We start from the raw sequence: 56,696 nt of genomic DNA, 5'->3' as shown, positions 1-56,696 counted from the left end.
GTTGATGAAGCTCAACGCCGTGGGCCTGCGCGGGGCGCGCGACCTGATGCCGGCGCAGATCTCGGGCGGCATGGCGCGGCGCGTGGCGCTGGCGCGGGCCATTGCGCTGGACCCGGCGCTGCTGATGTACGACGAGCCGTTCGCCGGGCTGGACCCGATCTCGCTGGGCCTGACCGCCAACCTGATCCGCGACCTGAACGACGCGCTGGGCGCCAGCACGATCATTGTCTCCCATGACGTGCAGGAGACGTTCCAGATTGCCGACTACGTCTATTTCATTGCCAACGGCCGGATTGCCGCCGAAGGCGCGCCCGACGCGTTGCGGGCGTCGAGCGATCCGTTCGTGCACCAGTTCGTCCACGCCAAGGCCGACGGCCCGGTGCCTTTCCACTACGCTGGCCCCTCGCTGGCCGACGATTTCCTGGCCGGAGGCGCGCGTTGACCGGCTTCTTCACTACCATCGGCGCCGCGGTGCGCCAGTTCGTGGGCGGCATCGGCCGCGCCACGCGCATGTTCCTGGCGCTGCTGGCCGGGTCGCCGGCGCTGCTGCGGCGGCTGCGGCTGGTGACCGACCAGGTGTTCTTCGTCGGCAACCTGTCGCTGGTGATCATCGCCGTGTCCGGCCTGTTCGTCGGCTTCGTGCTGGGCCTGCAGGGCTATTACACGCTGAACCGCTATGGGTCCGAGCAGGCGCTGGGCCTGCTGGTGGCGCTGTCGCTGGTGCGCGAGCTGGGGCCGGTGGTGTCGGCGCTGCTGTTCGCGGGCCGCGCCGGGACGTCGCTGACGGCCGAGATCGGGCTGATGAAGGCCGGCGAGCAGCTGACCGCCATGGAGATGATGGCCGTCAACCCGCTGCAGCGCGTCATCGCGCCGCGGTTCTGGGCCGGCGTCATCGCCATGCCGATCCTGGCGGCCATCTTCAGCGCCGTGGGCATCCTGGGCGGCTACCTGGTGGGCGTGCAGCTCATCGGCGTGGACGCGGGCGCGTTCTGGTCGCAGATGCAGGGCGGCGTGGACGTGCGCGCCGACGTGCTCAACGGCGTGATCAAGAGCTTCATTTTTGGCATCGCGGTGACGTTCATCGCGCTGTACCAGGGGTTCGAGGCGAACCCGACGCCCGAAGGCGTATCGCGCGCCACCACGCGGACCGTGGTCATGGCGTCGCTCGCCGTGCTCGGGCTGGATTTCCTGCTGACCGCGCTGATGTTCAGCTGACAAGCATTCGACTAGAGACTCGCATGAAGAAAAATTCGCTCGACTACTGGGTGGGGCTGTTCGTGGTGCTGGGCTTTGCGGCCCTGCTGTTCCTGGCGCTGAAGGCCGGGAACATGAGCAGCCTGTCGTTCCAGGAAACCTACACGGTGACCGCGCAGTTCGACAACATCGGCGGGCTCAAGCCGCGCGCGCCGGTCAAGAGCGCCGGCGTGGTGGTCGGCCGCGTGGCGGCCATCAACTTCGACGACAAGCAGTACCAGGCCACGGTGACGCTGAACCTGGAAAAGCGCTACGAGTTTCCGCGCGACACGTCGGCCAAGATCCTGACCTCGGGGCTGCTGGGCGAGCAGTACATCGGCCTGGAGGCCGGTGGCGACGACAAGATGCTGGCGCAGGGCGGCAAGATCACGATGACGCAGTCGGCCGTGGTGCTGGAAAACCTGATCGGCCAGTTCCTGTACAACAAGGCCGCCGATGCGGGCGCCGGTGGCGGCGGCTCGTCGGCGCCGGCCCCGGCCGCCGCGCCGGCGCCGTCCGCTCCGGACGCGTCGGGCCCGGCCCCGGCAGCACTGCCCGCCGCGCCGGGGATGGGCGGCAGCAAATGAGTACCCTGCAACGCCTGACCGCGGCCCTGGCGGCCGCGCTGGCCCTGGCTGGCTGCGCCACGGGCCCCAATGCCAATCCGGCCGATCCGCTGGAGCCGTTCAACCGCGGCGTGTCGACGTTCAATGACAACGTCGACAAGTACGCGCTGAAGCCGGTGGCGGAGACCTACCAGGACTACATCCCGTCGCCGGTGCGCACGGCGGTGGGCAACTTCTTCTCGAATGTCAGCGACGTCTACTCGGCCGCCAACAACCTGCTGCAGGGCAAGCCCTCGCGGGCGGCGGAAGACACGATGCGCGTGGCGATCAACAGCGTGCTGGGCATCGGCGGGCTGATCGACATCGCCACGCCGGCCGGCCTGCCCAAGTACAAGGAAGACTTTGGCCAGACCATGGGCGTCTGGGGCGTGCCCGCCGGCCCGTACCTGGTGCTGCCGCTGTTCGGGCCCAGCAGCGTGCGCGACGCGTCGGGCATGGTCGTGGACCGCTTCATGGACCCGACCAGCTATATTTCCCCGTGGTACGCCCGCCTGTCGGTGTCGACGGTGCGCGTGGTGGACGGCCGGGCCCAGTTGCTGGGCGCCACGAGCCTGATCGAGGCCGCCGCGCTGGACAAGTACGCCTTCCTGCGCGATGCGTACATGCAGCGCCGCCAGTACCTGATCCACGACGGCAGTCCGCCGTCGCAGGATGACGAGGACCAGCCGGCGCCGGCCACGCCCGCGCCCGAGGGTGGCGACGCGGCGGCCGGCAAGACCACCGGCTGAACGCCGGCCAGCCCGGGCCGGGCAAGGGTTTGCGGCGGCTGTGAGCGCGCTGTGAGCCCTGAAACAAAGTGTTTGAAAGTAGCGTCCGCGCCATATGCATGTCGCATGCTGGGCCGGGGGCTGTGTTTCAATGATCCCCGATGGCGGCGCACCCCCAGCGCCCTGTCTAGAAAGGAAAAACTCACATGATCAAGCGATTGCTGCTCCCGTTCCTGACTGTCGTGGCCTTTGCCGGCGCTGGCGCCGCCCAGGCCCAGACCGATGCCGCCACGCCCGACGGCCTGGTCAAGTCCGTCGTGACCGACGTGATGTCGACCGTGCAGGGCGACAAGGACATGCAGGCCGGCAACATCGGCAAGATCACCCAGCTCGTCGAGCAGAAGATCCTGCCGCATGCCAACTTCACCCGCACCACGCAGATCGCCATGGGCCGCAACTGGTCCAAGGCCACGCCGGAACAGCAGAAGGCGATCACCGACGAGTTCAAGACGCTGCTGATCCGCACGTACGCCGGCGCCATTGCCCAGATCCGCGACCAGAAGGTGCAGTTCCGCCCGTACCGCGGCGCGGCTGACGATACCGACGCCACGATCCGCACGCAGGTCATCAACAAGGGCGAGCCGATCCAGATGGATTACCGCCTGGAGAAGACCGCCGACGGCTGGAAGGTGTACGACATCAACGTGCTGGGCGCGTGGCTGACCGAAGCCTACAAGGGCAGCTTCAACACGATCGCCAACCAGCAGGGCGTGGATGGCGTGATCAAGACGCTGCAGGACCGCAACCGCCAGCTGGCCAACGCCAAGAGCTGACCGGCGCGGCCGGCCGGGTCGCTGCGCCGCAACACGGCGCGGCCGATTCTGGCTACAATGGCCGCTCGCTCCCGCCTCCGGGCGGGAGCTTCCGTTTCCAACCGGCTTTCTCCACTTCCATCGCGCCCCATGCCTTCCCTTGGCACCTCGCTGACCAACCGCAACGCCGCCGCCGTGCTGCGTGACGGGCTGTCGCGCGTGCATCAGGGGGACGTGGCGGTCGACTGCAGCGCGCTGACCCAGCTGGACTCGTCGGCCGTGGCTGTGCTGCTGGCCTGGCAGCGGGCCGCTGCCCAGCACGGGCAGTCCCTGGCGATCGGCGGCGCCTCGCCGCAACTGCGGTCGCTGGCCAGCCTGTACGGCGTCGACGGCCTGCTTGGCCTGGCCGCCCCGGCCGCCCACCCGGAACACCACCACCACCGACATTGAACCGGCATCCGTTGCCGTGCGCGTGTTGCTGCGTACGGTCATGCGATGCCACGGCGTCGGGCCGCGGGCCTGGCGTCGCGCCGGGCAGAGCGGGGAAACCCCCGCATCCCCTATAATTCCGGGTTGTTCGCCCCCAAGTCGCCCCCAAGTCCCTGACACGTTCCCCAGGTGCTGCGCGGCTAACCTCAGGGGCGCTCCCCCCAACTCCAGGAGTGGCTGGCCAGACGCCGGCCACATCCAAGACATTCGGCCATGAAAGCCATCGAAATCACCGATGTCCGCAAGCGCTACCGCAATCTGCAGGCGCTCAAGGGCGTCAGTTTCAGCGTCGAGCGCGGCGAGTTCTTCGGCCTGCTCGGTCCCAACGGCGCCGGCAAGACCACGCTGATCTCGATCCTGGCGGGGCTGAACCGCGCCGATTCGGGCCAGGTCAGCGTGCTGGGCCACGACGTGGTGGACGACTACCGGATGGCGCGCCGCATGCTGGGCGTGGTGCCGCAGGAGCTGGTGTTCGATCCGTTCTTCACGGTGCGCGAGACGCTGCGGCTGCAGTCCGGCTACTTCGGCCTGGCGCGCAACGACGACTGGATCGACGAGATCATGGCCAACCTGGACCTGACCAACAAGGCCGACAGCAACATGCGCCAGCTCTCGGGCGGCATGAAGCGCCGCGTGCTGGTGGCCCAGGCGCTGGTGCACCGCCCGCCCGTGATCGTGCTGGACGAACCCACCGCCGGCGTGGACGTGGAACTGCGCCAGACGCTCTGGAAGTTCATCTCGCGGCTGAACCGCGAGGGCCACACCATCATCCTGACCACCCACTACCTGGAAGAAGCCGAGGCGCTGTGCGACCGCATCGCCATGCTGAAGTTTGGCGAGGTGGTGGCGCTGGACCGCACCAGCAGCCTGCTGAACCAGTTCGCGGGGCTGCAACTGGTGCTGACATTGTCGAAGGGTACGCTGCCGGCCGAGCTGGAAGCGCTGCGCACGCCGGCCAACCCGGGCGAACGCGCCCACCGGCTGCGGCTGTCCGGCTACGAGGCCGTGGAGCCCATCCTGGCCGCGCTGCGCGCCGCCGGCTGCGAGATCGAGGACATGGAAATCAGCAAGGCCGACCTGGAGGACGTTTTCGTGCAGATCATGCGCCGCGAGGGGGAAATGCCCGGCCGCACGCCGAACGCCGCCATGGAGGCCGCGGCATGAAGAATCCGGCCGATATCAAGGTGAACGAGCAGCACGACGCCCAGCGCATCGCGGCGATGGCCGTGGGGGGCTTTGTCGGCTTTCGCACGCTGCTGTACAAGGAAGTGTTGCGCTTCTGGAAGGTGGCCTTCCAGACCGTGGCGGCGCCGGTGCTGACCGCCGTGCTGTACCTGCTGATCTTCGGGCACGTGCTGGAAGACCGCGTGCGCGTCTACGACCAGATCAGCTATACCGCGTTCCTGGTGCCGGGGCTGGTGATGATGAGCGTGCTGCAGAACGCGTTCGCCAACAGCTCGTCGTCGCTGATCCAGTCCAAGATCACCGGCAACCTGGTGTTCATCCTGCTGCCGCCGCTGTCGCACTGGGAAATGTTTGGCGCCTACGTAGTGGCGTCGATCATCCGCGGGCTCTGCGTGGGCCTGGGCGTGCTGCTGGTGACGGCGTGGTTTGCCCACCTGCATTTCGCGCATCCGCTCTGGATCCTGGTCTTCGGGCTGGCCGGCGCGGGCATCCTGGGGACGCTGGGCCTGATCGCCGGCATCTGGGCCGAGAAGTTCGACCAGCTCGCAGCGTTTCAGAATTTTCTGATCATGCCGGCGACGTTCCTGTCCGGCGTGTTCTATTCGATCCACTCCTTGCCGCCGTTCTGGCAGGCCGTGTCGCATGCCAACCCGTTCTTCTACATGATCGACGGTTTCCGCTTTGGCTTCTTCGGCGTGTCCGACGTGCCGCCGCTGCAGAGCCTGGCCGTGGTGGTCGTGGCGTTCGCGGTGCTGGCCACGCTGGCGATGCGCCTGCTGCGCAAGGGTTACAAGCTGCGGCACTGACCGGCCGCAAACCACCGTATTCACAGAGACAGACATGCTGCCTACTCCGGAACAAGTCAGGGATTACATTGCCCAAGGGTTGCCCTGCGACCATCTGCAAGTGGAAGGCGACGGCCAGCACTTCTTCGCCACCATCGTGAGCGGGGAATTCGAGGGCCAGCGCCTGATCCAGCGGCACCAGCGTGTCTACGCGGCGCTGGGCGACCGCATGCGCGCCGAGATCCATGCGCTGTCGATGAAGACGCTGACGCCGGCCGAATGGCAGGCCGAGGCCGGCAAGTAAGCCGCGCCACCCGAATCACTCCCCGGCCGGGCGCGTGCCCGGCCGGACGACCAGACAGAACAATGGACAAATTCCAGATCCAGGGCAACGGGCCGCTCAAGGGCGAGGTCCGCGTGTCGGGCGCCAAGAACGCCGCGCTGCCGATCCTGTGCGCCGGCCTGCTGACGGCCGACACCGTGACGCTGGCCAACGTGCCCGACTTGCAGGACACGCGCACGATGCTCAGGCTGCTGCGCCAGATGGGCATGCAGGCCGACATGGTGGACGGCGTGGCCACGCTGAACGGCGCCGACATCAATTCGCCCGAGGCGTCGTACGACTTGGTGAAGACCATGCGGGCGTCGATCCTCGTGCTGGGGCCGCTGGTGGCCCGCTTTGGCGAGGCGCGCGTGTCGCTGCCCGGCGGCTGCGGCATTGGCGCGCGGCCGGTGGACCAGCACATCAAGGGCCTGCAGGCCATGGGCGCCGAGATCACGATCGAGCACGGCTTCATCCACGCCCGCGCCAGCCGCCTCAAGGGCGCCCGCGTGGTGACGGACATGATCACCGTGACCGGCACCGAGAACCTGCTGATGGCCGCCACGCTGGCCGACGGCGAGACCATCCTGGAGAACGCCGCGCGCGAGCCCGAGGTGACCGACCTGGCCGAGCTGCTGGTCAAGATGGGCGCCCGGATCGATGGCATCGGCACCGACCGCCTGATCGTGCAGGGCGTGGACAAGCTCCACGGCGCCGAGCACCGCGTGGTGGCCGACCGCATCGAGGCCGGCACGTTCCTGTGCGCGGCCGCCGCCACGCTGGGCGAGATCGTGGTGCGCGACGTGCCGCCGCTGATCCTGGACGCGGTGCTGCTCAAGCTGCGCGAGACCGGCGCCACGATCGAGACCGGCGACGACTGGATCCGCCTGGCGATGAAGCAGCGCCCGCAGGCCGTGAGCTTCCGGACGTCCGAGTACCCCGCCTTCCCGACCGACATGCAGGCCCAGTTCATGGCGCTGAACGCCGTGGCCGAGGGCACCGCGCGTATCACCGAGACGATCTTCGAGAACCGCTTCATGCACGTGCAGGAGCTGAACCGGCTGGGCGCCAACATCACGGCCGAGGGCAACACCGCCGTGGTGACCGGCGTGCCGCGGCTGTCGGGCGCCAGCGTGATGGCCACCGACCTGCGCGCGTCGGCCAGCCTGGTGATTGCCGGGCTGGTGGCGGACGGCGAGACCACGATCGACCGGATCTACCACCTGGACCGTGGCTACGACCGCATGGAAAACAAGCTGTCGGCCGTCGGCGCCAGGATCCGCCGCATCGGCTGAGCCCGGCCACGCACCACCCGCCGCCCCCGAACACCGCCTGAAGAATCTATGAGCCCCGCTTTCAATGCCTCGCCCAACCAGCTCACGCTGGCGCTGTCCAAGGGCCGCATCTTTACCGAAACGCTGCCGCTGCTGGCGGCGGCCGGCATCGAGGTGACCGAAGATCCGGACACCTCGCGCAAGCTGATCCTGCCCACGTCGGACCCGGCGGTGCGCGTGATCATCGTGCGCGCGTCGGACGTGCCGACGTACGTGCAGTACGGCGCGGCCGACTTCGGGGTGGCCGGCAAGGACGTGCTGATGGAGCACGGCATGACCGGCCTGTACGCGCCGATCGACCTGAACATCGCGCGCTGCCGCATGTCGGTGGCGGTGCCGGCCGGCTTTGACTACGCCAACGCGGTGCGCCAGGGCGCGCGGCTGGCCGTGGCCACCAAGTACGTGCAGACCGCGCGCGAGCACTTTGCCAAGAAGGGCGTGCACGTGGACCTGATCAAGCTGTACGGGTCGATGGAGCTGGGGCCGCTCGTGGGGCTGTCGGACGCCATCGTCGACCTGGTCAGCACCGGCGGCACGCTGCGCGCGAACAACCTCGTGGAAGTGGAAGAGATCGTGCAGATCTCGTCGCGGCTGGTGGTCAACCAGGCCGCACTGAAACTCAAGCGGGAGCGGCTGGCGCCGATCCTGGACGCATTCGAACGGGCCTCGGCGGCGCTCGCCTGAGGCAGCGACAACCGGAATGACCGGGACGCCCGCAAGGGGGTCCGCAAGGAAAAAGCAGTCATGAACGAAACGGATATGGAAAACCTGTCGATCCGTCGGCTCGACTCGACCGAGCCCGGTTTTGCCGGGGCGCTGCGCCAGGTGCTGGCCTTCGAGGCCGCCGAGGACGAGGCCATCGACCGCGCCGCGGCCGATATCCTGGCCGACGTGCGCCGCCGTGGCGACGAGGCCGTGCTGGAGTACACGCGCCGGTTCGACCGCGTGGAAGCCGCGTCGATGGGCGCGCTGGAACTGTCGCAGTCGCAGCTGGAAGCCGCGCTGGAAGACCTGGAGCCCAAGCGCCGCGCCGCGCTGGAGGCCGCCGCGGCCCGCGTGCGCGCCTATCACGAGAAGCAGAAGATCGAGTGCGGCAGCCATAGCTGGGAATACACCGAGGCCGACGGCACGATGCTGGGCCAGAAGGTGACCCCGCTGGACCGCGTGGGCCTGTACGTGCCCGGCGGCAAGGCGGCCTATCCGTCGTCGGTGCTGATGAACGCGATCCCGGCCCGCGTGGCCGGCGTCAAGGAAGTCATCATGGTCGTGCCCACGCCGGGCGGCGTGCGCAACGAACTGGTGCTGGCCGCCGCGCAGATCGCCGGCGTGGACCGCGTGTTCACGATCGGCGGGGCACAGGCCGTGGGCGCGCTGGCCTTCGGCACGGCCACGCTGCCGCAGGTCGACAAGATCGTCGGTCCGGGCAATGCCTACGTGGCGGCGGCCAAGCGCCGCGTGTTCGGCACGGTGGGCATCGACATGATCGCCGGGCCGTCCGAGATCCTGGTGATTTGCGACGGCACGACCGAACCCGACTGGGTGGCCATGGACCTGTTCTCGCAGGCCGAGCACGACGAACTGGCGCAGTCGATCCTGCTGTGCCCGGACGACGCCTACCTGCGGCGCGTGGAGGAAAGCATCCAGCGGCTGCTGCCGACGATGCCGCGCCGCGACGTCATCGCCGCGTCGCTGGCGGGGCGTGGCGCGCTGGTCAAGGTGCGCGACATGGAGGAAGCGTGCGAGATCGCCAACGCGATCGCGCCCGAGCACCTGGAGATCTCGGCCGAGAATCCGCGCCAGTGGAGCGAGAAGATCCGCCACGCGGGCGCGATCTTCCTGGGCCGCTACACCAGCGAGTCGCTGGGCGACTACTGCGCGGGGCCCAACCACGTGCTGCCTACCTCGCGCACCGCGCGCTTCTCGTCGCCGCTGGGCGTGTACGACTTCCAGAAGCGTTCGAGCCTGATCGAGGTCAGCGAGGGCGGCGCCCAGATGCTGGGGCAGATTGCCGCCGAACTGGCCTACGGCGAAGGGCTGCAGGCCCACGCCCGCAGCGCCGAGTACCGTTTCAAGCGTTAAGCCACTTTTCCAAGCCAGACCCACAGGACCATCATGGCAGCCGTAGATCCATCCCTGATCGAACACATCATCCGTGACGACGTACGCGCCATGGGCGCCTACCACGTGGCCGATTCGCACGGACTGGTGAAGCTCGATGCGATGGAGAACCCGTACCGGCTGCCGCCCGCGCTGCGCGCGGAACTGGCCGCGCGGCTGGGCGAGGTGGCGCTGAACCGCTACCCTGTGCCGAGCAGCGAGGCGCTGCGCGCGCAACTGAAGCGCGTGATGCAAGTGCCGGCCGGCATGGACGTCATGCTGGGCAATGGTTCGGACGAACTGATCAGCATCCTTTCGCTGGCCGCGTCGCGCCCGGGCGCCAAGGTGCTGGCCCCGGTGCCGGGTTTCGTCATGTACGCGATGTCGGCCCAGTTTGCCGGCCTGGACTTCGTCGGCGTGCCGCTGCGCGCCGATTTCACGCTGGACCGCGCGGCGATGCTGGCGGCGATGGCCGAGCACAAGCCGGCCATCATCTACCTGGCCTACCCGAACAACCCGACCGGCAACCTGTTCGATGCCGCGGACATGGAGGCCATCGTCCGGGCGGCGCAGGGCCCGGTGTGCCAGAGCCTGGTGGTCGTCGACGAGGCGTACCAGCCGTTCGCGCAGGAAAGCTGGATGGCGCGGCTGACCGAGTTCGGCAACCTGCTGGTCATGCGCACGGTGTCCAAACTTGGCCTGGCCGGCATCCGGCTGGGCTACATGGCCGGGTCGCCCGACTGGCTGGCGCAGCTGGACAAGGTGCGGCCGCCGTACAACGTCAACGTGCTGACCGAGGCCACGGCGCTGTTCGCGCTGGAACACGTGGCGGTGCTGGACGAGCAGGCCGCGCAGCTGCGCGCCGAGCGCGCCCGGCTGGCCGACGCCATGGCGGCACTGCCCGGCGTGACGGTCTTCCCGAGCGCGGCAAACTTCCTGCTGGTGCGCGTGCCGGATGCGGCACAGACGTTCGATCGGGTGCTGGCGCGGAAGGTATTGATCAAGAACGTGAGTAGAATGCACGCATTGCTGGCCAACTGTCTGCGCGTGACGGTCAGCACGCCCGAAGAAAACGCGCAGTTTCTTGAGGCGTTTGCCGCCTCATTGCAGGATTAACCCCACCATGCGTGTTGCAGAGGTCACCCGCAATACCTCGGAAACGCAGATCCGCGTTTCGCTGAACCTTGATGGCACCGGCCGCCAGAAGCTGGCCTCCGGCGTGCCGTTCCTCGACCACATGCTGGACCAGATCGCCCGCCACGGCATGTTCGACCTCGAGGTCGAGGCCACGGGCGACACCCATATCGACGACCACCACACGGTGGAGGATGTCGGCATCACGCTCGGCCAGGCCGTGGCGCGCGCCATCGGCGACAAGAAGGGCATCACCCGCTACGGCCACAGCTACGTGCCGCTGGACGAATGCCTGTCGCGCGTGGTGATCGATTTCTCGGGCCGTCCGGGCCTGGAATTCCACGTGCCGTTCACGCGCGCCCGGGTGGGCACCTTCGACGTCGACCTGACGATCGAGTTCTTCCGCGGTTTCGTCAACCACGCCGGCGTGACGCTCCATATCGACAACCTGCGTGGCATCAATGCCCACCATCAATGCGAAACGGTGTTCAAGGCCTTTGGCCGGGCGCTGCGCATGGCGGTGGAGCTGGATGCGCGCGCGGCCAACCAGATTCCATCGACCAAGGGATCGCTCTGACCCATACTCGAGCCGGTCTGACGGCGACCTGAACCCCGACCTGGCCACCTGTATGGCAGGCGCGCCGGCGGTTTGCGGCGGCGCCGGCCGCCCCGGACAATCCCGCACCCGATGGATACGCTCAAGTCTTTCATCTCGCTGCTGGCGTTGATCAACCCGATTGGGGCGATCCCGTTCTTCATCAGCCTGACCAGCCAGCAGACCGAGGCGGAAAAGCTGCGGACGATCAAGACGGCGTCGATTGCCGTGGCCATCGTAGTGGGCCTGGCGGCGCTGCTGGGCCAGCAGATCATCGAGTTCTTCAATATCTCGGTGGCGTCGCTGCAGGTGGGCGGCGGGCTGATCATGATCATGATGGCCATGAACATGCTGAACGCCCAGACCGGCCGCACCAAGGCCACGCCGGAGGAAGAGGACGAGGCCGAGGCCAAGACCAGCATCGCGGTGGTGCCGCTGGCGCTGCCGCTGCTGACCGGGCCGGGGTCGATCAGCACGGTCATCGTCTACGCCGGCAAGACGCACCACTGGTACGAGCTGCTGATCCTGGTGGCGATTGGCGCGGTGCTGGGGCTGGTGGTGTATGGCACGTTCCGTGCGGCGGATCCCATCGCGCGGGTGGTTGGCAGGACCGGGATCAATATCGGCACGCGCCTGATGGGGTTGATCCTGTCTGCGCTGGCCGTCGAATTCATCGTGGACGGGCTGAAGACATTGTTGCCTGTTTTGAAATCATGACTACCATAGCAATTGTGGATTACGGCATGGGCAACCTGCGCTCGGTGGCGCAGGCCCTGCGAGCGGCGGCACCCGAGGCGGACGTGCAGGTCGTGGACCGGCCCGAAGGCATCCGCGCGGCGGACCGCGTGGTACTGCCCGGCCAGGGCGCGATGCCCGACTGCATGGGCGCGCTGGGCGAATCGGGCCTGCAGCAGGCCGTGCTGGAAGCCGCCGCATCGAAGCCGATGCTGGGTGTGTGCGTTGGCGAACAGATGCTGTTCGAACGCAGCAGCGAAGCTCGCACCGGAGCGGACAGCACGCCGGCGCTGGGGCTGATGCCCGGCGAGGTGGTCCGGTTCGAACTGGATGGCATGACGCAGCCCGACGGCTCGCGCTTCAAGGTGCCGCAGATGGGCTGGAACCGCGTGCGCCAGGCGAAGCCGCATCCGCTGTGGGACGGTATTCCGGACGATAGCTGGTTCTATTTCGTGCACAGCTATTTCGTCCGCGCGCAGGACCCGGCCCACGTCGCCGGCCAGACCGAATATGGCGTCGTGTTTACCAGTGCGGTGGCACGCGATAATATTTTCGCCACGCAGTTCCACCCGGAGAAGAGCGCCGCGATGGGTTTGCAGCTATACCGGAATTTCGTGCACTGGAATCCGTAAAGCGTCAGAAGCACCTGTTACCAGAAGCGCCACAACGTCATCAGCGATACCGATATCCGTCGTTCAGAGCCACCGACCAGACTGCATCCACTGCATAACTGCCATGACCTGAACGCCGGCGCAGCCGCGCCGGCATCGCTACCTTTTCCCTTTTTACACAACCACCACGCTCGTTACGCTATGTTGCTCATTCCGGCCATCGACCTGAAGGACGGTCAGTGTGTACGCCTCAAACAAGGCGACATGGACCAGGCCACCGTCTTTTCCGAAGATCCCGCCGCCATGGCACGTCACTGGGTGGACCAGGGCGCGCGTCGCCTGCATCTGGTCGACCTGAACGGCGCTTTCGTGGGCAAGCCCCGCAACGAGGCCGCCATCAAGGCCATCATCGCCGAAGTGGGCGACGAGATTCCGGTGCAGCTCGGCGGTGGCATCCGCGACCTGAACACGATCGAGCGCTGGCTCGACGACGGCCTGTCGTACGTGATCATCGGCACGGCTGCCGTCAAGAACCCGGGCTTCCTGAAGGACGCCTGCTCGGCATTCGGCGGCCACATCATCGTCGGGCTCGATGCCAAGGACGGCAAGGTGGCTACCGACGGCTGGAGCAAGCTGACCGGCCACGAGGTGGCCGACCTGGCGCGCAAGTACGAGGACTACGGCGTCGAGGCCATCATCTATACCGACATTGGCCGCGACGGCATGCTGCAGGGCATCAATATCGACGCCACGGTCAAGCTGGCGCAGTCGATGTCGATCCCGGTGATCGCCAGCGGCGGGCTGTCGAACATGGCGGACATCAGCCAGCTCTGCGCGGTGGAGCGCGAGGGCGTGGAAGGCGTGATCTGCGGCCGTGCGATCTATTCGGGCGACCTGAACTTCACCGAAGCCCAGTCGTACGCCGACAAGCTGGCGTCCGAGTAACGCCATCCGGCGGGACGCCACAACCAGCCGCGCGTGGCGCAACGCGCGCGCGGCAGGCAAGGAACCTCATGCTAGCCAAACGTATCATCCCCTGCCTCGACGTGACCAACGGGCGGGTGGTCAAGGGTGTCAACTTCGTCGAACTGCGCGATGCGGGCGACCCGGTGGAGATCGCGCGCCGCTATGACGACCAGGGTGCCGATGAAATCACATTTCTCGACATTACTGCCACCAGCGACGGCCGCGACCTGATTCTGCACATCATCGAGAGCGTGGCGTCGCAGGTGTTCATCCCGCTGACGGTGGGTGGCGGCGTGCGCACGGTGGAGGATGTGCGGCGGCTGCTGAACGCCGGCGCGGACAAGATCAGCGTCAACTCGTCGGCCATCGCCAATCCGCAGCTTGTGTCCGATGCCACCGGCAAGTACGGCTCGCAGTGCATCGTGGTGGCCATCGACGCCAAGCGCAGCTCGGCGCCGGGCGAACCGGCGCGCTGGGAAGTGTTCACCCACGGCGGGCGCAAGGCGACGGGGCTCGACGCGGTGGAGTGGGCCAGCGAGATGGCCCGGCGCGGCGCGGGCGAGATCCTGCTCACGAGCATGGACCGCGACGGCACCAAGAGCGGATTCGACCTGGAACTGACGCGCGCGGTCAGCGACGCGGTGCCGGTGCCGGTCATCGCATCGGGCGGGGTCGGCGGCCTGCAGGACCTGGCCGACGGCATCAGGCTCGGCCACGCCGACGCGGTGCTGGCCGCCAGCATCTTCCACTATGGCCAGCACACCGTTGGCGAGGCAAAGGCATTCATGGCCCGCGAGGGCATCCCCGTCCGGATCTGATCATGGCAAAGAAGTGGCTGAACAAGGTGAAGTGGGACGACAACGGCCTGGTGCCGGTGATCGTCCAGGAAGTGGGCTCGAACGACGTGCTGATGTTCGCGTTCATGAACCGCGAGGCGCTGCAGCGCACCGTGGAACTGGGCGAGGCCGTGTTCTGGTCGCGCTCGCGCAAGCGGCTGTGGCACAAGGGCGAGGAATCGGGCCACGTGCAGAAGGTGCACGAGATCCGGCTGGACTGTGACGAGGACGTGGTGCTGCTGAAGGTGACCCAGGTGGACAGCATCGCCTGCCATACGGGCCGTCATTCGTGTTTCTTCCAGAAGTTCGCGGGCGACGCGGAATCGGGCGACTGGCAGACCGTGGAGCCGGTGCTGAAGGACCCGTCGACCATCTACGCGGCCAAATCATGAGCCAGGACCCGAATACCGCCGACATCCTGGCCCGCGTGGCGGCTACGCTGGAGTCGCGCAAGCCGGAAAACGGCGGCGACCCGGACACGTCGTACGTGGCAAAGCTGTACCGGAAGGGCGACGACGCGATCCTGAAGAAGATCGGCGAGGAAGCCACCGAGACCGTGATGGCCGCCAAGGACGCCCGCGCGGCGGGCCTGGGCGCCGAGGCCGTCGACAAGGTCGTCTACGAGGTGGCCGACCTCTGGTTCCACACGATGGTGCTGTTGTCGCACATCGGCGCCACCCCGGCGGACGTCGTGAACGAACTGGCGCGGCGCGAAGGGCTCTCCGGTCTGGTCGAGAAAGCCAGCCGCAAGGAGTAGCATTGAGCCTATGGCCGCCCGGACATCGTCCGGACATGGCTTAATGCGGCACAACGCTGGAGGGCACGATGGCGACGGACTACACCACGCAGGTCACGACGACGGCAGACACGGACAAGCTGGACGGGCTGCGCAAGCTCACGCACATCCTGTATGCGCTGTACGCCATCCACTGGTTCACGGGCGGCATCACGGCGCTGATCGCGATCATCGTCAACTACGTGAAGCGCGACGACACGCGCGGCACCGTCTATGCCTCGCACTTCGCCTGGCAGATCCGGACGTTCTGGTGGTCGATCGTCTGGTATGTGGTGGGCGGGTTCATGTTTGTGACGGTGCTGCTGTTCCCGGTGGCGATCGGCGTATTCTGCGTGTTGTCACTGTGGATACTGTATCGTATCGTCAAGGGTTGGCTTTACCTGAACGACCGCAAGCCGATGTACCCCGGCGAGGCGCTCTGAGGCGCCGCCATCCGGTAATCGCCACATTTCTCCAACGGGTCGACAGGCTGCAACAAGAACTTCATGAAATCCCAGGACAATTGCGTTTTCTGCAAGATCGTGGCCGGCCAGATCCCGTCGAACAAGGTGTACGAGGACGACGACCTGCTGGCGTTTCACGATATCCATCCCAAGGCGCCGGTACACTTTCTGGTTATTCCGAAATCGCACGTCGATTCGCTGGCCGAATGCGGACCCGGCGATGCGGGGGTGCTTGCTAGAATAATGCTCAAGGTGCCTGAACTGGCGCGCCTTGCCGGCTGCAGCAACGGGTTCCGGACGGTGATCAATACCGGCACGGACGGCGGGCAGGAGGTATTCCACCTCCACCTGCACGTACTCGGCGGCCCGCGCGACCAGTGGCAGTCACCGGCGTTCTGAGGGGATTATCAGAAGCCTGAGTATGAGAGCGGCCCGGGCAGCGATGCCCGGCCGAATGCTGCGCCGGCCACCGTCGCCCGGCGCAGCCTTTGAGGGACGGAACTACGGGGCCGGGCGACCTTTATCCGCCGCCCGCGGCTTTATCAGGAGCAAGAAATGGGTTCGTTTAGCATTTGGCACTGGCTGATCGTGCTGGTGATCGTCATGCTCGTCTTCGGTACCAAGAAGCTGCGCAATATCGGCCAGGATCTGGGCGGCGCGGTGAAGGGCTTCAAGGACGGCATGAAGGACAGCAACGGCGAGGAACCCGGTGCCAAGCCGGCCCCTGCCAAGGAGCTGCGCGACGCCACCACGATCGACGTGGAAGCCAAGGAAAAGCAGCGCCAGGAATAATCCGCAGCCGGATTCTTCCTTGTTTGCCATTCATCCGGCGGCCGCGCCCGGCGCGGCCAGCCTGTCCCGTGTCACTGTTCCGATGTCCGCATGATTGATCTCGGCATTTCCAAGCTGGCACTGATCGGCGCCGTGGCGCTGATCGTGATCGGCCCCGAGCGTCTGCCGAAGGTGGCCCGTACGGTTGGCGCACTGGTCGGCCGCGCGCAGCGCTATATCAACGACGTGAAGGCCGAGGTCAGTCGCGAGGTGGAACTCGAGGAACTGCGCAAGATGCGCACGGAATTCGAGAACGCCGCGCGCGACGTTGAGCAGACCATCCACAAGGAAGTCAGCGAGCATACGCAGGCGCTGAACGAGGCGCTCAACGGCGAGACCACGGACGTGGCCGGCACCGGCACCGGCGCTACCGACGTCAGCGCCGGCTATGTGCCGAGCTGGGACAGCGCGCACAAGACCCGCAACGGCCGCAAGAGCTGGCGCGTCAAGCAGGGTGCGCGGCCGATCTGGTTCAAGCGCCAGCAGAACGTCCGCGTGTGGGTGCAGTCGGGCGCCGCGCGCGTCAAGCGCCATCGCCCGGCCAGCGGCCGTAACCGTTCCTTCTTCGAGTAAGCATGGCGGGCCAGAATCCCAACGACCCCAACGACGAGTCCCAGCAAGAGACCTTCATTTCCCACCTGATCGAACTGCGCGAGCGGCTGGTGAAGGCGGTGGCCGGGGTGCTCGTCGTGTTCCTGTGCCTGGTGTACTGGGCCGCGGAAATCTTCAATATCTTCTCGTCCCCGCTGACCGAAGCGCTGCCCAAGGGCGGCCGCATGATCGTCACCGACGTCACCGGCTCGTTCTTCGTGCCGATGAAGGTGACGATGCTCGTGTCGTTCCTGATCGCGCTGCCGTGGGTGCTCTACCAGGTCTGGCGCTTCGTGGCGCCGGGGCTGTACCAGCATGAGAAGAAGCTGATCATGCCGCTGGTGACCAGCAGCTACGTGCTGTTCCTGTGCGGCGTGGCCTTCGCGTATTTCCTGGTGTTCCCGACCGTGTTCCATTTCATGGCGCATTACAACGCGCCGCTCGGGGCCGACATGTCGACCGACATCGACAAGTACCTGAGTTTCGCGATGACCACGTTCCTGGCGTTCGGCATCACATTTGAAGTACCGGTGGTGGTAATCGTGCTGGTCCGGTTTGGCGTGGTGGAACTGGAGAAATTGAAGCAGATCCGGCCGTATGTGATTGTCGGGGCTTTCATTATCGCGGCCGTGGTTACCCCGCCTGATGTGATGTCGCAACTGTTATTGGCCGTGCCGCTCGTGCTGCTGTACGAACTGGGCCTGTTGATGGCGCGTTTTGTGTCGAAACAGCCACTGGGCGCGCCTGCCGAGGGCGAAACGCAGCCCGACTAAGTTCCGGCGACCTTGTAAATCCCCTGTATCACGCAGCTCTGGATGCTGCGTTTTGCACCATATTGGGGAAATTGCCCCCGATTGCTGTTGCTTCGTCACAACAAGAACCGCCAGTAAACCGTGTTTACGGCGAAAAAGACTTCTGACGGGCCGGGGGGGTGACACATAATACGACGCAGACGTGAAGGTTAATGCGTCGCCCAAGCACTTGGGCAACCAAGATTTCCCAATCAGTTGACAAGGAAAGTGTCGATATGAAGATGAAACTGTTTGCAGCTGCCGTTGCCGCTCTGGCCGCCGGCGGCGCCTATGCCCAGTCCAGCGTGACCCTGTACGGTGTGGTTGACGCCGGTGTCGAGTACGCTAACCACCAACCGGGCGTGGCTGGTAGCCACGACGTCGTGCGCCTGACCTCGGGCAACATGTCCGGCAGCCGTTGGGGCCTGCGTGGCGTGGAAGATCTGGGCGGTGGCCTGAAGGGCATCTTCGTGCTGGAAAGCGGTTTCAACGTTGACACCGGTACGCAGGGTCAAGGTAACCGTCTGTTCGGCCGTCAAGCTTTCGTCGGTGTGCAAAGCCAGTTCGGTACGCTGAGCCTGGGTCGTCACCAAACGCCGCTGTATGACTTCGGTCTGGCCTTCGATCCGATGGCCATCTCGACGAACTACTCGATCACCACGCAAGACGGCGGTTTCGCCAGCCGTGCTGACAACTCGATCAAGTACACGGGTACGTTCGGCGGCCTGACCGGCTCGCTGCTGTACAGCACCGGCTCGAACACCGGCGCCACTGCAGGCAACGCCTACCAAGGCAATGCCGGCGAAGTTCCGGGCAACTACAAGCTGGGCCGCGAATACGCTGCCAGCCTGATCTACAACGGTGGCCCGTTCTCGATCGGTGCCGTGTATGACGAAGTCAACCCGGGTATCGCCCTGGCTGACGACGCCAAGATCCGCCGCGCTTCGGTTGCCGGTACGTACGCTTTCGGCCCGGCCAAGGTGTTCGCTGGTTACCGTTGGGCCAAGGCATCGGACGGTGCCCGCCTGGCCGGTGGTACGCTGGCTGACGGCACGGTCGCTTCGTCGCGCTCGAACCTGTACTGGCTGGGCATGGGTTACCAGCTGACCCCGGCCCTGTCGCTGACGGGCGCTGCTTACTACCAAGACTTCAACAACACCGGCGCCGATCCGTGGAGCTTCGTGGTGTCGACGGACTACGCTTTCTCGAAGCGTACCGACGCATACCTGAACGTTTCGTACGCGAAGAACAAGGACGGTTCGACCCTGGGCGTGTCGTCGGGTGGTCCGGGCGCCATCGCTGGTTCGGGCTTCGGCACGACCCAAGGCTCGGCTAACCAGTTCGGCGCCGTGGTTGGTGTTCGCCACAAGTTCTAATTTGATGCGGGTGTGAGCCCGCTCAGATTCGGCTTGATCGAAACGCCGGTATCCGCAAGGATGCCGGCGTTTTGTCTTTGGGGGGGTGGCTAACACGAACTGGCCGGGCGACGTCCCCAGGCAGTATTTTCGAAGTCCTACTAAAGACTGGCAGCGTCTGATGTGCTGTGCAGCGCGACGCGCCCGCCAAAGCCACCGGTCAGGACCTGGCCGCAATCGAGCGCCGCGACAGCGGGAGGACCGTGGTGCCTCGGACCTCTGCCGCAAGCGCTGCCGCGCCGGGCAGGACGCGCCACCGCACCAGTGCACCCTTTCAACATGGAACACTGCCCCGGCATCGGCACACATGCCGCGACGATCCCTGCCCCTGGCCATCCTTCGCCACACCCAGCGCCAGCCGGCCAAAAGAAAACCCCCGCCATGGCTGGCGGGGGTTTTTATCTTGCTCGAAGGACTCAGGCGAAGAAGTTTCTCAGCCCGCAGCCCTTAGCCGCTAATCGCTAGCCGCGATCACTCATCGTCTTCCAGCGGCATCGCCCGGCGCGGTGGCGGCGGGCGCTTACCGATGGTGACCGTGATATCGGCCGGCTTGCCGCGGCGGATTACCTTCATCTTCACGTCGGCACCGGGCTTGAGCTGAGCGATGGCGTTCAGCAGCGCGGTAGTGTCCGAGATGACCTGGTTGTCCACCGATACCAGCACGTCGCCGGGCCGCACGCCAGCCTTGTCCGCCGGGCCGCCCTGGACCACGGCCGCGATCAATGCGCCTTCCTTGGCGTCCAGGCCGAACGACTCGGCAATCTCGGGCGTCAGGTCCTGCGGTTCGACGCCGATCCAGCCGCGCGTCACGCTACCCGTGGAGATGATCGACTCCATCACCTGCTTGGCCGTCGACACCGGAATCGCAAAGCCGATGCCCAGCGACCCGCCCGAGCGCGAATAGATGGCCGTGTTGATGCCCAGCAGGTTGCCCTGCGCATCGACCAGCGCGCCGCCCGAGTTGCCCGGATTGATCGCCGCGTCGGTCTGGATGAAGTTCTCGAACGTATTGATGCCCAGGTGGCTGCGACCCAGCGCCGACACGATACCCATCGTCACGGTCTGGCCCACGCCGAACGGGTTGCCGATCGCCAGCACCACGTCGCCGACCTTCACGTTCTCGATCCGGCCCAGCGTGATGGCCGGCAGGTCCTTGAGCGTGATCTTCAGCACGGCCAGGTCGGTTTCCGGGTCGGACCCGACGACCTTGGCGTTGGCCTTGCGGCCATCGGTCAGCGCCACTTCGATCTCGTCGGCGCCGTCGACGACATGGTGGTTGGTTAGAATGTAGCCCTCGGCGCTGACGATCACGCCCGAGCCCAGGCTGGACACCGGCTCCTGGCGCTCCGGCAGCCGGTCGCCGAAGAAGAACCGGAACCACGGGTCCTCTGCCTGCGGATTGGGCGACCGCTTCGAGCCGTTCTTGCTGGTGAAGATATTGACCACCGCCGGCATGGCTTCCTTGGCGGCGTCACTGTAGGACCCCTGCGCGGCGGACTCCGCCACGCTCGGCACCACTTCCTTCAGTGCCACGATGGGCGACCCCGACTGCACAGCCACCCGCCCGCGCTGCAGCCACTCGGGTTTGAGCGTGGCTATCACGAACCACACGGCCAGCACGACCGTGACGGCCTGAGCGAAGAACAGCCAGAATCGGCGCAACATATTGGAGTTTGACCCGGAAATGAAAACCAAAGAGCTGGAATTGTACTTGAACGACCTGCTGGAGGTTCCCCGTTTCAAGGACTATTGCCCGAACGGACTCCAAGTGCAAGGTCGGCCCGACGTCACCCATATCGTCACCGGCGTCACGGCGAGCCTGGCGCTGGTGGACGCGGCCATCGAAGCCGGCGCCGACGCCATCCTGGTCCATCACGGTTATTTCTGGAAGAACGAGGATGCACGGGTCATCGGTCAGAAACACGCAAGATTGAAGAAACTGCTGGGTGCCGACATCAACCTGATGGCCTACCACCTGCCGCTCGACAATCATCCCGAACTCGGCAACAACGCCCAGCTCGGGCTGCAGCTGGGTCTGCAGCCCAACGGCCGCTTCAGCGATGACCAGCTTGGATGGACCGGCACGCTGCTGCAGCCGATGCCGCTCCACACCTTTGCCGCGCACGTTGGCGGCGTGCTGGAGCGCGAGCCGCTGACCATTGGCGATCCCGACCAGATGGTGCGCAGCGTGGGCTGGTGTACCGGCGGCGCGCAGGGCTACTTCGCGGCGGCCGTGGCAGCCGGCGTGGACGTCTATATCAGTGGGGAAGTTTCCGAGCCGACCACGCATCTGGCGCGCGAGAGCGGCGTGGCGTATATCGCGGCCGGCCATCACGCCACGGAGCGCTACGGCATCCGCGCCGTGGGTGAACATCTGGCGCAGCGGTTCGACCTGCGCCACACCTTCATCGATATTCCGAACCCGGTCTGAGCGGCCGGGTCCGGGCAGGGCGCTGTCAGGCGCGCGGGGGCACCGTCCGCAGGCTGTCGCGGATCTCGCGCAGCAGCTTGATATCCTCGGGCGTCTCGGCCGGCTTGGGCGCCTCCTCGTGCTTCTCGCGCATTTTGTTGAAGGCCCGGACCATCATGAAGATGATGAAGGCGAGGATCACAAAGTTGACCACGATGGTCAGGAAATTGCCGTAGGCAAACACCGGCACGCCAGCCTTCTTCAGCGCGTCCAGCGTGTGGGGCACGCCCGGCGGCGGCTCGGCCAGCGCGACGAACATGTTGGAAAAGTCGAGTTTGCCGACGACGCGGCCCACCAGCGGCATGATCAGGTCATTGACAACCGAATCAACGATCTTTCCAAACGCGGCGCCGATGATCACACCGACTGCGAGGTCGATCACATTGCCGCGCATCGCAAAAGTTCGGAACTCGCTCATCATTCCCATCGGTTTTTCTCCAATTTGTTGTTCCAGATTAACGTTTGTGTTTGACGAAGCCTGCATCATCGCACCCTCGAGTGCAAGTCTGGATGCCGCGTTCGAACGCTTTCCCCGCGATCCCGCGGCCGATCCCATGACCGATTATCGGCGCCACGGCTATCAGTAGTTCGCCTATCGTCGCCAGATGTGCCTCAGGTATAATTTTTTGTTGACGCAGGATTCAATTGATGACATCCCCTGGGGTTTGGAATGAGTGACCAGCAAGACGTGAAGAACGTGGACAAAGGTCGCCGCAATTGGTTGATCGCGACTTCTGTCGCGGGCGGCGTAGGAGGCGTAGCGGTAGCAGTTCCATTTGTCAGTACTTTTGCCCCATCCGAAAAGGCCAAGGCCGCCGGGGCACCAGTGGAGGCGGATATCGGCGCGCTCAAGCCCGGCGAGATGATGACCGTGGAATGGCGCGGCAAGCCCGTCTGGATCCTGCGGCGCACCCCCGAGATGCTGGCCTCGCTCAAGAAGACCGACGCTGAAGTCGCGGATCCCAATTCCGACGTTCCTTTCACGATGAAGACGCCGGACTATTGCAAGAATGAGACCCGCTCGCGTGCCGAACACAAGGACCTGCTGGTCGTGGTCGGCATCTGCTCCCACCTTGGCTGCTCGCCGTCGGGCCCGTTCGCCTCGGGCGCCAATCCGCAGCTCGGCGCCGACCCCGGCTTTCTCTGTCCGTGCCACGGTTCCACCTTCGACCTCGCGGGCCGCGTGTTCAAGAACAAGCCTGCCCCGCAGAATCTTGACGTCCCCCCGTACCAGTTCCTGACCGACACCAAGATCGTGATCGGCAAGGACGAGAAAGGAGAAGCGTGATCATGGCGGCCGAAAAAGAAGTCAAGACCACCGGGCTGCTGGGCTGGATCGACGCCCGATTCCCCGCCACCCAGCTCTGGGAAGACCACCTCTCCAAGTACTACGCACCGAAGAACTTCAACTTCTGGTATTTCTTCGGCTCGCTGGCGCTGCTGGTGCTGGTGATCCAGATCGTCACCGGCATCTTCCTGGTGATGAACTACAAGCCCGACGGCACGCTGAACGCCGCCGGCATTCCCGTGGCGTTCGCCAGCGTGGAATTCATCATGCGAGAAGTCCCGTGGGGCTGGCTGGTGCGCTACATGCATTCCACCGGCGCCTCGGCGTTCTTCGTCGTCGTGTACCTGCACATGTTCCGCGGCCTGCTCTACGGCTCGTACCGCAAGCCGCGCGAGCTGGTCTGGATCTTCGGCTGCCTGATCTTCCTGTGCCTGATGGCCGAGGCGTTCATGGGCTACCTGCTGCCCTGGGGCCAGATGTCGTACTGGGGCGCGCAGGTGATCGTGAACCTGTTCTCGGCGATTCCGGTGATCGGCCAGGACCTGTCGCTGTTCATCCGCGGCGACTACGTCGTCAGCGATGCCACGCTGAACCGCTTCTTCTCGTTCCACGTGATCGCCGTGCCGCTGGTGCTGCTGGGCCTGGTGGTGGCGCACATCATCGCGCTGCACGAGGTGGGTTCGAACAACCCGGACGGTGTGGAGATCAAGGCCAAGAAGGACGAGAATGGCGTGCCGCTGGATGGCATCCCGTTCCACCCGTACTACTCCGTGCACGACATGCTGGGCGTGGCCGGCTTCCTGATCATCTTCTCGGCCGTGATCTTCTTCTTCCCGGAAGTGGGCGGCTATTTCCTGGAAGCCAACAACTTCTTCCCGGCTGATCCGCTCAAGACGCCGCCGCACATCGCCCCGGTCTGGTACTTCACGCCGTTCTACTCGATGCTGCGCGCCACGACCTCGAACTTCCTGCCGATCCTGTGGCTGTTCTTCGCGTTCGTGCTGGGCATGGTGTTCCTGCGCACGAAGGACGCGCGCATCCGCATCGGCTCGGTGGCCGTGCTGGTGGTGCTGGCCGTCGGCTTCTACTTCATCGACGCCAAGTTCTGGGGCGTGCTGGTGATGGGCGGCTCGGTGATCGTGCTGTTCTTCCTGCCGTGGCTGGACTGCTCGCCGGTCAAGTCCATCCGCTACCGTCCCGCCTTCCACAAGTCGATCCTGATCGTCTTCGTGGTGGTGTTCCTGATCCTGGGTTACCTGGGGGTGCAACCGCCGTCGCCGGTAGGCGAGAAGGTGTCGCAGCTCGGTACGCTGCTGTACTTCGCCTTCTTCCTGACCATGCCGCTGTGGAGCCGCGCCGGCACGTTCAAGCCGGTGCCGGATCGCGTCACGTTCCACCCGCACTAAGACGCCGCGCGACCCTACAAGAGGACAAGGACCCAAGATGAAAAAGTTGCTTTCGATCTTCGCACTGGTCGGCGCATGCTTTGCCGCCATGCCGGCGATGGCCGCGGAAGGGGGCTATCCGCTGGAGCCCGCGCCGCTGGATACGAGCGATGTGTCGTCGCTGCAGCGCGGTGCCAAGCTGTTCGTCAACTACTGCCTGAACTGCCATGGCGCGTCGATGATGCGCTACAACCGGCTCAAGGACCTGGACCTGACCGACGACCAGATCCGCCAGAACCTGCTGTTCACGGCGGACAAGGTGGGCGAGACCATGACGATCGCGCTGCCGCCGAAGGACGCCAAGACGTTCTTCGGCGCCGCGCCGCCCGACCTGTCGGTCATCGCCCGCGCCCGCGGCAACGACTGGCTCTATACCTACCTGCGCACGTTCTACCGTGACGACACCCGCGCGACGGGCTGGAACAACCTGGTTTTCCCGGCCGTGGGCATGCCGCACGTGCTCTGGGAACTGCAAGGCCAGCGCGCGCCGAAGTTCACCGAAGTGGAAGAACATGGCCACAAGGTCCACAAGCTGGCCGGCTGGGAGCAGCTGACCCCGGGCAAGATGAGCACGCAGGAGTACGACCAGGCGGTTGCCGACCTGGTCAACTACCTGAGCTGGATGGCAGAGCCGGCGCAGAGCCACCGCAAGCGCCTGGGCGTCTGGGTGCTGCTGTTCCTGGGCGTGCTGATGGTGTTCGTGTGGCGCCTGAACGCCGCCTACTGGAAGGATGTGAAGTAATGCCCAGCGGCGCGACAGGGCGCCGTCGGCCGCAAGCCAGGATGTAACAGTCGGCCCTGTCGCCTCCAGGGGCCGGCGCGGAAGTTGCACCAGTGCAGCACCGCGCCGGCCCTTTGTATTTGTAGGTTTGGATGGCCAGGTGACGTCTAATCCCCGTCAGACCGGCGTCCGGCTATTTGTAACTAATTTGCTTTTCGATGGGCCGTTCTGACAGAATGTTTGCCCTGTCTGAACTAGCACCGCCGAGTGTGTCAAATCGCAATGGATTTGGCGCACTTCACACCCAAGGAATCCAAACCATGATGGTGTTGTATTCGGGTACCACCTGCCCGTTTTCCCAACGTTGCCGCCTCGTCCTGTTCGAAAAGGGCATGGACTTCGAAATCCGCGACGTGGACCTGTTCAACAAGCCGGAAGATATTTCGGTGATGAACCCGTACGGCCAGGTGCCGATCCTCGTCGAACGTGACCTGATCCTGTACGAATCGAACATTATCAACGAGTACATCGACGAGCGCTTCCCGCACCCGCAGCTCATGCCGGCCGACCCGGTGCAGCGTGCCCGGGCCCGCCTGTTCCTCTTCAACTTCGAAAAGGAACTGTTCACCCACGTCTACGTGCTGGAGAACGAAAAGGGCAAGGCCGCCGAGAAGAACCACGAACGCGCCCGCGCCGCCATCCGCGACCGCCTGACCCAGCTGGCGCCGATCTTCGTCAAGAACAAGTACATGCTGGGCGAGGAATTCTCGATGCTCGACGTCGCGATCGCCCCGCTGCTGTGGCGCCTGGACCACTACGGTATCGAGCTGTCGAAGAACGCCGCGCCGCTGCTGAAGTACGCCGAGCGCATCTTCAGCCGTCCGGCCTATATCGAAGCACTGACCCCGTCCGAAAAGGTCATGCGTCGCTAAGACGTACCGACGCCACCGCCACGCGTAATGCCAGAAACCTCCACCAAGCCCTACCTGATCCGCGCCATCTACGAATGGTGTACCGATAACGGCTTCACGCCGTACATCGCAGTGTTCGTCGACGCCAACACGAACGTGCCGCGCGAATTCGTCAAGAACAACGAAATCGTGCTGAACGTGAGCTTTGACGCAACCAGCGGACTGGACATGGGCAACGAGTGGATCAGCTTCAGCGCACGCTTCGGTGGCGTATCGCGCAAGATCGACGTGCCCGTGGAAAGCGTGCTGGCGATCTATGCGCGCGAGAACGGCCAGGGCATGGCCTTCCCGGTGGAACGCAGCATCCCCGAAACCCAGGCCGCCACGGAGCGCGAAAACAACCCGCCTCCCAAGCTGGCATCGGTCGACGCGGACACGCCCGCAACGGTCCCCGCGGAAGCGGGCATCGAAGGCCCGGACGACGATCCCACGCCGCCGCCCGTCCCACGCATCGGCGGCAAGAAGCCATCCCTGAAGGTCGTCAAATAAGCCATCGCCAAGACACACCGCATAAAGTAGAATCGCGGTCTGCACCAGACATGCCGGCTTAGCTCATCAGGTAGAGCAGTTGATTTGTAATCATCAGGTGGCGGGTTCGAGTCCTGCAGCCGGCACCACATTTTCCCCAACGTTTTTGAACGTTGGCACTAAAAGCCCCGCCAAGCCTAGCTTCGCGGGGTTTTTTTGTTTTCGTCAGTCCAGGCCGCTCAGTTCATCGGCAACCTTGCAGTGCAGCATTCTTGTGGAGAAGGCTGGGAATGAGCTAAAAACCGTGACTAGGGGAGCGTGCAAATTTCCGAGTGCAGCCGTACGAAAATATGTTGGCAGGTTCGCCGTGCGCCTCGATCGCACTCCAAGACGAGTCAGGCGAAGTGGCGTTCCAGTTTCGTGCTAGCGCTAAAATTACACAGCTGGGCTCCAAGGACCAACTCGCCATGTCGCTCCATATCAAGGCCATTGAATTCTCTCGGATCATGGGCCGGAGCGGCCGACAGCAAGCGACACAATCCCGGCAAGATCGGCCAACTTCATGCTGGAGTTACGCGCTCGCACAAGCATTCAGGGCACAGAAGTGGGAGAACTCCCAAGTTGTAACTTAACGTAACCTATGATGAAATCATCAAATAAATTTTCCGCCGTGCCCTTGTGCGGCAGCCGCCCGGAACGTCAAAGGTTTATGTAGAACAGAGATGAGCACTGGTGAGCCGGCAAAGCTGCATCCAATGCTGAAGCTTGCGCTGAGAAACGGTGTTACAGCCGCCGTTGCGGTTCAGATTCGCAGGTCCGATTGTGCCAACGCGCGTGACGCAAATGGTGATACGCCGCTGATAATCGCTGCAGCCCACGGGCATCTGGATATCTGCAAGCTGCTTGTGGAAAATGGTGCCGACCTTGCCGCCACCGACCAAGCGGGCGCGACTGCCTATTTCAAGGCGCTCGCTTGCAGGAAACTGGATGTGGCCGATTGGCTCGCATCTTTCGGAAGGCAGTCGACACCAATTTCGGATCCCGTTTTCGTTCTCGAAGCAGACAGCCGGCCCAGCGATCGCGCTTGTGAAAGGATCCCTTCGCGCCGATGTGCCGATATTCCTGTCGGCCAAGCTTCGGATGCAATCGGCTCGAGCATCGAGTTAGTAGGCACCGGCAGTTCCAACAGGATTCCTGAGATTGAGGACTTGTTTGGGTGGGCGCCTGAGGGAGTCTCGGCGGTTCCGGCAAGCGATGTCGCTTGCCGGGAGGCTGCTGAAGAACGGCAGAAAGCGATCACTCGACATAAGCCCCAAAATAGCGATGCAGATTGGGCGGACGTTTCATTTGCCCTGCCCGAAGTAGGGGAGCTCTCGATTCCCCAAGCGGGCGACCTGTCGCTGATTAATGATCTTCTCCTCGACGGCTTGGCAGCGGGCAGATTGTCGTCCTCTTCAATTGCCGCTGCATGCGATTCGCAATTCGGCGCCGCTGGCGAAACTGTTGTTCCTCAGCTGACGGCGATCGTGCTCGATCTTCCCATCATCCTTGACGAGGACGATGGACCGACGACGACGGGAAGGATGAATCCGAACGCTGACGATGCTGACTTAGTCGCCGAGGCATTGGGGCGCCTGAGGGAGAGGCTCAATAGCGGGCCGGACCGTGTGTGGGCGTTGTATGCGCGGGACCTCGGTGCGACCAAACCCCTGACGCGGCAGCAAGAAGTTGCGACGGCCAAACGAATCGAAGCCGGTCGCCGGGACACCATGGATGCTTTATGTGATTGCCCGTTGATCATCGCCGATTTATTGGCAAAAGCCCGATGTGTCGCGAATGATGAAGCTCGAATTGAAGGGCTTGTCGATGGGATGGTCGATCTCGATTCTTGCGTTGTGATTTGTGAGGGCCGCGAGATCTGCCCTTTCTCAGGTGAGGTCAGCCCAATTGACGGCGAGCGTAACGATGAAGAGGAGGGCTCCGTCCACGCCTCCTCACCGCATGACCTAGTGGTGCTCAAACGGAACGCGTTGGAAATTTTCCGCGCTATCGGAGCGGACTTCGAAGCGTTGGAGCAGGCACTGGAACTCAATGGATATGGTTCGGCTTCATACAACCGCGCGCGAGATGCCATTCGCAAAGAGTTGGAGAAGCTTCGCATTGCGAGCCGGGCCGTGGATCAACTGCGCGACACGTTGCATAGCTGCGTTGCTACGTTCAGAAAATTGGAGAGCGAGATCCGTTGCATTGCAATAGACAAATGCGGCATCCCAGCCTCCGATTTCGAGGCGTACTTTGTAGAAAGCGAGACAAGCCTCGATTGGTTCTTGAGCACCGGAGCAACAAACGTACCGCATTGGCAACAGCTCATGCGCCACGCACCTGCTTTGAAGGACCTACGGCGAGAGCTAGTTGCGCTGCAGGGCAAGGTGAGACTGCCATTAAGACAGCTCGAAAATCTTTGCGCCAGAGTGCAGGCGAGCGAATTACGCACGCGACAAGCCAAGCACGAGATGACAAATGCCAACCTGCGCCTTGTCTTGTCGATTGCGAGGAAATACTCGAGCCGGGGCCTTGAATATCTCGATGTCGTGCAAGAAGGGAACATTGGTTTGATGAGAGCCGTAGACAAGTTCGAGCCTCGACGAGGCTTCAAGTTCTCTACCTATGCTACCTGGTGGATACGGCAGGCCATCACCCGCGCGATTGCAGATCAGGCGCGGACGATCCGAGTTCCTGTCCATATGATCGAGTCGATCATCCGCATGTATCGCATTTCCCGACGGATCGAGCAGCGTACGGCTCGTTACCCGACGTGCCGACGCTTGCCATGGAGCTTGATGTGTCAGAGGACAAGGTCAGGCAGTATCTGCGCATCGCTGCAGGAGAACCTACGTCTCTAGACATCAGGGCGGAGGGCAAGTTGGACGAAAGCATTGGCGATGGCTTGATGGATCCAGCTCCAAATCAGGAACAAACCTTGATGAAATCTCAGATGGCTGACGCCATCGACCTCGCTCTCTCCAACCTGCCGGCGCGACCAGCGAAAGTACTGAAGCTCCGATTCGGACTGGATACGAAGACCGATTTCACCTTGGAGGAGGTAGGGAGTTTGTTCGATGTCACGCGCGAGCGCATCAGGCAGATAGAAAACAAGGCGCTACGCACGTTGGGGCATCCTAATCGGTCCACCGCCCTTGCCATTTTTCTCGACGCCGATTGAGCGGCGGCGTACTGGTCATATAGCTAGCCAAATACGGAAGATGGAAATAACAACGAAGTCCAATGCGCCTCCGTTCTCCCGCCACGCTCCACCCAAGGCCGGGGCAATGATTGAAGCACTACGCGGGTTGGGCTACAGCGCCGCGACTGCTTTGGCAGATATTGTCGATAACAGCATTGCCGCCAAGGCGGCTCACGTGGCGATCCGGTTCGAATGGGCAGACGCCGAGAGTCGGGTTTCGATTCAGGATGACGGTAGCGGTATGAATGCCGAGGCCATCGACAAGGCGATGCGGCTTGGAGAGCGCAATCCACTTGAAGAGCGTGCAGCGGCAGATCTTGGCCGCTTTGGACTTGGCTTGAAGACAGCATCGTTCTCTCAATGCAGACGACTGACCGTAGCGTCCTGCGGACAGGACGGCTTCCATTGTCTAAGGTGGGATCTCGATGTACTGGCCAAATCCACCGGCGACGGATGGTACCTGCTTGAGGGGCCATCACCAGGCTCGAAACCCTGGTTGGAGCCTCTCGAACAAGCAGGGCGCGGAACGCTCGTACTGTGGGAAAGCCTCGATCGAATAGTGACGGATGGCTTCAAGCAGCAGGATTTTCTGGACCTCATCGATCGCGTAGAGCAGCACCTTTCGATGGTTTTCCACCGCTACCTCGAAGGTACGCGTCCGTCTCTGAAAATCACAATCAACGGCAAGCGGCTGTTGCCATGGGATCCGTTCCTGGATGGCCATCCTGCCAAGGCTTGGGAGTCGCCCCTTTCGCGCTCACCCCTTGGAAACGGTGTCGAGGCGAAGTGCCATGTGCTGCCGCACAAGGACAGGCTGAGCCCCAAGGAGTATGAAGATGCTCCGGGACCTGATGGCTGGACGTCGCAGCAGGGCTTCTACGTCTATCGGAACCGCCGTCTGTTGGTGGCCGGTAGCTGGCTCGGACTCGGTCACGGGCGCTCGTGGACAAAGGATGAAGCGCACCGACTTGCTCGTATCCGGCTGGACATACCAAACTCCACTGATGCGGACTGGAAGATCGATATCCGCAAGTCAACGGCTCGGCCGCCCGTTGCCCTGCGAGCATGGCTCATACAACTCGCCGAGAACACGCGTTCGCGTGCGCGTCGGGCCTTCGTGCATCGGGGTATAGCGCCTCGCACCGTGGACAACAAGCCGGTGGAACAGGCTTGGCGCGCTGAGCATTTCGCTGGTGGAATGCGATATCGGATTGATCTCGACCACGCCGCCGTACGCGCCGTCCTCGACGAAGCAGGCAGCTTGCTGCCCCAGGTGAAAGCGATGCTAAGGGTCATCGAGGAGACCATCCCGGTTCAGCGTATTTGGCTCGACACGGCGGAGAATCGGGAAAGTCCGCGAACAGGATTCGCTGGCTCGCCTGCGGAAGAGGTTGCAGATGTCTTGCGAGTCTTATTCCGTACCATGGTCCAGAACAAAGGGATGTCTGTCGAGATGGCACGCGAGCGGCTTCTGCATACAGATCCCTTCTGCAACTACCCACAACTGATATCGACCCTGTCGTAGCTACGGATCTGAAAGGCGCCTGATGCTCAACGAAACGAACAGTCTGAATGTACTGAAGGTTGTCCAGATGCTCTTGCAGGAAGAGCAGGACAAGTCATCCATCACGCCGGCGGTGATCGAGCAGAAGATCTCGCTCGCCCTGATGCTCAATATGGGGTGGCAAGAGGGACTGGATCGCGAGTGGGTGGTGGAGGAGTTGATTCGCCGGTTCAGTGTCTGGCTTGGCAAAGATACGGCGCTGGTAGATGACGTTGGTCACAAGCCATGGCTGACCCCCGAGCGGAAGGCTAACTGGCGCTATTGGCAACGCTATCGTGAATGGCAGGAGGCGAAGCTGCCGTGGTCCGCCATTGATGGCCTCGATGCTTCCACCGACGAAGTGTTGGGTTTGCTCGAGGATCCCCTTCGTGTCGGAAGCTGGGATCGTCGCGGCCTGGTAGTGGGACACGTCCAGTCGGGAAAGACAGGCAACTATACGGGACTGATCAGCAAGGCGGCGGATGCAGGTTACAAGATCATCGTGGTCCTCGCCGGCCTGCATAACAACCTGCGATCGCAGACCCAGATGCGGCTCGACGAAGGCTTCCTTGGGTACGCCACCAGCGCCTTCCAGGATGGGGCACTCAACGTTATCGGAGTGGGGGTAATCGACGGCGACCCTGCAATTCGGCCCAACTACGCGACCAATCGATCGGACAACGGGGATTTCAGCGCAAAAGTTGCCAAGAATCTAGGTATTACGCCCGAGCAGCGTCCATGGCTCTTCGTGATCAAGAAGAACAAATCCGTCCTGCAGCGGCTGCTGCACTGGATTAACAATCATGTTGCAAACGCATCGGATCCCGAGACAGGGCGCCGCATCGTTACGAATCTTCCTCTGCTCGTCATCGACGATGAGGCGGATCACGCGTCTGTGGATACGGGGGAGCAACTAATTGGCGAGGATGGCGTTCCCGATTCCGAGCATCAGCCTACGGCGATAAACAGCCTGATACGCAAGATCTTGCATGCCTTCACCAGGAAGGCATACGTAGGCTACACGGCGACTCCTTTTGCCAACATCTTTATTCACGAACGTGGCGCTACGCGAGATGAGGGCCCGGACCTGTTTCCGTCGAGCTTCATTGTGAATCTCGGCGCCCCGTCCAACTACATTGGTCCCGCGAGAGTATTCGGCCTTGCGGGGCCAGATGGTCGAGAGGGAGGCTTACCTCTTGTGCGAGAAATATCCGATCATTGCTCCGAAGATGGCAAGTCGGGTTGGATGCCGGTTTCCCACAAGGCAACCTATCGTCCGCATGACGCCTCCACCGAGTCCGGACTGCCCGAGTCTCTCAACGAGGCCATCGATGCGTTCATTCTTGCATGTGCGATTCGCCAATCGAGAGGCCAGGGAGGCGAGCACTCTTCCATGCTGGTACACGTGACGCGATTCAACGCCGTGCAACAGGTGGTCCATGAATGCATCGAGAGCTATGTCCGCCATATGCGCCAGCGCGTGTTACGACAGATTGGAAGCGAATCCATCTTGGCGCGCTTGAAAGAGCTCTGGCTGAAAGACTTCGTGCCGACCTCAGAGGCCATGGCTGCATCGTCTTTGGTACCCATAGGTACGAGCGAGACTTGGTGCGACATCGTGGAAGTTCTACCCATTGTCCTTGAAGCTATCAGTGTTCGAATGATAAATGGCACCGCCAAGGATGCGCTCGACTACGCCGATAGTGCCGCCGGGCTGAAAGTAATTGCCGTCGGCGGCGACAAGCTTGCGCGCGGGCTCACGCTCGAAGGCCTCTGCACTAGTTATTTCCTCCGTGCGTCACGCATGTATGACACTCTCATGCAGATGGGGCGATGGTTTGGGTACCGCCCTGGCTACTTGGATGTTTGCCGGCTCTACACGACCAGTGAGCTGGTGGAATGGTTTGAACACATTGCCGACGCTGCCGAGGAGCTAAGGGAAGAGTTTGACCAGATGGCGGCCAGCAGTGGAAAGCCGATTGACTTCGGCCTGAAAGTCAAGTCGCATCCCGTGCTCATGGTCACCTCTCGCCTGAAAATGCGCTCGGCCAGAACTCTTTACCTATCATTTAGTGGAAGCGTCGTGGAAACGGTGACGCTCTTCCGCGATCCCGCAAAGCACAAGAACAATCTTGACGCGTTCCGTCGTCTAACGATGACGCTAGGGCCTTCGCAAGGAACGCCTGTTCTGAAACGGAACGGCACGACGGAGACATGGACAGCGGCCATGTGGAAAAGCGTGTCCTGGGAGGTAGTGGTTGCCTTCCTGCAGGACTACGAGACGCATCCTGAAGCCCTTAAGGTCAACTCGCGAGTGATTGCCGAGTTCATCGCCGCTATGGCAAGAGAGGGCGAGTTGACGTCTTGGACGGTTGCAGTGATCGGCGGCAGTGTAAGCGAGCGGGCTGAGGAGGTCGGAGGGCAAACTGTCCCGCGAATGACGCGTAGGGCGAAAGCGCCGTACGACGATCGCTATTCAATCGGCCGTCTGCTCTCGCCGAGGGACGAGGGTCTCGATATCGAAGAGACCGCCTGGCTTTCGGCTTTGAATGCCACTCGCAAGAAGTGGCATAAGGATCCAGGAAGAAGCTCCGGCACCGAGCCACCGACGGTTCCTAGCGGTATATCGCTTCGCGCTGCGCGTCGTCCTGAAACAGCTCTATTGCTGCTCTACTTGCTGGATCCCGAAGATTCGAACGTCGATTCACTGAAGGGCAAGGGGCCGACGATTGCGTTCGGCATCAGCTTCCCCGGCAGCGATTCTGGCACAAAGGTGGAGTACAAGGTGAACAATGTCCTCTGGGAGCAGCAGTATGGCGCTTCAGAGTAAGTCCGAGATCGCTGTGGCTTGGCGAGCGTTGTCCGTTATGGGGCAGGAGTTCGGCTGGCGATGCATCCCCATATCGACGTCTGGCACCGTCGGCGCCTTGGCCGGCCGACACTGTAGAGATAACGCAGAGGCGATTCTCGTTGGATTTCGAAGGCTGAGCCGGGCGAACCGTGCAGCGTTTCCCAAGGGCAATGGGTTTCGTGTGGAGCATGCAGATCTAGAAGCTGACGGTAGAAAGTGGATAGCGCTGATCCGCGAAGCTTCTGGCTCGCTCGACATGTTCACGTTGATGGTCGAGGACGTATTGTCAGTGCTCGCGTCGCTCGGGACAGCTGATGATGGCGCTCTCTTTCAAGCCTTTCTCGGCCGTATTCGCGCGTGGCAGTCGTTCATGAAGAGCGGTGATCTGGCGCTAGGACCGGAAGCGGAACTTGGACTGGCGGGCGAACTCACTTGTCTGAAGCTGTTGCTGACGAATGGTGTGCCGGCGCAGATTGCCTTGAATGCCTGGGTGGGCCCGCTGGAGGGTCTTCAAGACTTCGAGTTGGGATCGGGTGCAATCGAAGTGAAAAGCACGTTAGCGATTGCTGGTTTTCCCGCGAAGATCATCTCGCTTGAGCAACTCGACGACTCCGTTAGGCAACCGCTTTTTGTGTGCGCTTGTCGATTCCGGATTGGTGACGACGGTATGACTTTGCCGATGCTGGTGAAGACGCTTGAGGATGCTCTGGCCGTGGACGGCGGATCTGTAGCGGATTTTCGTATCTCGCTGCTACACGCGGGCTACCTAGACTCGCAGGCTGTCAGATATGTACGAAAGCTTGCCAATGTGTCGTGTGATTTTCGTCTGGTGACGGAGGGGTTTCCGCGGTTGACGCTCGGTACCGTGCCCCCAGGCGTACGCGCCGCTCGTTACGACATTGATTTGGACCAGGTGGCGGAGGGCACAACCCCGACCACCGAGATGCTTTCAACCCTTATGGGATGGTGAGATGGAACTGCTGGAATTTCTTCATCAGACACAACAACAGATTCGCGCAGAAATGGCTGACAGGACCGGTCCAGGGATCGAAATGCCTTTCGGCGAACTCGTCTTTACCGAAGTCGTCACGAAACACATGGCGGACGCGGGTATGACGTGCGGTGATCCTGTGGCATGCCATTACACAGCGAAGGTCGGTCAAGCCACTGTTCGTCTTAGCGGGTATGCCGTATCCGATGAAGGCGATCACCTCGATCTCTTCATTAACCTCTATCAGGGCGCCACTGAACTCACGACCATCCCGGATCCCGAAGTCGCGAAGGCGGCTGAGCACTGCTCTCGCTTCCTTGCCGCATGCGTGGAAGGAAAACTCGGAACGAAGATGGACGAGTCTAATGACGCTTATCCGATGGTTCTTACCATCGAAAAGGTCTATCGGGATCTCGACCAGATAAGGATCTATGTGCTTACCGACGCACAGGTAAAAACGCGCGTGTTCCGTCCCCGGGAGATTGCCGGGAAGACCGTCAAGCTCGAAGTGATGGATATAGTCCGCCTGTACAACCATTGGCAAGAAGGCAAGCCGCGCGACGAGCTAGTCGTGAACTTCGAGGAAGTATGCGGCCAACCTTTGCCGTGCGTTTGGGTTCCGGGAGAGAATGGAGAGTATGACTATGCAATGACCGTGTTACCTGGTGAGGCGCTGCGATTCATCTACGAGAAATTTGGTACGCGGGTTCTCGAAGCTAACGTTCGATCTTTTCTAAGTCCGAGCAAAGAAGTCAACAAGGGCATCAGTAACACGCTCCGCGAATCCCCCGGACGTTTCATGGCCTTCAACAACGGAATCGTCATCGTTGCCGACGAGGCGCGTATCGGCCGTGTCGAAAGCGGTGCAGGTATCTCTTGGCTGAAGGGCATGCAAATCGTGAATGGGGGGCAGACGACGGCCTCGATGTTCTTTACAAAGAAGAAGCATCCCTCGACAGATCTTGGTCCGGTTCGCGTTCCTGCAAAGATCATTGTTCTGGGTGACCTCGATCAGTCCCGCGAGGAAGAACTCATCGCGGATATCTCCAAGTACGCGAACTCGCAGAACAAAGTAAACGCGTCCGACCTTTCTGCGAACAAGCCGTTTCATGTAGCGATCGAGAAGCTTGCGTTGACGACGTATTGCCCTGATGGATATGGCCGCTGGTTCTATGAGCGGGCGGCTGGCAGTTACAAGGTTATGCTGGAGAGAGAGGGCAAGACAGCCACAGGTATCAAGCGACTTCAGGAATCAATGCCTCCTGCACGCAAGATCACCAAGACCGACTTGGCGAAGTATGTTTGCGCTTGGAAGCGTCGTCCTGATCTTGTAAGCCTTGGTGGGCAAAAGAACTTCAAGGCCTTCATGGAGGAGATGGTGGACGCGCCCGGTGACGGAGAAGAAGCGATTCCGAATGCAGCCGAGTACAAGAGGATGATCGCCTGCGCCATTGTCTTTAAGGCGGCAGAAAAAGCGATTCGGGCAAGCAGAGAGTTCCCGGCGTTCCAGGCGAACATCACTGCATACACGGTTGCAGTGCTGTCGGCATTGAGGGGTGAGGCTATCGACCTTGGCCTTGTCTGGCAGAATCAAAGTATCTCGGAAGATCTGTCGTGCGAGATCGTGTCGCTTGCGAAGGAGGTGAGCGGTTGCCTGCATCGGACTTCTGGCGGCCGAATGATCTCAGAATGGGCCAAAAAGGCAGAGTGCTGGTACGGCGTTTCGACCGCCGCATTCGGTACACGGTTGAAGGCCACCCATTAGTCGTGGAAAGTGAGCAATGCTGTCGCACGATCCCGCTTCCGAAGCTGGTCCCGATCGGGAAGCCGAGATGCTCGGCTTCCCTTTCATCGAGGGATACGGTCTCGATTGGGAAGCCGAAGCCGACGTGCAGGAGCCAGAGGATGACGAGCATTTCCGCCTCCGACTAGAGAGCGTTCAGCGCGAGATCACGGCGCATAAGCCACGCGATAATGGCGAGGATTGGACAACGGTTGAGTTCCGAGTGCCACGGCTGTGGCATGCTCGCTGTGTCGAGGCTCCAAGTGTTTCGCGCCTTGTACGCATTGCACTGTCGGTGGGCCACCTTTCGAAGCTCGAGATCGAGTCCGCTTGCGTCAACGACTTCTGCGAAACAGCCGAGCAAGTTCTGCCGCGGCTGATTCAGCTCCTTCAGGATATCGGAGTCTGCGTTGAGGACACTTCGCTTTGGGAGACAATAGCCAACCCATGCGCGGATTCGGGACATGAGTGGATAGTCGAGGAGGTTCTTGAAGGACTGGCAGATTCATTACCAGGAATTCCGAGATCGGGCTATTGGCAAAAGATTCTGGCAATGGACGGCGCGACACCCGACCCAGGCTTCTCGGATCTATCATCCTTTATGAACGATGCGAGGTTTGGTTTCTGTTACACACTGAGCAGGCATCCGTCCCATGAATGATTTCCGGTTGCTTCCGCCGGGGCCGTTCCCGCGGATGAAATTCATATGACCCGGCGGCGGCTGAATGTGTTTGACGAATCTTTGCCCTCACTAAGCCGGGAGCTCCTTGAAGCACCTCGTGCCCTCTTGTTCATAAAGCGTACCTCGCATTGATCCGGAAGCGCATCCCCTTGGCCTCTCGGCACTGCGACAGCCGTATTCGGGTGATCGAGCTTACCACGGGGCAGGCTGTGCACGTCAATCTTGATGGCAGAGTCAGGGTCCCGCGCGTCGCGCAACAAATGAACATCTGGCTCCTGAGGTTCAATCATCTATGGCTCCAGTGCATTGCCCGTATGTACGACCCAAGAAAACGATTGGACTTTGGCAAGAACTTGAAGAAAGTTCACGTGACAATGGAGGCAAGTGACTTTCCGCTCGAAACTGCCTCAAGGCTCATTGTCGCTACCACCTCCGCGATCTTGAATGCCAATAGCGGAGGTACTGCGTTGCCGACCTGATGGAACTGCTCGGTGCGGTTCCCTTGGAAAAAATAGTTATCAGGGAATGTCTGTAACCGTGCAGCCTCTCGTACCGTTAGGCTCCGGCACTGGCTGGGATCAGGGTGGATGAAGTAATGACCGTCCTTCGCGATATGGCTGGTGATCGTAGTCGACGGACGCCCATACATTTGAACCCTGAAGCGGTCTGCGAACTTGCCAGACTCCCAATTGCGATGCTCAGGCCTGAGTCCGCTCAGCAACGAAAAATCTTCATGCCCCTTCGGCGAGTGTTCGAATGCCTTGGCGAAGGCCGCTGAGAACGCATACCGGCGCAGGTCACTGCTCATATGTCCTCGCGTTTCGGAGTTAAGCCAGACATGGAGGTTGTTGTCGTGATACCAGTACTGCAGTGGCGTTTGCGGCGTGAAATCGACTTGCGATCGATGCAGTCGGAGGTCTCCGGTGCCAAGGTCATCGGCAAGTTTGTCGATTGCATTCTTCAACTCCGCACGCAGGAGAGCTAACTCGTCACGCCTCTTGGTCTCGTTCCAGAGTTCCGTTAGATGTTTCCTTACGATCCTGTGCCATGGCGCCACCTGTTCGGAGCGTCGGCTCAAGTCGCTTCGTAGTTCTGGCAATCCAGCTAGGGCTTCCTCCAAGTGCGCTTGGTTTGCTACAGGTTGAAGTTGTTCGGGAATTGCTCCTAGATCCTTGCGAATGCCCAGCAGAATTACGCGATGGCGTGCCTGCGGAATACCGTAGGCCTCTGCTTTGACGACAAATTCCCGGGCATCGATGTCGTCGGGCGACATGTCACCTTGAAAAGCTATCGGCGAGGCCAGCGAGTGAATGGCATACTCATGCTTTGCGCGCTTGCCCAATGCGACATCGGGGGAGGCGAGATCTTCCAAGATATCGTGGAAGATATGCTGATCGCCTACTCGCGAAGTCAAAATCCCTTTGACGTTCTCCATAACGAAGACGGCGGGCTTGTACTTTTGAATAATCTGCAGGTACTCGCGATAAAGAAAGTGGCGGTGGTCTTCCTCGGGCTTGTAGCCGGCCTTCCCGCGATTGCGCGAGCGACCCACCAAGGAATAGGCTTGGCATGGCGGCCCTCCAATGAGAACCCAAGGCCTGTCCGGGCCAAGTTCGGCGCCCCGGATAGCGCGCTCGAGGTCGGCATTGCCTTCTGGCGTTCCAAGCGTGATGCGACGTGCTTCCTTCTGCGCTTCGTACCAGGCGGCACGCGTCGCCATGTTCCACGGTGTGTCGCTTCGGCCATTGCAGAATTGGTAGTACGATCTGAGGGCAGCGGGACCTTCCCGCTTGAGCAAGCGGTAGAATGCGCGCAATCGCAAGGTTTCGTGAGCGGGCCTGCTCATCTCGGCAGAAACGATAATGCGGAATGCCCTGCCCTCATCAAGGGCAGAGAAACCTTCGCCTAGGCCTCCGGGGCCCGCAAACAAGTCGACGACGGGAATTGGTGTTGAGCGAGGCATCAGTTACCACGGTAAGAGCTTTCAAGAGCGGCACCTTACCAGGAACGGAGCGAGCAGTCGAGTGCGGGCAATCAGGGTTTCTCCGCGCGGCCTACTCCAGCAGGTCTAACTGATTTTATTTTTGCGAGGCGTGGCGAATGGTGGATGTAGTTTCAGCCGAAATTCGGTCCCGCATGATGGCCGGTATTCGGGGCAAAAACACTCGCCCGGAGATGCGATTACGGAGGTTTCTTCATAAGGCGGGCTTTCGATATCGGCTGCACGATCGCTCTCTTCCAGGCACTCCAGACGTCGTACTGCCGAGGTACCGCACAGCTATATTAATTCATGGCTGTTTCTGGCATCGGCATGCAAATTGCCGGTTTGCAACGACGCCGGCTACTAATGCCGAGTTCTGGAAGCGCAAGTTCTCTTGCAATGTGGAGCGAGATTCCCTTGCCGTTGAGAAGCTCCTCTCGGAAGGGTGGCGGGTAATCGTAGTTTGGGAGTGCGGCCTGAAATCAGCGGCCGCGGAGCAGTCGCTCGATTGGCTTCCCGGCTATATCAGCAATGGCTCCGCACGGTTTCTGGAGTGGCCTATAACGACGTAACAGCCGGTTATTGGTGCCCCCTCCTTGCACAAAGGGCCATCTTGTTTTTTTTCGCACGTTGTGACTTTCCTCTCGGGAGAATGACCGGGTTTTGTCCATTACAGAAGTGATCAATGCCGCCATGTTGTTTATGGCTGAGATACGCTTCTTTGCAGCCGGCACCAAATCCCAGCAAAAAGGCCACGCTCCCGCGTGGCCTTTTTTTGCTTTCCCACCATCAAGCCACGAGCCAAACAACCCGGCCCGTGGCATAGCCCATCAAGCCCCCACCGGCTTCCCTTCCTTGTGCCGCAGCACCACCGTCGACGAGCGCGACGGCAGGTTGGCGTCCGGCCAGTTGCCGCCGGCGGCGCCGGTGCCGGTCGGGTGCTGGATGTTGATGAAGAACGTGGTCAGGTCCGGCGTGTAGGCGATGCCGGTGATCTCGCAGCCTACCGGGCCGACCAGGATGCGGCGCGTCTGGCGCGTGGTCTGGTCCAGGTAGTGCATCGAGTTGGCGCCGAAGATGCTGGTGACAGACGAGCCCGTGCCGGCGTCGGTCTGGATCCACAGGCGGCCCTTGGGGTCGACGCGGATGCCGTCCGGGCTGCTGAACGTCGAGCCGACGATGTTGCCCTTCTGGTTGGCGGCGGCGATGGACGGGTCGCCGGCCAGCAGCAGGATTTCCCACTTGAACTTGGTTGCCAGCGGCGAATCGGCGTCCTCGCGCCAGCGCACGATGTGGCCGTGCGGGTTGGTGGCGCGCGGGTTGGCTGCGTCGGTCTGCACGCGGCCGCCGTTGTTGGTCAGCGTGCAGTAGATCGTCTTGTCCTGGCCCACCGTGATCCACTCCGGGCGGTCCATCAGCGTGGCGCCGGCCACGCGGGCGGCGGCCTTGGTGTTGATCAGCACGTCGGCCTGGGTGTTGAAGTCGATGGCCACCGGCGTCGTGGCGCCCGGGGCGGCCTGGGTCCAGTTGCCCGGGTCCGATGCGCCGGCCACCAGGCCGTTCTTGCCCTGGGTCAGTTCGATCCAGTCGCCGGTGCCGTCGGCGTTGAAGCGGGCGGCGTACAGCGTGCCGTTGTCGAGCAGGCTGGCGTTGTTCAGGCGGTTGGTCGCGTCGAACGCGCTCGACGGGATGAACTTGTAGATGCAGCCCGGCGTGCCGTCGTCACCCATGTAGAACGCCACGCGGTTGCTGGCGTCGGCCATGAACGCGGTGTTCTCGTGGTCAAAGCGGCCCATCGCGGTGCGCTTGACCGGCAGGCCGGACAGTTGCTGCAGCGGGTCGATTTCCACCACCCAGCCGTAGCCCTCGTCGGGCTGGGTCGGGTCCAGGTAGTTGTCGGTGGTTTCCTCGCAGGTCAGGTACGTGCCCCACGGCGTATGGCCGCTGGAGCAGTTGTTCAGCGTGCCGATAACCACCGGGCCCACCGCGCTGGCGGCCGGGCCCGAGACACGGTAGGCCGTGTTGCCCGAGTAGCGCTTGTTGTAGAGCGAGTTGCGCTTGACCTGCCACTTGCCGGCCACCAGTTCCACCTCGATGACCGAGACGCCGACCGACGACAGCACCACGCGCTTCTGCTCCGGCGTGGCCGTGGCGGCGTTGTAGGCGGTGGGCAGCAGGATGGCCGCGTCGGGGGCCTCGTGGTTCATCACCAGCAGGCCGCCCTTTTGCGGATCGACGCCCGGGATCTCGAAGAAATGCATGCCGTCGTGGTTGCCGCCGGCCTGCTGCTCGGTCTCCATCGACGTCTGGAACGCGCCCTTGTAGCCGGCCGCGCCTGCCGCGACGGGGTCGCCGGCCGAGAACAGGACGTACGTTTCATACGTGTCCGGCACGGTCACCTGGTTGGCCGTGATCTTCGACGGCAGCGACTGGAAGTTGACGCTGTAGTCCAGCGGCTGCTGGCCCGGTGCCGGGGCGGGCGCGGGGGCCGGGGCAGGTGCCGGCGCGGGCGACGGGGCCGGCGCGGCGCCGTTGTCGTCATCGCCGCCGCAGGCAGCCAGCAGGGTGCCGCCGCCGAACGCGGACAGCAGCGAGACGCCCAGGCTGCCACGCAGCACGCGGCGGCGTGCGGGGTTGGCGGCCACCAGTTCTTCCAGCGTCTGACCCGGGACGGTCTTGTTGCCCTCGGCGTCGCGGCGCGGCGCGCGGAGCTTGTCGGTGATGTACGACATGGATGGATTCCTCCAGATTTTTGTGGGGGCGGCCGCCGTGCGGACGGTGCCGTAGGGATTAGCCGGCCAGATACTAAGGAGGGAATGTGTCGCTTTAGTTACGGAATGACTCGTCATGGAGTCATTGCCGGGGCCGCCGGGGGGCGGCCGGGTGCCGCTTCAGAACGCCGCCGGGGGTCCGATAACGGTGAGGGGGGCAGGTCCGTCAAGGGTTGCGGTGTCCGATGACAGGGTGATGGCATCGGCGCCTGCCTCGCGCATAATCCGCACACGCGGAACATCGACCCTTCCTGAAAAGGGCAAAACATATCCGTCGTTCATTTTTTGTTGGGTACAACAGGAGAGGTCAAACATGCATAGCAAACTGGCAGGCCGCCGCCTTGCGCGACTGGCCGCGGCAACCCTCGTCGCCACGCTCGCCGCCTGCGGCGGAGGCGGCGACGACGACGGCGGGTCCGTGGTGCGGGTGTCCGAAGCCACCACGCTGGCGCCGACGGCCGTCACCACCGTGGACACCGCCACCACGCGCTGGATGCCGTCGCTGAACGACACCTGGCAGCTCCAGCTCCAGGGCACGATCAACACCAGCTACAACGTGGCGGTCTACGACATCGACCTGTTCGATACGCCACAGGCCACCATCAACGCGCTCAAGGCGCAGGGCAAGCGCGTGGTGTGCTATTTCTCGGCGGGCAGCAGCGAGAACTGGCGGCCCGACTATTCGAAGTTCAAGCCGTCCGACATGGGCAACGCGCTGGACGGCTGGGCGGGCGAGCGCTGGCTCGATACCCGCTCGGCCAACGTGCGGGCGATCATGCAGGCGCGCATGGACTTGGCGAAGTCCAAGGGCTGCGACGGCGTGGATGCCGACAATGTCGATGGCTACACCAACAACCCGGGCCTGCCGCTGACGGCCGCCACGCAGCTCAACTACAACCGCTTCCTGGCCGACCAGGCGCACGCGCGGGGCCTGGCGATCGGGCTGAAGAACGCCGTCGCGCAACTGGCCGACCTGGCGTCGTCGTTCGACTTCGCGGTCAACGAGCAGTGCTTCCAGTACAACGAGTGCAGCGGCTATTCGGCGTTCACGGTGCAGGGCAAGCCTGTGTTCAACGTCGAGTACCAGGCGAAATGGAAGGACGCCACCACGCGCCAGAAGCTCTGCGCCAAGGCCAGGGCGCTGAACCTGCGGACGCTGGTGCTGCCGCTGGCGCTGAACGACAAGTTCCGCTATAGCTGCGACTGAACGGACGCGGTAATCGCGCCCGCCCCCGGTCCGATGAAGTTCAGGGCCAGGGGCGCGGACCGGCGGCCTAAGCCTGCGCCGGCCCCCGCTCCATCTCGCGCCACGCCAGGTACAGCCGGGTATCGAACTCCAGCTGGTGATAGCGCGGCTCCATATGCTCGCAGAGCCGGTAGAACGCCTTGTTGTGATCCGATTCCTTGAGGTGCGCCAGCTCGTGCACCACGATCATCCGCAGGAAGTCGGCCGGCGCGTCCTTGAATAGCGACGCCACGCGGATTTCCTTCTTCGCCTTCAGCTTGCCGCCCTGCACGCGCGAGATTGCCGTATGCAGGCCCAGCGCATGCTGCGCCGTGTCCAGCCGGGCGTCGTAGCCCACCTTGTGCAGCGGCGGGGCGCTGCGCAGGTATTCCTGCTTGATCTCGGTGGTGTAGTCGTAGAGGGCGCGGTCGGTCTGGACCAGGTGCCGGTCGGGATAGCAGCGCGCCAGGTGGTCGCCCAGCGTGCCGGCCGCCATCGCGGCGCGCACCTGGTCGAGCACGTTGGGCGGATAGCCGCCCAGGAATCGCATCGGGTCCTTGGCGCCCGGCCGCCAGTCCTGGTTCACGGCCGGGTCAGTGGTGGTGATGGTGGTGGTGCATCCAGCTGTTGTCCAGCGAGTTCACGAAGGAATCGACGGCGTCCTTGTCGCCGGTGGCGTGGCGCATCATCTCGCCACACTTGCAGAAGCCCTGGTACGGCGTGATGTGCGAGCAGGCCGACGTCTTCTGCAGGTACAGCGTGACGGGTTTGGTGCACTTCTTGCACTTGAACTTCAGGGTCAGGGCGGGTTTGCTCATGGGATTCGGCTGAAAACGGCGCGCGAGGCGGAACCCGGCATTGTACCGGCGCCGCCCGACCGGCGTGGGACGCCCCATCGCCCGCCGGCCCGTTTGCTACACTGCCGCCATTCCCCGAATCCCAACCGAATCCAAACCGAACAGGTCCTCATGGCACAGTACGTTTTCACCATGAACCGCGTGGGCAAGATCGTTCCGCCCAAGCGTCACATTCTCAAGGACATCTCGCTGTCGTTCTTCCCCGGCGCCAAGATCGGCGTGCTGGGCCTGAACGGCTCGGGCAAGTCCACGCTGCTGAAGATCATGGCCGGCCTCGACAAGGAGATCGAGGGCGAAGCCACGCCGATGCCGAACCTGAACATCGGCTACCTGCCGCAGGAGCCGCAGCTCGACCCCGAGCAGACCGTGCGCGAATCGGTCGAAGAGGCCCTGGGCGGCGTGTTCGAGGCGCGCAAGAAGCTCGACGAGATCTACGCGGCCTACGCCGAGCCGGACGCCGACTTTGACGCGCTGGCCGCCGACCAGGCCAAGTACGAGGCGATCCTGGCCGCCAGCGACGGCAACAACGCCGAGCTCCAGCTCGACATCGCCGCCGATGCGCTGCGCCTGCCGCCGTGGGACGCCAAGATCGGGCACCTGTCGGGCGGCGAGAAGCGCCGCGTGGCGCTGTGCCGCCTGCTGCTGTCGCGCCCCGACATGCTGCTGCTCGACGAACCCACCAACCACCTCGACGCCGAATCGGTGGACTGGCTCGAACAGTTCCTCACGCGCTTCCCCGGCACCGTGGTGGCCGTCACCCACGACCGCTACTTCCTGGACAACGCCGCCGAGTGGATCCTGGAACTGGACCGCGGCCACGGCATTCCGTGGAAGGGCAACTACAGCTCGTGGCTGGAGCAGAAGGAAAACCGCCTGAAGCAGGAAGAGGCCAGCGAATCGGCCCGCCAGAAGGCGCTGAACAAGGAACTGGAATGGGTGCGCCAGAACCCGAAGGGCCGCCAGGCCAAGTCCAAGGCGCGTCTGGCCCGCTTTGACGAGCTGAACAGCCAGGAATACCAGAAGCGCAACGAAACCCAGGAAATCTTCATCCCGGTGGGCGAGCGCCTGGGCAACGAGGTGATCGAGTTCGACAACGTCAGCAAGGGGTTTGGCGACCGCATGCTGATCGAGAACCTGAGCTTCAAGGTGCCGCCGGGCGCCATCGTCGGCATCATCGGCCCGAACGGCGCCGGCAAGTCCACCTTCTTCAAGATGCTGACCGGCAAGGAGCAGCCGGATAGCGGCGAGATCAAGATCGGGCCGACGGTCAAGATGGCGTTCGTCGACCAGAGCCGCGACGCGCTGGACGGCAACAAGACCGTGTTCGAGGAAATCTCGGGCGGGTCGGACATCCTGACCGTGGGCAAGTACGAGACGCCGTCGCGCGCCTACATCGGCCGCTTCAACTTCAAGGGCGGCGACCAGCAGAAGACCGTGGGCACGCTGTCAGGCGGCGAGCGCGGCCGGCTGCACATGGCCAAGACGCTGATCGCGGGCGGCAACGTGCTGCTGCTGGATGAACCGTCGAACGACCTCGACGTGGAAACGCTGCGCGCGCTGGAAGACGCGCTGCTGGAGTTCGCCGGCTGCGTCATGGTGATCTCCCACGACCGCTGGTTCCTGGACCGCATCGCCACCCACATCCTGGCGTTCGAAGGCGACTCGCACGTGGAGTTCTTCCCCGGCAACTACCAGGAATACGAAGCCGACAAGAAGAAGCGCCTGGGCGAGGAAGCCGCCAAGCCGAAGCGCATCCGCTACAAGCCGATCTCGCGCTGATCGGCGAAACCGGTGTCTCCCGCCCTGCGGGAGCGGGAGACACCGGCACCGCCTTACCCCTCCGCCTTACCCCTCCGCCTTACCCTTCACCAGCCGTACCAGCGTGATCTCGGACGGCGCCCCGAACCGCTTCGGCGGACCCCAGTAGCCCGTTCCGCGGCTCACGTAGATCCACATGTTGTCGTGCCGGTTCAGCCCATGCACATAGGGCTGCTGCATCGGCACGAACAGGTTCCAGGGCCAGAACTGGCCGCCATGGGTGTGTCCCGACAACTGCAGGTCGAAGCCGGCCGCCGCCGCCGCCGGGGCCGAGCGCGGCTGGTGGGCAAACAGCACGCGGGCCGCGGCGCCGGCCGGGGCGCCGTCCAGCGCCTTTGCCGGGTCGCTGCGATGGCTCTCGATGAAGCCGCTCGCCGTGAAATCGGTCACGCCGCCGAGCACCAGCGACGCCTCGCCGCGCGCCACCACCACGTGCTCGTTCATCAGCACCCGCAGTCCCAGCCGCGTCAGTTCCTCAATCCACGACTCCGCGCCCGAGTAGTACTCATGGTTGCCGGTCACCACGTAGGCGCCATGCGGGGCCGACAGCCGCGCGAACGGCGCCGTGTGGGGCGCCAGCTCGCGCACCGACCCGTCCACCAGGTCGCCGGTCACGGCGATGGCGTCGGGCTTGAGCCCGTTCACGGTGTCGACAATGCGGTCCAGGTAGGGCGCCTTGATCGTCGGCCCCACGTGGATGTCGCTGATCTGGGCAATCGTGAAGCCGTGGAACGCCTCGGGCAGCCCGGCGATCGGCACGTCCACCCGCTTGACCCGCGCCAGCCCGCGCGCGTTGAAGTAACCGATGACCGACACGGCGACGGACAGCCCGACCACGGCCGTGGCGCTGTAGAACGCCAGCCCGGCCGGCTGCCAGCCCGCCAGCATCGCCACCAGCAGGAACAGGTCGCGCGCAAAGGTCAGGACCAGCAGCGATGAGAAAAATCCCATCGCGAGCATGCCGGTCCAGCTCAGCTTGTCGGCCCAGCCGCCGGCCAGGCGCCGCGCCATCAGCGCGGCCGGGATCAACAGGGCCGACGCCACCAGCCACAGCACGGCCAGCGCGTGGACGGCCATCGGCAGTGGCAGGGCGGGCAGCAGCCGGGCGCCGATATAGGCGTGCAGCAGGCCAACGATGGCGGTGGGAACGAGCAGGGAACGGCGGGAGCGCCTGGTACTCATGGCAGGGGGGGCGGAGTCGGATTCGGGTGTAGGTGAGGCTGTGCCGGGCAGGCTTCAAGGGCCGGATGACGAATTCGCAACCTGGCCCCTGGGACGATACCGGCGCTCCCCGCCCTCGGACAGCCTAAAAGTGATCTGTCCGTTTTACGGAAAGCTCCTGAATGTTTTCGTCCCACATTGTTCCGGCAACCCCACTAATTTAGATTGAGTTGTCGCCGATTGCCGGAGCTTCCATGTCTTTTGCCACGCCTCGCCCGCTTGGCCGGGTCCTGATTGCCGTCGCGCTGCTCGCGGCCGCCGCGCCGCCCACACTAGCCGCGCGGCCGGCCTCCCAGGCCGGGGCCGCCCAGAAGCTGGCCCCGCTCACGTGGCCGCGCCACTTCGAGGCCGCCGGCGAACAGGTGGAGCTGTACCAGCCCGAGATCGAGAAATGGGAAGGCAACCGGCTCTCCGGCCGCGCCGCCGTGGCAATCGGGCCCCGCGAAGGCACGCCGGTCTACGGCGTGGCGCGGTTCTCGGCCATGGCCGACATCGACAAGCCGTCGTCGCTGGTCCAGCTGTCGAACATCCGCATCGACAGCGTGGACGTGCCCACCCGCCCCCAAGCCGCCGACAAGCTGCGCCAGGCGCTGATCGACCGCGTGGCCGCGCCGGGCCTGACCGTGCCGCTGGAAGAACTGCAGGCCAGCTACGCCGTCTCGCAGCAACTGGCCCGGGCGGCGCGCGTGCCGGTCAAGAACGACGCGCCGCAGATCCTGTTCGCCACCACGCCCACCCTGCTGGTGCATGTCGATGGCGATCCGGCGTGGCGCGACGTACCCGGCACCCCGTTCGAGCGCGCCATCAACAGCCGCGCGCTGCTGCTGCGCGACGGCGGCGGCGAGCTGTGGCTGCAGGCGGCCGGCTACTGGTACCGCTCGGAATCGGCCGGCGGCACGTGGGAGCCGGTGCAGAACCCGCCCGCCCCGGTGCTGGGCGCCGCCAGCCGCATCAAGGCCGCCAAGGACGGGGCCCGGCCCGATCCGATGCTGCCCGCCGACGGCAAGACGCCGCCGCGCCCGCCCGCCGTGCTGATGGCCACGCGCCCGGCCGAGCTGATCCTGACCTCGGGCGAGCCGCAGATGACGCCGGTGGCCGGCACCGGGCTGCTGACGATGTCGAACGCCGACCACGCGGTCTTCATCGACCCGTCGAGCAACCAGACCTACGTGCTGCTGTCGGGCCGCTGGTTCCGCGCGGCCATGCTCAACGGCCCGTGGGAATTCGTGCCGGGCGCCCAGTTGCCGGCCGAATTCGCGCGGATCTCGCCGCAGGACCCCAAGGCCAACGTGCTGGTGTCGGTGCCGGGCACGCCGCAGGCGCGCGAGGCCGAGATTGCCGCGACGATCCCGCAGACCGCGTCGGTCTCGCGCAGCAAGGCCGTGGCGGCCATCACCTACGACGGCACCCCCAGGTTCGAGTCGATCCCGGGCACGTCGCTGCGCTACGCGGCCAACACCGGCACCCCGGTGATCGAGGTCGACCCGTCGCACTACTACGCCGTGGTCAACGGCGTCTGGTTCACGGCCAGCGTGCCCGGCGGCCCGTGGCAGGTGGCCACCGAGGTCCCGTCGGCCATCTACACGATCCCGCCCAGCTCGCCGCTGTACTACGTGACCTACGTGCGGATCTACTCGGTCACGCCGACGACCGTGGTGGTGGGCTACACGCCCGGCTACCTGGGCGTGGTGGTCAATCCCGACGGCACCGTGGTCTACGGCACCGGCTACGTCTACCCGCCCTACGTCGGCACCTATTACTACGGCTATCCGGTGACGTACGGCTATGGGGCCGGCTTTGGCATCGGCGTGGCCGAAGGGTTTGCGTTCGGCTTCGCGGCCGGCGCCATCTGGGGCGCGGCGGTGCCGTACTGGGGCCCGTTCTGGTACGGCGGCGCCAGCTTCGTCAACATCAACCAGGCCAATTTCTACGGCCGATGGGGGCAGGGCACCGTGACCCATGCGGAAGGCTGGAACGCGTGGACGGGTACCCAGTGGCGCGGCACCGCCGGCGCCGGCTACAACGCCGCCACCGGCGCCCGCTTCCAGGGCAGCCAGGGCGCGGCCTTCAACCCGTACTCGGGCAACTACGCGGCGGGGCGCCAGGGGTCGTTCGCCAACCCGTCCACCGGCCGCGAGGGGGCGGCGCGCGGCGGCGTGGTGGGCAACGAATACACCGGCAACGTGGCGGCCGGCCGGCAGGCGGCGGGCTACAACGCGCAGACCGGCCGCGTGGCGGCCGGCGAGGCCGGCATCGCGGGCAACACGCAGACCGGCCAGTACGCGGCCGGCAGCCGTGGCTTCGTGGCCAATCCGAACAAGGACAACGCCGTGGTATGGAACAACGGCAATGTCTATGCTGGTCATGACGGCAACGTCTACCAGCACACCGACGACGGCTGGCAGAAGCACACCGGCAACGGCTGGGAGCCGGTGCAGCCCAACCAGGACATGCAGGGCCGGCTGGACCAGCAGCGGCAGGCGCGCCAGCTTGGCCAGCAGCGCTTTGGCAACGCGGCGGCGCAGCAATGGCAGGGCCGCTTCGCGGGCGGCGGGCGGTTTGGCGGAGGTGGCGGCCGGTTCCACGGGTTCCGGCGCTAGGGGGAAGGCGCGGAAGGGGAGGGGGCGAAGACGGCGCCCGGGGCCGCGGCGGAATCGACGATTTCCCTTAACGTCCCGAATAAAAGATTCATTGGCCGCAGACTTTGTGCGGACATAACCTGCCGACTACACGGGCGCGGTCCGCGTGCCTGGTCCACAGGGGAGCGGCGGATGACTAGGGCAGTGCAGGCGGCGCGCGTGCGCCGGTTCGCGGGTCTGGTAACGACGATGGTCTTGCTGGCGGCGTGCGGCAAGTCCGAGCCGCCGCCCGCGGCGCAGCAGCCGGTGCCGGTGCAGGTCTTCCAGACCCGTGCGCAGGACCTGCCCGTGACGTTCGACTTCGTCGGCCAGACGCAGAGCGACCAGGCCGTCGACATCCGCGCCCGCGTGGCGGGCTTCCTGGTCAAGCGCAACTACACCGAAGGCTCGGTGGTCAAGGCCAACCAGCTGCTGTTCGAGATCGACCACAAGCCGTTCCAGGCCCAGCTCGACGCGGCCCGCGCGCAGTTGCAGCAGCAGAAGGCCCGGCTGGAGGTGGCGCGCGCCAACCTGTCGCGCGTGAAGCCGCTGGCCGAGCGCAACGCCCTGTCGCAGAAGGACCTGGACGACGCCACCGGCAACTTCCACGAGGCGTCGGCCGGCGTGGAGCAGGCCACCGCCGAGGTGGAGACCCAGCAGCTCAACCTGTCGTACACCTACGTGCGCTCGCCCGTGGACGGCGTGTCCAGCTTCGCGGTGCTGCCCGAAGGTGCCTACGTCAGCACCACCAACAGCCTGCTGACGACGGTATCGACGCTGCAGCCGATGCGGATCAACTTCAGCGTGTCGGAGCCGCAGACGCTGCAGTTCCGCGCCCAGCGCCAGGACAAGTCGCTGGTCGTGCCCGATGACCAGCACTACACCGTGACCGTGGTCATGGCCGACGGCAGCGCGTACCCGCACAAGGGCCGCATCACGTTTGCCGACGCCACCTACAACGAGAAGACCGGCACGTTCCTGGTGCGCGCGTTGATGCCCAACCCGGACGGCGTGCTGCGCCCCGGCCAGTTCGTGCGCGTGCTGGTGGAAGGCGCGCGGCGGCCCGGTGCCATCGTGGTGCCGCAGCGCGCGGTCATGCACGGGCCCAAGGGCGACGTCGTGTTCGTCGTCGACAAGGACAACAAGGCGTTGCCGCGCCCGGTGATGGTGGGCGAGCTGTCCGGGTCGATGTGGCGCATCGCCAAGGGCCTGCAGCCGGGCGAGGTGGTGGTGGTGGACGGCGCCGGCAAGCTGACCGAGGGCGCGCCGGTGCGCGTGACCGGCGAGGCGCCGCTGGCGGCCGTGGGCGAGGGCAGCCGGCCAGCGTCGGGCGCATCGGGTGCGTCGGGTGCGCCGGGCGTGCCCGGTGCGTCGGCGCCCGGTGCCGCCCCGGCCTCGGCGCCGGCCGCCAGGACCTGAGCCGGAGGCCGCCATGCTCTCAGCCTTCTGCGTCAACCGGCCCATCTTCGCGATGGTGGTGTCGCTGATCATCGTCATCGGCGGCGGGGTGGCGATGTTCGCGCTGCCCATCGCCCAGTACCCGGACATCACGCCGCCCCAGGTGACGGTCAGCGCCACCTACGCGGGCGCCGACTCCGACACCGTGGCCCAGACCGTGGCCGCGCCGATCGAGACCCAGGTCAACGGCGCGGACAACATGATCTACATGCAGTCCACGTCGTCGCCCACGGGGTCGATGACCCTGAACGTCTATTTCGACATCGGCACGGACCCGGACACCGCGCAGGTGCAGGTGCAGAACCGCGTGAACCTGGCGCTGCCGCAGTTGCCCGACACGGTGCAGAAGACCGGCATCAACGTGCAGAAGCGGTCGTCGAGCTTCCTGCTGCTGATCGCCGTGTACTCGCCGGACGGCCGCTTCGACCAGCAGTACATCAACAACTACGCCAACCTGTACGTGCTGGACGCCATCAAGCGCGTGAACGGCGCCAACCAGGCGCAGATCATGGGCTCGGCGGACCTGGCCATGCGGATCTGGCTGCGCCCGGACCGCATGGCCGCGCTGGGCATCACCGCGCAGGACGTGCAGCGCGCCGTGCAGAGCCAGAACGAGCAGTTCGGCGCCGGCAGCGTGGGGCAGGCGCCCAACGCGCGCCCGGTGGAGCTGTCGTTCCCGCTGGTCACGCCGGGGCGGCTGACCACGCCCGAGCAGTTCGACAACATCATCCTGCGCGCCGACAGCCAGGGCGCCGCCATCGTGCGGCTGCGCGACGTGGGCCACGCCGAGATCGGCCAGCAGCAGTACACGCTGCGCTCGTCGCTGAACAGCAAGGCGGCGACGATCATCGCGGTCTACCAGCAGCCCGGCTCCAACGCGATCCAGGTGGCGAAGGACGTCAAGCAGACGCTCGACGAGATGTCGAAGACGTTCCCGGCCGGCATGGCCTACAAGGTGTCGCTGGATACCACGGAGTTCGTCAGCGCGTCGATCGAGGAAGTGGTCCACACGCTGGTGGAGGCCGTGATCCTGGTGGTGCTGGTGGTCTTCATCTTCCTGCAGAACTTCCGCGCCACGGTGATCCCGGTGCTGGCCGTGTTCGTGTCGATCATCGGCACCTTTGCCGGGCTGCTGGCGCTGGGTTTCTCGATCAACCTGCTCACGCTGTTCGCGCTGGTGCTGGCCATCGGCATCGTGGTGGACGACGCCATCGTGGTGGTCGAGAACGTCGAGCGCAACATGTCCGAATTTCACCTGTCGCCGCGTGACGCCACGCTGCGCGCGATGGAGGAGGTGACCGGCCCGGTCATCGCCATCGTGCTGGTGCTGTCGGCCGTGTTCATCCCGGTGGCATTCGTCTCGGGCACCACGGGCCAGCTCTACCGGCAGTTCGCGCTGACGATCGTCGTGTCGGTGGTGATCTCGGGCTTCTGCGCGCTGACGCTGTCGCCCGCGCTGGCCGCCATGATCCTCAAGCCCGGCCACCACACGCCATGGCGCGGCTTCGTCTGGTTCAACACCAAATTCGACCGGCTGGTGCACCACTACGGCAACTGGGTGCGCGGGTTCATGCGCCGCGTGGTGCTGGCGCTGGTGCTGTTCGCGGTGATGATCGTCGCGGTCTGGCAGATGTTCTCGCGCATCCCCACCGCGTTCGTGCCGGCCGAGGACCAGGGCTACGTGCTGGTGGCCGTGATCATGCCGGACTCGGCCAGCCTGGACCGGACCGAGAAGGTGACCGAGCAGGTGGCGGCCATGTTCCGCGAGCACCCGGCCGTGGAGGACGCCTCGGCGCTGTCCGGCTACAGCTTCATCGACAGCCAGTACAAGACCAACGCCGGCACGGTCTTCGTCGGCATGAAGAGCTTCAGGCAGCGTGACACGGCCGACCTGGGCGTGCCGGCCATGCTGCAGGCCATGACGCCGAAGCTGCGGGCCATTCCCGAGGCCGTCATCATCCCTGTGAACCCGCCGTCGATCCCGGGGCTGGGCTCGCAGGGCGGGTTCGAGTTCTGGGTGCAGAGCCGGGGCACCGGCAACACGGCCGAGCTGGAAGCCGCGACGCGCAAGTTCATCAAGGCGGCGGCCGGTCATCCGGAGCTGGGGCGCCTGACCAGCACCATCCAGTCGGCATCGCGCCAGATGCGCGTGGAGGTGGACAAGGAGAAGGCCGAGACCATGGGCGTGCCGATTGCCGATGTCTACGGCACGCTGCAGACGCAGTTCGGATCGCTCTACGTGAGCCAGTTCTCGCAGTACAGCCGCGTCTGGCAGGTGATCCTGCAGGCCGAGCCGCAGTTCCGCGGCACGCCGAATGACCTGGAGTACCTGTACGTGCGCGGCCGCGACGACAAGATGGTGCCGGTCTCCGGCCTGCTGCTGAACCGCTACGGCAGCGGGCCAGACCTGCTGTCGCGCTTCAACAACTTCCCGGCCGCCAAGATCACCGGCGACGCCGCGCCCGGCTACAGCTCGGGCCAGGCGCTGGCCGCCATGGAGGCCGTGGCGCGCGAGACGCTGCCGGCCGGCTACGGCTTTGCGTGGAGCGGCGAGGCGTTCGAGCAGAAGAAATCGGGCAACACCACCACCATCGTGTTCGTGTTCGGCATCGTCATGGTGTTCCTGATCCTGGCCGCGCAGTACGAGTCGTGGTCGCTGCCGCTGTCGATCCTGACCGCCGTGCCGTTCGGCATCTTCGGCGCGCTGCTGGCCATCCTGCTGCGCGGGCTGTCGAACGACGTGTACTTCCAGATCGGGCTGGTCACGCTGATCGGGTTGGCGGCCAAGAACGCGATCCTGATCGTCGAGTTCGCGGTGATGAAGCACAAGGAAGGGCTGTCGCACGCCGACGCGGCCGTGGAGGCCGCCAAGCTGCGGCTGCGCCCGATCGTGATGACGTCGCTGGCGTTCATCCTGGGCGCGGTGCCGCTGTTCATCGCGTCGGGCGCGGGCTCGAACTCGCGCCATTCCATCGGCACCGGCATCATCGGCGGCATGATCGCGGCCACCACGCTGGCGCTGCTGTTCGTACCGTTGTTCTCGTGGCTCGTCGGCACCGCAGCGGACAAGTGGGCTGCCCGCAAGCGCCGGCGCACGCCGGAAGCCGCCACCACCCCCACCACGCCGCCCACGCCTCCCGCAGGAGAACTATCATGACCAACCGTACCTGCCGCTGCGTGGCGATGGCCCTGGGCGCGGGCCTGATGACGGGCTGCGCCATCGGACCCGACTACGAACGCCCCGAGGTGGCGCAGCCGCCGGCCTACCGGCTCGACACCGGCCTGCTGACCGTGGCCGCCGACGGCGACTGGTGGAACGCGTTCAACGACCCGGTGCTGACCGCGATGGTCGAGACCGCGCTGCGCAACAACTACGACGCGCGCATCGCATCGGCCCGCATCGACGAGTTCCGCGCCCGGCTGATGATCGCGCGCTCGGGCCTCTATCCGCAGCTCAACGCCACGGCATCGGCGGCACGACAGAAGAGCGGATCGTTCAACGGCACGCCGTTCCAGTCGTTCGGCGGCCCGCAGAACAGCTACGAGGCGCTGCTCAACGCGAGCTGGGAGATCGACCTGTGGGGCCGCATCCGCCGCCAGGCCGAGGCCGCGCAGGCGGACCTGTGGAACGCCGAATACACGCGGCGCGGCGTGGTGCTGTCGCTGGCGGCGGCGGTGGTGCAGGGCTACGCCACGCTGCGCGGGCTCGACGCCCAGTTGGAGGTGGCCCAGCAGACGCTGACCACGCGCGGCCAGGCGCTGGACATCTTCCGGCAACGCTACGAAGGCGGCGTGATCTCGCAGGTGGAACTGGCGCAGTCCGAGAACGACTACTACTCGGCCGAGGCGACGATCCCGTCGCTGCGCGCGTCGATCGCCCAGACCGAGAACGCGCTGTCGTACCTGCTAGGCCGCGAGCCGGGCCCGGTGGAACGCGGCGCGACCATCACCGAACTCCAGGCTCCGGCCGTGGGGGCCGACCTCCCGGCGGCGCTGCTGGCCCGGCGGCCCGACATCCTGCAGGCCGAGCAGCAGGCCGTGTCCGCCAACGCCCAGGTGGGCGCCGCGCGGGCGCTGTTCCTGCCATCGGTCAACCTGTCGGGCTTCTTCGGCGCGCTGGCAACGTCGCCAGGCGCGCTCTGGCAGAGCGCATCGCAGATCTGGGGCTTCGGCGCGGGCCTGACCCAGCCGGTGTTCCAGGGCGGCGCCATCCGCGGCCAGGTGAACGCGGCCGAGGCCGTCAGCGCGCAGGCCATGCTCGGCTACCAGTCCAGCGTCATCAACGCACTGGCCGACGTGAACACATCGCTCGCCTCGGGCGTGGAAACCCGCAACCGGCTTACCAGCCTGCGCAAGCAGGAGCAGAGCCTGACGATCTACGCCGATCAGGCGAACGCGCGCTACGAGGGCGGCTATTCGAGCTACCTCGAAGTCACCGACGCGCGGCAGAAGCTATTTACGGTGCAACTGGCCGCCATCCAGGGCCAGGTCGACGTGCTGACCAGCGCCGCAGGGCTTTACAAGTCGCTAGGCGGCGGCTGGCCCGCCGTGCCGACCGACGTGCGCGATGCCGGGATGGTCGGCGACGCACGGGCAACGCTGCCACCGTCAGCGTCGGCATCGACGAGCCCGCCGGCTGCGCAGTGAGGCCGCTCAGCCCGAACGCCGCGTTCGGTTGTCTCCCCTCTCCCGCCACGGCGGGAGAGGGGAGCAAAAACCAGCGGCAAGGTCTGAAGAGGGGAAGCAAAAACCAGCGGTAGAGCCTGAACGCCACCGCCTGTTGTCTCCCCTCTCCCGCCATGGCGGGAGAGGGGCCGGGGGAGAGGGCCAGCGGTGCAAATTGCGACCTGTCGGCAAGCAGATGCTCAACGCCTCACCCTGTAGTGGTCAAGTTTTTTCAGACAGGTATTAAGGTTGTCTGGCGTTTGAACTTGTCCTCAAACTCCTGCGGCGACT

At 64.2% G+C, this 56,696-nt stretch carries 53 protein-coding genes and 1 tRNA gene (1 of these 54 running past the window's edge); 47 read left to right on the top strand and 7 right to left on the bottom strand.

Going from position 1 to position 56,696, the window contains the following annotated elements:
• The 26 genes from QTN24_RS22735 to QTN24_RS22610 form a co-directional block, all read left to right on the top strand.
• A protein-coding gene (locus QTN24_RS22735; RefSeq protein WP_313839978.1) for an ABC transporter ATP-binding protein crosses the window boundary here: on the top strand, positions 1 to 442 show its 3' portion. Its footprint begins 410 nt before the window's first position; only the last 442 of its 852 coding nucleotides appear in the window; its start codon lies beyond the left edge, outside the window; it ends in the stop codon at positions 440 to 442.
• On the top strand, positions 439 to 1,215 hold the full coding sequence (gene mlaE, locus QTN24_RS22730) for a lipid asymmetry maintenance ABC transporter permease subunit MlaE (protein ID WP_124683069.1): 777 nt from the start codon (positions 439 to 441) through the stop codon (positions 1,213 to 1,215). The genes QTN24_RS22735 and mlaE overlap by 4 nt, the downstream gene beginning before the upstream one ends.
• 23 nt (positions 1,216 to 1,238) lie before the next feature.
• Entirely contained in the window at positions 1,239 to 1,820 is a 582-nt protein-coding gene (gene mlaD, locus QTN24_RS22725; RefSeq protein ID WP_124683070.1) for an outer membrane lipid asymmetry maintenance protein MlaD, read from the top strand.
• Positions 1,817 to 2,587: a VacJ family lipoprotein gene (locus QTN24_RS22720; protein ID WP_313839977.1), complete on the top strand. Its 771-nt coding sequence runs from the start codon at positions 1,817 to 1,819 to the stop codon at positions 2,585 to 2,587. The genes mlaD and QTN24_RS22720 overlap by 4 nt, the downstream gene beginning before the upstream one ends.
• A gap of 185 nt (positions 2,588 to 2,772) precedes the next feature.
• Positions 2,773 to 3,399, top strand: coding sequence for a phospholipid-binding protein MlaC (locus tag QTN24_RS22715; protein WP_124683072.1), 627 nt, complete (start codon positions 2,773 to 2,775; stop codon positions 3,397 to 3,399).
• A 129-nt stretch (positions 3,400 to 3,528) separates the two neighbouring features.
• Positions 3,529 to 3,828 carry an STAS domain-containing protein gene (locus tag QTN24_RS22710; protein WP_313839976.1) on the top strand — a complete coding sequence of 100 codons (300 nt, stop codon included), beginning with the start codon at positions 3,529 to 3,531 and terminating at the stop codon, positions 3,826 to 3,828.
• 252 nt (positions 3,829 to 4,080) lie between these two features.
• Complete coding sequence (locus tag QTN24_RS22705) at positions 4,081 to 5,031, top strand: ABC transporter ATP-binding protein (RefSeq protein ID WP_124683074.1); 951 nt, start codon at positions 4,081 to 4,083, stop codon at positions 5,029 to 5,031.
• Positions 5,028 to 5,858 carry an ABC transporter permease gene (locus tag QTN24_RS22700; protein WP_409559075.1) on the top strand — a complete coding sequence of 277 codons (831 nt, stop codon included), beginning with the start codon at positions 5,028 to 5,030 and terminating at the stop codon, positions 5,856 to 5,858. Before QTN24_RS22705 ends, QTN24_RS22700 begins: the two co-directional genes overlap by 4 nt.
• A gap of 34 nt (positions 5,859 to 5,892) precedes the next feature.
• Positions 5,893 to 6,141, top strand: coding sequence for a BolA family protein (locus tag QTN24_RS22695; RefSeq protein WP_313839975.1), 249 nt, complete (start codon positions 5,893 to 5,895; stop codon positions 6,139 to 6,141).
• A 62-nt stretch (positions 6,142 to 6,203) separates the two neighbouring features.
• A complete protein-coding gene (gene murA, locus QTN24_RS22690) occupies positions 6,204 to 7,454 on the top strand; it encodes a UDP-N-acetylglucosamine 1-carboxyvinyltransferase (RefSeq protein WP_313839974.1) in 1,251 nt (416 codons plus the stop codon).
• A 48-nt stretch (positions 7,455 to 7,502) separates the two neighbouring features.
• A complete protein-coding gene (hisG, locus tag QTN24_RS22685) occupies positions 7,503 to 8,177 on the top strand; it encodes an ATP phosphoribosyltransferase (RefSeq protein WP_124683077.1) in 675 nt (224 codons plus the stop codon).
• A 60-nt stretch (positions 8,178 to 8,237) separates the two neighbouring features.
• The gene (hisD, locus tag QTN24_RS22680) at positions 8,238 to 9,572 is read left to right on the top strand and encodes a histidinol dehydrogenase (protein WP_124683078.1); all 1,335 of its coding nucleotides are present in this window, start codon (positions 8,238 to 8,240) and stop codon (positions 9,570 to 9,572) included.
• 33 nt (positions 9,573 to 9,605) lie between these two features.
• Entirely contained in the window at positions 9,606 to 10,706 is a 1,101-nt protein-coding gene (gene hisC, locus QTN24_RS22675) for a histidinol-phosphate transaminase (protein WP_313839973.1), read from the top strand.
• Positions 10,707 to 10,713: 7 nt separating this feature from the next.
• The gene (gene hisB / locus QTN24_RS22670) at positions 10,714 to 11,301 is read left to right on the top strand and encodes an imidazoleglycerol-phosphate dehydratase HisB (RefSeq protein ID WP_124683080.1); all 588 of its coding nucleotides are present in this window, start codon (positions 10,714 to 10,716) and stop codon (positions 11,299 to 11,301) included.
• Positions 11,302 to 11,412: 111 nt separating this feature from the next.
• Positions 11,413 to 12,036 (top strand): YchE family NAAT transporter, encoded by a 624-nt coding sequence (locus QTN24_RS22665; RefSeq protein WP_124683081.1) that lies wholly within the window; start codon positions 11,413 to 11,415, stop codon positions 12,034 to 12,036.
• Positions 12,033 to 12,686: an imidazole glycerol phosphate synthase subunit HisH gene (gene hisH, locus QTN24_RS22660; protein ID WP_313839972.1), complete on the top strand. Its 654-nt coding sequence runs from the start codon at positions 12,033 to 12,035 to the stop codon at positions 12,684 to 12,686. Before QTN24_RS22665 ends, hisH begins: the two co-directional genes overlap by 4 nt.
• A 180-nt stretch (positions 12,687 to 12,866) precedes the next feature.
• Positions 12,867 to 13,610, top strand: a complete 744-nt coding sequence (gene hisA / locus QTN24_RS22655; protein WP_313839971.1) for a 1-(5-phosphoribosyl)-5-[(5-phosphoribosylamino)methylideneamino]imidazole-4-carboxamide isomerase — start codon at positions 12,867 to 12,869, stop codon at positions 13,608 to 13,610.
• Positions 13,611 to 13,678: 68 nt separating this feature from the next.
• The gene (hisF, locus tag QTN24_RS22650; RefSeq protein WP_124683084.1) at positions 13,679 to 14,449 is read left to right on the top strand and encodes an imidazole glycerol phosphate synthase subunit HisF; all 771 of its coding nucleotides are present in this window, start codon (positions 13,679 to 13,681) and stop codon (positions 14,447 to 14,449) included.
• Between the two features lie 2 nt (positions 14,450 to 14,451).
• Positions 14,452 to 14,859 (top strand): phosphoribosyl-AMP cyclohydrolase, encoded by a 408-nt coding sequence (gene hisI, locus QTN24_RS22645; protein WP_124683085.1) that lies wholly within the window; start codon positions 14,452 to 14,454, stop codon positions 14,857 to 14,859.
• The gene (locus tag QTN24_RS22640) at positions 14,856 to 15,224 is read left to right on the top strand and encodes a phosphoribosyl-ATP diphosphatase (RefSeq protein ID WP_124683086.1); all 369 of its coding nucleotides are present in this window, start codon (positions 14,856 to 14,858) and stop codon (positions 15,222 to 15,224) included. Before hisI ends, QTN24_RS22640 begins: the two co-directional genes overlap by 4 nt.
• A gap of 68 nt (positions 15,225 to 15,292) precedes the next feature.
• Complete coding sequence (locus tag QTN24_RS22635; protein ID WP_124683087.1) at positions 15,293 to 15,685, top strand: DUF4870 family protein; 393 nt, start codon at positions 15,293 to 15,295, stop codon at positions 15,683 to 15,685.
• Positions 15,686 to 15,748: 63 nt separating this feature from the next.
• The gene (locus QTN24_RS22630) at positions 15,749 to 16,105 is read left to right on the top strand and encodes a histidine triad nucleotide-binding protein (RefSeq protein ID WP_124683088.1); all 357 of its coding nucleotides are present in this window, start codon (positions 15,749 to 15,751) and stop codon (positions 16,103 to 16,105) included.
• Between the two features lie 156 nt (positions 16,106 to 16,261).
• Complete coding sequence (tatA, locus tag QTN24_RS22625) at positions 16,262 to 16,498, top strand: Sec-independent protein translocase subunit TatA (RefSeq protein WP_124683089.1); 237 nt, start codon at positions 16,262 to 16,264, stop codon at positions 16,496 to 16,498.
• Between the two features lie 90 nt (positions 16,499 to 16,588).
• Positions 16,589 to 17,110, top strand: coding sequence for a Sec-independent protein translocase protein TatB (tatB, locus tag QTN24_RS22620; RefSeq protein WP_313839970.1), 522 nt, complete (start codon positions 16,589 to 16,591; stop codon positions 17,108 to 17,110).
• A gap of 2 nt (positions 17,111 to 17,112) precedes the next feature.
• On the top strand, positions 17,113 to 17,901 hold the full coding sequence (tatC, locus tag QTN24_RS22615) for a twin-arginine translocase subunit TatC (RefSeq protein WP_124683091.1): 789 nt from the start codon (positions 17,113 to 17,115) through the stop codon (positions 17,899 to 17,901).
• A gap of 254 nt (positions 17,902 to 18,155) precedes the next feature.
• Entirely contained in the window at positions 18,156 to 19,295 is a 1,140-nt protein-coding gene (locus QTN24_RS22610; RefSeq protein ID WP_124683092.1) for a porin, read from the top strand.
• 510 nt (positions 19,296 to 19,805) lie between these two features.
• Here QTN24_RS22610 and QTN24_RS22605 read toward each other — a convergent pair.
• A complete protein-coding gene (locus QTN24_RS22605; RefSeq protein WP_124683093.1) occupies positions 19,806 to 20,999 on the bottom strand; it encodes a Do family serine endopeptidase in 1,194 nt (397 codons plus the stop codon).
• Between the two features lie 19 nt (positions 21,000 to 21,018).
• On the opposite strand from QTN24_RS22605, the gene QTN24_RS22600 reads away from it, so the two are divergent.
• The gene (locus QTN24_RS22600) at positions 21,019 to 21,765 is read left to right on the top strand and encodes a Nif3-like dinuclear metal center hexameric protein (protein ID WP_124683094.1); all 747 of its coding nucleotides are present in this window, start codon (positions 21,019 to 21,021) and stop codon (positions 21,763 to 21,765) included.
• Positions 21,766 to 21,790: 25 nt separating this feature from the next.
• On the opposite strand, the gene mscL is transcribed toward QTN24_RS22600, so the two are convergent.
• Positions 21,791 to 22,231, bottom strand: coding sequence for a large conductance mechanosensitive channel protein MscL (mscL, locus tag QTN24_RS22595; RefSeq protein WP_124685023.1), 441 nt, complete (start codon positions 22,229 to 22,231; stop codon positions 21,791 to 21,793).
• Positions 22,232 to 22,474: 243 nt separating this feature from the next.
• On the opposite strand from mscL, the gene petA reads away from it, so the two are divergent.
• The 13 genes from petA (at position 22,475) to QTN24_RS22530 (ending at position 37,770) form a co-directional block, all read left to right on the top strand.
• Entirely contained in the window at positions 22,475 to 23,092 is a 618-nt protein-coding gene (petA, locus tag QTN24_RS22590; protein ID WP_124683095.1) for a ubiquinol-cytochrome c reductase iron-sulfur subunit, read from the top strand.
• 2 nt (positions 23,093 to 23,094) lie between these two features.
• Complete coding sequence (locus QTN24_RS22585; RefSeq protein WP_124683096.1) at positions 23,095 to 24,498, top strand: cytochrome b; 1,404 nt, start codon at positions 23,095 to 23,097, stop codon at positions 24,496 to 24,498.
• A 37-nt stretch (positions 24,499 to 24,535) separates the two neighbouring features.
• The gene (locus tag QTN24_RS22580) at positions 24,536 to 25,279 is read left to right on the top strand and encodes a cytochrome c1 (protein WP_124683097.1); all 744 of its coding nucleotides are present in this window, start codon (positions 24,536 to 24,538) and stop codon (positions 25,277 to 25,279) included.
• A gap of 299 nt (positions 25,280 to 25,578) precedes the next feature.
• Positions 25,579 to 26,190, top strand: a complete 612-nt coding sequence (locus tag QTN24_RS22575) for a glutathione S-transferase N-terminal domain-containing protein (RefSeq protein ID WP_008643086.1) — start codon at positions 25,579 to 25,581, stop codon at positions 26,188 to 26,190.
• A gap of 27 nt (positions 26,191 to 26,217) precedes the next feature.
• On the top strand, positions 26,218 to 26,718 hold the full coding sequence (locus tag QTN24_RS22570) for a ClpXP protease specificity-enhancing factor (RefSeq protein ID WP_313839969.1): 501 nt from the start codon (positions 26,218 to 26,220) through the stop codon (positions 26,716 to 26,718).
• A 52-nt stretch (positions 26,719 to 26,770) separates the two neighbouring features.
• Positions 26,771 to 26,846: transfer RNA gene (locus tag QTN24_RS22565), tRNA-Thr, on the top strand.
• 573 nt (positions 26,847 to 27,419) lie between these two features.
• Positions 27,420 to 29,600, top strand: a complete 2,181-nt coding sequence (locus QTN24_RS22560) for a sigma-70 family RNA polymerase sigma factor (protein ID WP_313839968.1) — start codon at positions 27,420 to 27,422, stop codon at positions 29,598 to 29,600.
• Positions 29,528 to 29,920, top strand: coding sequence for a sigma factor-like helix-turn-helix DNA-binding protein (locus QTN24_RS22555; protein WP_409559074.1), 393 nt, complete (start codon positions 29,528 to 29,530; stop codon positions 29,918 to 29,920). The genes QTN24_RS22560 and QTN24_RS22555 overlap by 73 nt, the downstream gene beginning before the upstream one ends.
• A gap of 106 nt (positions 29,921 to 30,026) precedes the next feature.
• On the top strand, positions 30,027 to 31,466 hold the full coding sequence (gene mzaB / locus QTN24_RS22550; protein ID WP_313839966.1) for an MZA anti-phage system associated ATPase MzaB: 1,440 nt from the start codon (positions 30,027 to 30,029) through the stop codon (positions 31,464 to 31,466).
• A gap of 22 nt (positions 31,467 to 31,488) precedes the next feature.
• Entirely contained in the window at positions 31,489 to 34,314 is a 2,826-nt protein-coding gene (locus QTN24_RS22545) for a Z1 domain-containing protein (protein WP_313839965.1), read from the top strand.
• Positions 34,298 to 35,305, top strand: a complete 1,008-nt coding sequence (locus QTN24_RS22540; RefSeq protein ID WP_313839964.1) for a PD-(D/E)XK motif protein — start codon at positions 34,298 to 34,300, stop codon at positions 35,303 to 35,305. The genes QTN24_RS22545 and QTN24_RS22540 overlap by 17 nt, the downstream gene beginning before the upstream one ends.
• 1 nt (position 35,306) lies before the next feature.
• Complete coding sequence (locus QTN24_RS22535) at positions 35,307 to 37,091, top strand: AIPR family protein (protein ID WP_313839963.1); 1,785 nt, start codon at positions 35,307 to 35,309, stop codon at positions 37,089 to 37,091.
• Positions 37,092 to 37,107: 16 nt separating this feature from the next.
• The gene (locus QTN24_RS22530) at positions 37,108 to 37,770 is read left to right on the top strand and encodes a hypothetical protein (RefSeq protein WP_313839962.1); all 663 of its coding nucleotides are present in this window, start codon (positions 37,108 to 37,110) and stop codon (positions 37,768 to 37,770) included.
• Positions 37,771 to 38,155: 385 nt separating this feature from the next.
• Here the strand turns inward: QTN24_RS22530 and QTN24_RS22525 are convergent, their stop codons facing one another.
• On the bottom strand, positions 38,156 to 39,511 hold the full coding sequence (locus QTN24_RS22525) for a DNA (cytosine-5-)-methyltransferase (protein ID WP_313839961.1): 1,356 nt from the start codon (positions 39,509 to 39,511) through the stop codon (positions 38,156 to 38,158).
• Between the two features lie 380 nt (positions 39,512 to 39,891).
• Between QTN24_RS22525 and QTN24_RS22520 the strand changes: the two genes are divergently transcribed.
• Positions 39,892 to 40,344, top strand: coding sequence for a DNA mismatch endonuclease Vsr (locus tag QTN24_RS22520; RefSeq protein ID WP_313839960.1), 453 nt, complete (start codon positions 39,892 to 39,894; stop codon positions 40,342 to 40,344).
• 258 nt (positions 40,345 to 40,602) lie between these two features.
• Here QTN24_RS22520 and QTN24_RS22515 read toward each other — a convergent pair whose 3' ends face one another.
• Complete coding sequence (locus QTN24_RS22515; protein WP_124683111.1) at positions 40,603 to 42,504, bottom strand: PhoX family protein; 1,902 nt, start codon at positions 42,502 to 42,504, stop codon at positions 40,603 to 40,605.
• 352 nt (positions 42,505 to 42,856) lie between these two features.
• Here QTN24_RS22515 and QTN24_RS22510 point away from each other — a divergent pair, with 352 nt between their 5' ends.
• Positions 42,857 to 43,750, top strand: coding sequence for an endo alpha-1,4 polygalactosaminidase (locus tag QTN24_RS22510; RefSeq protein ID WP_313839959.1), 894 nt, complete (start codon positions 42,857 to 42,859; stop codon positions 43,748 to 43,750).
• Between the two features lie 67 nt (positions 43,751 to 43,817).
• Here QTN24_RS22510 and QTN24_RS22505 read toward each other — a convergent pair whose 3' ends face one another.
• Both QTN24_RS22505 and QTN24_RS22500 read right to left on the bottom strand, forming a co-directional pair.
• Complete coding sequence (locus QTN24_RS22505) at positions 43,818 to 44,318, bottom strand: M48 family metallopeptidase (RefSeq protein WP_313839997.1); 501 nt, start codon at positions 44,316 to 44,318, stop codon at positions 43,818 to 43,820.
• A gap of 43 nt (positions 44,319 to 44,361) precedes the next feature.
• Positions 44,362 to 44,586: a hypothetical protein gene (locus QTN24_RS22500; protein ID WP_124683113.1), complete on the bottom strand. Its 225-nt coding sequence runs from the start codon at positions 44,584 to 44,586 to the stop codon at positions 44,362 to 44,364.
• A gap of 150 nt (positions 44,587 to 44,736) precedes the next feature.
• On the opposite strand from QTN24_RS22500, the gene ettA reads away from it, so the two are divergent.
• Positions 44,737 to 46,404 (top strand): energy-dependent translational throttle protein EttA, encoded by a 1,668-nt coding sequence (gene ettA / locus QTN24_RS22495; RefSeq protein ID WP_313839958.1) that lies wholly within the window; start codon positions 44,737 to 44,739, stop codon positions 46,402 to 46,404.
• 66 nt (positions 46,405 to 46,470) lie between these two features.
• Here the strand turns inward: ettA and QTN24_RS22490 are convergent, their stop codons facing one another.
• Positions 46,471 to 47,625 (bottom strand): metallophosphoesterase, encoded by a 1,155-nt coding sequence (locus QTN24_RS22490; RefSeq protein ID WP_313839956.1) that lies wholly within the window; start codon positions 47,623 to 47,625, stop codon positions 46,471 to 46,473.
• 233 nt (positions 47,626 to 47,858) lie between these two features.
• On the opposite strand from QTN24_RS22490, the gene QTN24_RS22485 reads away from it, so the two are divergent.
• The 4 genes from QTN24_RS22485 to QTN24_RS22470 all read left to right on the top strand — a co-directional run bounded on the left by QTN24_RS22485 (position 47,859) and on the right by QTN24_RS22470 (position 56,387).
• The gene (locus tag QTN24_RS22485; protein WP_313839954.1) at positions 47,859 to 50,264 is read left to right on the top strand and encodes a carbohydrate-binding family V/XII; all 2,406 of its coding nucleotides are present in this window, start codon (positions 47,859 to 47,861) and stop codon (positions 50,262 to 50,264) included.
• A gap of 171 nt (positions 50,265 to 50,435) precedes the next feature.
• Positions 50,436 to 51,701, top strand: coding sequence for an efflux RND transporter periplasmic adaptor subunit (locus QTN24_RS22480; RefSeq protein WP_124683117.1), 1,266 nt, complete (start codon positions 50,436 to 50,438; stop codon positions 51,699 to 51,701).
• 13 nt (positions 51,702 to 51,714) lie between these two features.
• On the top strand, positions 51,715 to 54,897 hold the full coding sequence (locus QTN24_RS22475; RefSeq protein ID WP_313839952.1) for a multidrug efflux RND transporter permease subunit: 3,183 nt from the start codon (positions 51,715 to 51,717) through the stop codon (positions 54,895 to 54,897).
• Positions 54,894 to 56,387 carry an efflux transporter outer membrane subunit gene (locus QTN24_RS22470; RefSeq protein WP_313839950.1) on the top strand — a complete coding sequence of 498 codons (1,494 nt, stop codon included), beginning with the start codon at positions 54,894 to 54,896 and terminating at the stop codon, positions 56,385 to 56,387. Before QTN24_RS22475 ends, QTN24_RS22470 begins: the two co-directional genes overlap by 4 nt.
• Positions 56,388 to 56,696 lie beyond the last annotated feature (309 nt).

The organism is Cupriavidus sp. SZY C1 (assembly GCF_032190535.1).
Classification (GTDB): domain Bacteria; phylum Pseudomonadota; class Gammaproteobacteria; order Burkholderiales; family Burkholderiaceae; genus Cupriavidus; species Cupriavidus pauculus_C.
Note: the sequence above shows the minus strand (reverse complement) of the source record. Positions and strands in the feature narration are given on the sequence as shown.

Coding starts and splice junctions, on each gene's coding strand:
- mlaD (WP_124683070.1), top strand. CDS start 1,239: ATGAAGAAAAATTCGCTCGACTACTGGGTGGGGCTGTTCGTGGTGCTG.
- QTN24_RS22720 (WP_313839977.1), top strand. CDS start 1,817: ATGAGTACCCTGCAACGCCTGACCGCGGCCCTGGCGGCCGCGCTGGCC.
- QTN24_RS22715 (WP_124683072.1), top strand. CDS start 2,773: ATGATCAAGCGATTGCTGCTCCCGTTCCTGACTGTCGTGGCCTTTGCC.
- QTN24_RS22710 (WP_313839976.1), top strand. CDS start 3,529: ATGCCTTCCCTTGGCACCTCGCTGACCAACCGCAACGCCGCCGCCGTG.
- QTN24_RS22705 (WP_124683074.1), top strand. CDS start 4,081: ATGAAAGCCATCGAAATCACCGATGTCCGCAAGCGCTACCGCAATCTG.
- QTN24_RS22700 (WP_409559075.1), top strand. CDS start 5,028: ATGAAGAATCCGGCCGATATCAAGGTGAACGAGCAGCACGACGCCCAG.
- QTN24_RS22695 (WP_313839975.1), top strand. CDS start 5,893: ATGCTGCCTACTCCGGAACAAGTCAGGGATTACATTGCCCAAGGGTTG.
- murA (WP_313839974.1), top strand. CDS start 6,204: ATGGACAAATTCCAGATCCAGGGCAACGGGCCGCTCAAGGGCGAGGTC.
- hisG (WP_124683077.1), top strand. CDS start 7,503: ATGAGCCCCGCTTTCAATGCCTCGCCCAACCAGCTCACGCTGGCGCTG.
- hisD (WP_124683078.1), top strand. CDS start 8,238: ATGAACGAAACGGATATGGAAAACCTGTCGATCCGTCGGCTCGACTCG.
- hisC (WP_313839973.1), top strand. CDS start 9,606: ATGGCAGCCGTAGATCCATCCCTGATCGAACACATCATCCGTGACGAC.
- hisB (WP_124683080.1), top strand. CDS start 10,714: ATGCGTGTTGCAGAGGTCACCCGCAATACCTCGGAAACGCAGATCCGC.
- QTN24_RS22665 (WP_124683081.1), top strand. CDS start 11,413: ATGGATACGCTCAAGTCTTTCATCTCGCTGCTGGCGTTGATCAACCCG.
- hisH (WP_313839972.1), top strand. CDS start 12,033: ATGACTACCATAGCAATTGTGGATTACGGCATGGGCAACCTGCGCTCG.
- hisA (WP_313839971.1), top strand. CDS start 12,867: ATGTTGCTCATTCCGGCCATCGACCTGAAGGACGGTCAGTGTGTACGC.
- hisF (WP_124683084.1), top strand. CDS start 13,679: ATGCTAGCCAAACGTATCATCCCCTGCCTCGACGTGACCAACGGGCGG.
- hisI (WP_124683085.1), top strand. CDS start 14,452: ATGGCAAAGAAGTGGCTGAACAAGGTGAAGTGGGACGACAACGGCCTG.
- QTN24_RS22640 (WP_124683086.1), top strand. CDS start 14,856: ATGAGCCAGGACCCGAATACCGCCGACATCCTGGCCCGCGTGGCGGCT.
- QTN24_RS22635 (WP_124683087.1), top strand. CDS start 15,293: ATGGCGACGGACTACACCACGCAGGTCACGACGACGGCAGACACGGAC.
- QTN24_RS22630 (WP_124683088.1), top strand. CDS start 15,749: ATGAAATCCCAGGACAATTGCGTTTTCTGCAAGATCGTGGCCGGCCAG.
- tatA (WP_124683089.1), top strand. CDS start 16,262: ATGGGTTCGTTTAGCATTTGGCACTGGCTGATCGTGCTGGTGATCGTC.
- tatB (WP_313839970.1), top strand. CDS start 16,589: ATGATTGATCTCGGCATTTCCAAGCTGGCACTGATCGGCGCCGTGGCG.
- tatC (WP_124683091.1), top strand. CDS start 17,113: ATGGCGGGCCAGAATCCCAACGACCCCAACGACGAGTCCCAGCAAGAG.
- QTN24_RS22610 (WP_124683092.1), top strand. CDS start 18,156: ATGAAGATGAAACTGTTTGCAGCTGCCGTTGCCGCTCTGGCCGCCGGC.
- QTN24_RS22605 (WP_124683093.1), bottom strand. CDS start 20,999: ATGTTGCGCCGATTCTGGCTGTTCTTCGCTCAGGCCGTCACGGTCGTG.
- QTN24_RS22600 (WP_124683094.1), top strand. CDS start 21,019: ATGAAAACCAAAGAGCTGGAATTGTACTTGAACGACCTGCTGGAGGTT.
- mscL (WP_124685023.1), bottom strand. CDS start 22,231: ATGGGAATGATGAGCGAGTTCCGAACTTTTGCGATGCGCGGCAATGTG.
- petA (WP_124683095.1), top strand. CDS start 22,475: ATGAGTGACCAGCAAGACGTGAAGAACGTGGACAAAGGTCGCCGCAAT.
- QTN24_RS22585 (WP_124683096.1), top strand. CDS start 23,095: ATGGCGGCCGAAAAAGAAGTCAAGACCACCGGGCTGCTGGGCTGGATC.
- QTN24_RS22580 (WP_124683097.1), top strand. CDS start 24,536: ATGAAAAAGTTGCTTTCGATCTTCGCACTGGTCGGCGCATGCTTTGCC.
- QTN24_RS22575 (WP_008643086.1), top strand. CDS start 25,579: ATGATGGTGTTGTATTCGGGTACCACCTGCCCGTTTTCCCAACGTTGC.
- QTN24_RS22570 (WP_313839969.1), top strand. CDS start 26,218: ATGCCAGAAACCTCCACCAAGCCCTACCTGATCCGCGCCATCTACGAA.
- QTN24_RS22560 (WP_313839968.1), top strand. CDS start 27,420: ATGAGCACTGGTGAGCCGGCAAAGCTGCATCCAATGCTGAAGCTTGCG.
- QTN24_RS22555 (WP_409559074.1), top strand. CDS start 29,528: ATGGAGCTTGATGTGTCAGAGGACAAGGTCAGGCAGTATCTGCGCATC.
- mzaB (WP_313839966.1), top strand. CDS start 30,027: ATGATTGAAGCACTACGCGGGTTGGGCTACAGCGCCGCGACTGCTTTG.
- QTN24_RS22545 (WP_313839965.1), top strand. CDS start 31,489: ATGCTCAACGAAACGAACAGTCTGAATGTACTGAAGGTTGTCCAGATG.
- QTN24_RS22540 (WP_313839964.1), top strand. CDS start 34,298: ATGGCGCTTCAGAGTAAGTCCGAGATCGCTGTGGCTTGGCGAGCGTTG.
- QTN24_RS22535 (WP_313839963.1), top strand. CDS start 35,307: ATGGAACTGCTGGAATTTCTTCATCAGACACAACAACAGATTCGCGCA.
- QTN24_RS22530 (WP_313839962.1), top strand. CDS start 37,108: ATGCTGTCGCACGATCCCGCTTCCGAAGCTGGTCCCGATCGGGAAGCC.
- QTN24_RS22525 (WP_313839961.1), bottom strand. CDS start 39,511: ATGGCGACGCGTGCCGCCTGGTACGAAGCGCAGAAGGAAGCACGTCGC.
- QTN24_RS22520 (WP_313839960.1), top strand. CDS start 39,892: ATGGTGGATGTAGTTTCAGCCGAAATTCGGTCCCGCATGATGGCCGGT.
- QTN24_RS22515 (WP_124683111.1), bottom strand. CDS start 42,504: ATGTCGTACATCACCGACAAGCTCCGCGCGCCGCGCCGCGACGCCGAG.
- QTN24_RS22510 (WP_313839959.1), top strand. CDS start 42,857: ATGCATAGCAAACTGGCAGGCCGCCGCCTTGCGCGACTGGCCGCGGCA.
- QTN24_RS22505 (WP_313839997.1), bottom strand. CDS start 44,318: ATGCGATTCCTGGGCGGCTATCCGCCCAACGTGCTCGACCAGGTGCGC.
- QTN24_RS22500 (WP_124683113.1), bottom strand. CDS start 44,586: ATGAGCAAACCCGCCCTGACCCTGAAGTTCAAGTGCAAGAAGTGCACC.
- ettA (WP_313839958.1), top strand. CDS start 44,737: ATGGCACAGTACGTTTTCACCATGAACCGCGTGGGCAAGATCGTTCCG.
- QTN24_RS22490 (WP_313839956.1), bottom strand. CDS start 47,625: ATGAGTACCAGGCGCTCCCGCCGTTCCCTGCTCGTTCCCACCGCCATC.
- QTN24_RS22485 (WP_313839954.1), top strand. CDS start 47,859: ATGTCTTTTGCCACGCCTCGCCCGCTTGGCCGGGTCCTGATTGCCGTC.
- QTN24_RS22480 (WP_124683117.1), top strand. CDS start 50,436: ATGACTAGGGCAGTGCAGGCGGCGCGCGTGCGCCGGTTCGCGGGTCTG.
- QTN24_RS22475 (WP_313839952.1), top strand. CDS start 51,715: ATGCTCTCAGCCTTCTGCGTCAACCGGCCCATCTTCGCGATGGTGGTG.
- QTN24_RS22470 (WP_313839950.1), top strand. CDS start 54,894: ATGACCAACCGTACCTGCCGCTGCGTGGCGATGGCCCTGGGCGCGGGC.